The 51,388-nt window shown below is 64.6% G+C and carries 48 protein-coding genes and 1 pseudogene (1 of these 49 cut by a window edge); 27 read left to right on the top strand and 22 right to left on the bottom strand.

All coding sequences use genetic code 11. From position 1 onward, the window contains the following. Nucleotides 1–231: 231 nt before the first annotated feature. From JQ592_RS29325 to JQ592_RS29310, 4 genes are all read right to left on the bottom strand, one after another. On the bottom strand, nt 232–1,245 hold the full coding sequence (locus tag JQ592_RS29325) for a TorF family putative porin (RefSeq protein WP_211406252.1): 1,014 nt from the start codon (nt 1,243–1,245) through the stop codon (nt 232–234). Between the two features lie 406 nt (nt 1,246–1,651). After that, nucleotides 1,652–2,020: a histone gene (locus JQ592_RS29320; RefSeq protein WP_246820745.1), complete on the bottom strand. Its 369-nt coding sequence runs from the start codon at nt 2,018–2,020 to the stop codon at nt 1,652–1,654. 84 nt (nt 2,021–2,104) lie between these two features. After that, a complete protein-coding gene (gene glcF / locus JQ592_RS29315) occupies nt 2,105–3,427 on the bottom strand; it encodes a glycolate oxidase subunit GlcF (RefSeq protein ID WP_211406250.1) in 1,323 nt (440 codons plus the stop codon). After that, the gene (locus tag JQ592_RS29310; RefSeq protein WP_211406249.1) at nt 3,428–4,663 is read right to left on the bottom strand and encodes an FAD-binding protein; all 1,236 of its coding nucleotides are present in this window, start codon (nt 4,661–4,663) and stop codon (nt 3,428–3,430) included. A 225-nt stretch (nt 4,664–4,888) separates the two neighbouring features. On the opposite strand from JQ592_RS29310, the gene JQ592_RS29305 reads away from it, so the two are divergent. Further along, nucleotides 4,889–5,224 (top strand): putative quinol monooxygenase, encoded by a 336-nt coding sequence (locus JQ592_RS29305; protein WP_211406248.1) that lies wholly within the window; start codon nt 4,889–4,891, stop codon nt 5,222–5,224. Nucleotides 5,225–5,272: 48 nt separating this feature from the next. On the opposite strand, the gene JQ592_RS29300 is transcribed toward JQ592_RS29305, so the two are convergent. Then, complete coding sequence (locus JQ592_RS29300) at nt 5,273–6,766, bottom strand: FAD-linked oxidase C-terminal domain-containing protein (RefSeq protein ID WP_211406247.1); 1,494 nt, start codon at nt 6,764–6,766, stop codon at nt 5,273–5,275. A 230-nt stretch (nt 6,767–6,996) separates the two neighbouring features. Between JQ592_RS29300 and cycA the strand changes: the two genes are divergently transcribed. Continuing rightward, nucleotides 6,997–7,395: a cytochrome c-550 CycA gene (gene cycA / locus JQ592_RS29295; protein ID WP_211406246.1), complete on the top strand. Its 399-nt coding sequence runs from the start codon at nt 6,997–6,999 to the stop codon at nt 7,393–7,395. Nucleotides 7,396–7,428: 33 nt separating this feature from the next. Here the strand turns inward: cycA and JQ592_RS29290 are convergent, their stop codons facing one another. Continuing rightward, complete coding sequence (locus JQ592_RS29290; protein WP_211406245.1) at nt 7,429–8,385, bottom strand: alpha/beta fold hydrolase; 957 nt, start codon at nt 8,383–8,385, stop codon at nt 7,429–7,431. Nucleotides 8,386–8,715: 330 nt separating this feature from the next. Between JQ592_RS29290 and JQ592_RS29285 the strand changes: the two genes are divergently transcribed. After that, entirely contained in the window at nt 8,716–8,898 is a 183-nt protein-coding gene (locus JQ592_RS29285) for a hypothetical protein (RefSeq protein ID WP_018648440.1), read from the top strand. Here JQ592_RS29285 and JQ592_RS29280 read toward each other — a convergent pair. The 3 genes from JQ592_RS29280 to ykgO form a co-directional block, all read right to left on the bottom strand. Next, nucleotides 8,895–9,161, bottom strand: coding sequence for a hypothetical protein (locus JQ592_RS29280; protein ID WP_211406244.1), 267 nt, complete (start codon nt 9,159–9,161; stop codon nt 8,895–8,897). The two genes, JQ592_RS29285 and JQ592_RS29280, sit on opposite strands and share 4 nt — an antisense overlap. Before the next feature lie 124 nt (nt 9,162–9,285). Continuing rightward, nucleotides 9,286–9,942: a tetratricopeptide repeat protein gene (locus JQ592_RS29275; protein ID WP_211406243.1), complete on the bottom strand. Its 657-nt coding sequence runs from the start codon at nt 9,940–9,942 to the stop codon at nt 9,286–9,288. 108 nt (nt 9,943–10,050) lie between these two features. Next, nucleotides 10,051–10,176 (bottom strand): type B 50S ribosomal protein L36, encoded by a 126-nt coding sequence (ykgO, locus tag JQ592_RS29270; RefSeq protein ID WP_006611362.1) that lies wholly within the window; start codon nt 10,174–10,176, stop codon nt 10,051–10,053. Nucleotides 10,177–10,517: 341 nt separating this feature from the next. On the opposite strand from ykgO, the gene JQ592_RS29265 reads away from it, so the two are divergent. Together JQ592_RS29265 and JQ592_RS29260 are read left to right on the top strand one after the other, a co-directional pair. Next, the gene (locus JQ592_RS29265) at nt 10,518–11,402 is read left to right on the top strand and encodes an amidohydrolase family protein (RefSeq protein WP_211406242.1); all 885 of its coding nucleotides are present in this window, start codon (nt 10,518–10,520) and stop codon (nt 11,400–11,402) included. Nucleotides 11,403–11,527: 125 nt separating this feature from the next. Beyond that, nucleotides 11,528–11,800, top strand: a pseudogene (locus JQ592_RS29260) (winged helix-turn-helix transcriptional regulator); the annotation flags it as partial. A 94-nt stretch (nt 11,801–11,894) separates the two neighbouring features. On the opposite strand, the gene JQ592_RS29255 reads toward JQ592_RS29260, so the two are convergent. After that, nucleotides 11,895–13,469 (bottom strand): winged helix-turn-helix domain-containing tetratricopeptide repeat protein, encoded by a 1,575-nt coding sequence (locus JQ592_RS29255; RefSeq protein WP_211406240.1) that lies wholly within the window; start codon nt 13,467–13,469, stop codon nt 11,895–11,897. A gap of 173 nt (nt 13,470–13,642) precedes the next feature. Here JQ592_RS29255 and JQ592_RS29250 point away from each other — a divergent pair, with 173 nt between their 5' ends. Beyond that, the gene (locus JQ592_RS29250; RefSeq protein ID WP_211406239.1) at nt 13,643–13,939 is read left to right on the top strand and encodes a DUF1127 domain-containing protein; all 297 of its coding nucleotides are present in this window, start codon (nt 13,643–13,645) and stop codon (nt 13,937–13,939) included. Nucleotides 13,940–14,237: 298 nt separating this feature from the next. Here the strand turns inward: JQ592_RS29250 and JQ592_RS29245 are convergent, their stop codons facing one another. Beyond that, the gene (locus JQ592_RS29245; RefSeq protein ID WP_211406238.1) at nt 14,238–14,885 is read right to left on the bottom strand and encodes a hydrolase; all 648 of its coding nucleotides are present in this window, start codon (nt 14,883–14,885) and stop codon (nt 14,238–14,240) included. Nucleotides 14,886–15,036: 151 nt separating this feature from the next. Here JQ592_RS29245 and JQ592_RS29240 point away from each other — a divergent pair, with 151 nt between their 5' ends. The 4 genes from JQ592_RS29240 to JQ592_RS29225 all read left to right on the top strand — a co-directional run bounded on the left by JQ592_RS29240 (nt 15,037) and on the right by JQ592_RS29225 (nt 18,210). Beyond that, nucleotides 15,037–15,918, top strand: a complete 882-nt coding sequence (locus JQ592_RS29240; protein ID WP_211406237.1) for a LysR family transcriptional regulator — start codon at nt 15,037–15,039, stop codon at nt 15,916–15,918. Between the two features lie 163 nt (nt 15,919–16,081). Then, on the top strand, nt 16,082–16,831 hold the full coding sequence (locus tag JQ592_RS29235; protein WP_211406236.1) for a haloacid dehalogenase type II: 750 nt from the start codon (nt 16,082–16,084) through the stop codon (nt 16,829–16,831). Further along, entirely contained in the window at nt 16,828–17,295 is a 468-nt protein-coding gene (locus JQ592_RS29230) for a YbaK/EbsC family protein (protein WP_211406235.1), read from the top strand. Before JQ592_RS29235 ends, JQ592_RS29230 begins: the two co-directional genes overlap by 4 nt. Before the next feature lie 81 nt (nt 17,296–17,376). After that, a complete protein-coding gene (locus JQ592_RS29225; RefSeq protein WP_211406234.1) occupies nt 17,377–18,210 on the top strand; it encodes an adenylate/guanylate cyclase domain-containing protein in 834 nt (277 codons plus the stop codon). A gap of 56 nt (nt 18,211–18,266) precedes the next feature. Here JQ592_RS29225 and JQ592_RS29220 read toward each other — a convergent pair whose 3' ends face one another. Together JQ592_RS29220 and JQ592_RS29215 are read right to left on the bottom strand one after the other, a co-directional pair. Then, a complete protein-coding gene (locus JQ592_RS29220) occupies nt 18,267–18,602 on the bottom strand; it encodes a hypothetical protein (RefSeq protein WP_211406233.1) in 336 nt (111 codons plus the stop codon). A gap of 95 nt (nt 18,603–18,697) precedes the next feature. Further along, nucleotides 18,698–19,684 (bottom strand): Bug family tripartite tricarboxylate transporter substrate binding protein, encoded by a 987-nt coding sequence (locus JQ592_RS29215; RefSeq protein ID WP_211406232.1) that lies wholly within the window; start codon nt 19,682–19,684, stop codon nt 18,698–18,700. A gap of 150 nt (nt 19,685–19,834) precedes the next feature. Here JQ592_RS29215 and JQ592_RS29210 point away from each other — a divergent pair, with 150 nt between their 5' ends. Continuing rightward, nucleotides 19,835–20,092, top strand: a complete 258-nt coding sequence (locus JQ592_RS29210; RefSeq protein WP_211406231.1) for a hypothetical protein — start codon at nt 19,835–19,837, stop codon at nt 20,090–20,092. Nucleotides 20,093–20,213: 121 nt separating this feature from the next. On the opposite strand, the gene JQ592_RS29205 is transcribed toward JQ592_RS29210, so the two are convergent. Further along, nucleotides 20,214–21,149, bottom strand: coding sequence for a LysR family transcriptional regulator (locus JQ592_RS29205; protein WP_211406230.1), 936 nt, complete (start codon nt 21,147–21,149; stop codon nt 20,214–20,216). Between the two features lie 118 nt (nt 21,150–21,267). Here JQ592_RS29205 and JQ592_RS29200 point away from each other — a divergent pair, with 118 nt between their 5' ends. The 4 genes from JQ592_RS29200 (at nt 21,268) to JQ592_RS38635 (ending at nt 23,736) form a co-directional block, all read left to right on the top strand. Then, nucleotides 21,268–22,020 (top strand): SDR family NAD(P)-dependent oxidoreductase, encoded by a 753-nt coding sequence (locus tag JQ592_RS29200; RefSeq protein WP_211406229.1) that lies wholly within the window; start codon nt 21,268–21,270, stop codon nt 22,018–22,020. Between the two features lie 37 nt (nt 22,021–22,057). Further along, nucleotides 22,058–22,756, top strand: a complete 699-nt coding sequence (locus tag JQ592_RS29195; RefSeq protein WP_211406228.1) for a pirin family protein — start codon at nt 22,058–22,060, stop codon at nt 22,754–22,756. 154 nt (nt 22,757–22,910) lie between these two features. Further along, nucleotides 22,911–23,510, top strand: coding sequence for an NAD(P)H:quinone oxidoreductase (gene wrbA, locus JQ592_RS29190; protein WP_211406227.1), 600 nt, complete (start codon nt 22,911–22,913; stop codon nt 23,508–23,510). Nucleotides 23,511–23,601: 91 nt separating this feature from the next. Next, a complete protein-coding gene (locus tag JQ592_RS38635; RefSeq protein WP_283816195.1) occupies nt 23,602–23,736 on the top strand; it encodes a hypothetical protein in 135 nt (44 codons plus the stop codon). 13 nt (nt 23,737–23,749) lie between these two features. Here the strand turns inward: JQ592_RS38635 and JQ592_RS29185 are convergent, their stop codons facing one another. Further along, entirely contained in the window at nt 23,750–24,634 is an 885-nt protein-coding gene (locus tag JQ592_RS29185) for a protein-L-isoaspartate O-methyltransferase family protein (RefSeq protein ID WP_211406226.1), read from the bottom strand. Nucleotides 24,635–24,741: 107 nt separating this feature from the next. After that, a complete protein-coding gene (locus tag JQ592_RS29180) occupies nt 24,742–25,218 on the bottom strand; it encodes an Lrp/AsnC family transcriptional regulator (protein WP_211406225.1) in 477 nt (158 codons plus the stop codon). 122 nt (nt 25,219–25,340) lie between these two features. Between JQ592_RS29180 and JQ592_RS29175 the strand changes: the two genes are divergently transcribed. Next, nucleotides 25,341–25,880 carry an RBBP9/YdeN family alpha/beta hydrolase gene (locus JQ592_RS29175; protein WP_211406224.1) on the top strand — a complete coding sequence of 180 codons (540 nt, stop codon included), beginning with the start codon at nt 25,341–25,343 and terminating at the stop codon, nt 25,878–25,880. A gap of 21 nt (nt 25,881–25,901) precedes the next feature. Here the strand turns inward: JQ592_RS29175 and JQ592_RS29170 are convergent, their stop codons facing one another. Further along, nucleotides 25,902–27,047, bottom strand: coding sequence for a GNAT family N-acetyltransferase (locus JQ592_RS29170; RefSeq protein WP_211406223.1), 1,146 nt, complete (start codon nt 27,045–27,047; stop codon nt 25,902–25,904). Nucleotides 27,048–27,165: 118 nt separating this feature from the next. After that, entirely contained in the window at nt 27,166–28,518 is a 1,353-nt protein-coding gene (locus tag JQ592_RS29165; RefSeq protein WP_211406222.1) for an O-antigen ligase family protein, read from the bottom strand. Between the two features lie 282 nt (nt 28,519–28,800). Between JQ592_RS29165 and JQ592_RS29160 the strand changes: the two genes are divergently transcribed. Next, complete coding sequence (locus JQ592_RS29160) at nt 28,801–29,787, top strand: glycosyltransferase (RefSeq protein ID WP_211406221.1); 987 nt, start codon at nt 28,801–28,803, stop codon at nt 29,785–29,787. 15 nt (nt 29,788–29,802) lie between these two features. Here JQ592_RS29160 and JQ592_RS29155 read toward each other — a convergent pair whose 3' ends face one another. Further along, nucleotides 29,803–30,831, bottom strand: a complete 1,029-nt coding sequence (locus JQ592_RS29155; protein WP_211406220.1) for a glycosyltransferase family 2 protein — start codon at nt 30,829–30,831, stop codon at nt 29,803–29,805. A 396-nt stretch (nt 30,832–31,227) separates the two neighbouring features. Here JQ592_RS29155 and JQ592_RS29150 point away from each other — a divergent pair, with 396 nt between their 5' ends. From JQ592_RS29150 to JQ592_RS29130, 5 genes are all read left to right on the top strand, one after another. Then, nucleotides 31,228–32,025, top strand: a complete 798-nt coding sequence (locus tag JQ592_RS29150) for a class I SAM-dependent methyltransferase (RefSeq protein WP_211406219.1) — start codon at nt 31,228–31,230, stop codon at nt 32,023–32,025. A gap of 277 nt (nt 32,026–32,302) precedes the next feature. Next, nucleotides 32,303–34,675, top strand: coding sequence for an exopolysaccharide transport family protein (locus tag JQ592_RS29145; RefSeq protein ID WP_211406218.1), 2,373 nt, complete (start codon nt 32,303–32,305; stop codon nt 34,673–34,675). Next, a complete protein-coding gene (locus JQ592_RS29140; RefSeq protein WP_211406217.1) occupies nt 34,668–35,474 on the top strand; it encodes a WecB/TagA/CpsF family glycosyltransferase in 807 nt (268 codons plus the stop codon). Before JQ592_RS29145 ends, JQ592_RS29140 begins: the two co-directional genes overlap by 8 nt. 19 nt (nt 35,475–35,493) lie before the next feature. Beyond that, nucleotides 35,494–36,486: a UDP-glucose 4-epimerase GalE gene (gene galE, locus JQ592_RS29135; protein ID WP_211406216.1), complete on the top strand. Its 993-nt coding sequence runs from the start codon at nt 35,494–35,496 to the stop codon at nt 36,484–36,486. Between the two features lie 231 nt (nt 36,487–36,717). Further along, on the top strand, nt 36,718–37,059 hold the full coding sequence (locus JQ592_RS29130; protein ID WP_211406215.1) for a hypothetical protein: 342 nt from the start codon (nt 36,718–36,720) through the stop codon (nt 37,057–37,059). Here JQ592_RS29130 and JQ592_RS29125 read toward each other — a convergent pair. After that, on the bottom strand, nt 37,033–41,148 hold the full coding sequence (locus tag JQ592_RS29125) for a bifunctional diguanylate cyclase/phosphodiesterase (protein WP_211406214.1): 4,116 nt from the start codon (nt 41,146–41,148) through the stop codon (nt 37,033–37,035). The two genes, JQ592_RS29130 and JQ592_RS29125, sit on opposite strands and share 27 nt — an antisense overlap. A 296-nt stretch (nt 41,149–41,444) precedes the next feature. Between JQ592_RS29125 and JQ592_RS29120 the strand changes: the two genes are divergently transcribed. The 3 genes from JQ592_RS29120 to JQ592_RS29110 are packed head-to-tail and all read left to right on the top strand — an operon-like array spanning nt 41,445 to nt 44,687. Next, the gene (locus tag JQ592_RS29120) at nt 41,445–42,497 is read left to right on the top strand and encodes an Ldh family oxidoreductase (RefSeq protein WP_211406213.1); all 1,053 of its coding nucleotides are present in this window, start codon (nt 41,445–41,447) and stop codon (nt 42,495–42,497) included. A 21-nt stretch (nt 42,498–42,518) separates the two neighbouring features. Next, nucleotides 42,519–43,886, top strand: a complete 1,368-nt coding sequence (locus JQ592_RS29115; RefSeq protein WP_211406212.1) for an LLM class flavin-dependent oxidoreductase — start codon at nt 42,519–42,521, stop codon at nt 43,884–43,886. A gap of 15 nt (nt 43,887–43,901) precedes the next feature. Further along, nucleotides 43,902–44,687: a fumarylacetoacetate hydrolase family protein gene (locus tag JQ592_RS29110; protein ID WP_211406211.1), complete on the top strand. Its 786-nt coding sequence runs from the start codon at nt 43,902–43,904 to the stop codon at nt 44,685–44,687. A gap of 259 nt (nt 44,688–44,946) precedes the next feature. On the opposite strand, the gene JQ592_RS29105 is transcribed toward JQ592_RS29110, so the two are convergent. Beyond that, complete coding sequence (locus JQ592_RS29105; protein WP_211406210.1) at nt 44,947–45,402, bottom strand: Lrp/AsnC family transcriptional regulator; 456 nt, start codon at nt 45,400–45,402, stop codon at nt 44,947–44,949. Nucleotides 45,403–45,556: 154 nt separating this feature from the next. Between JQ592_RS29105 and JQ592_RS29100 the strand changes: the two genes are divergently transcribed. Together JQ592_RS29100 and iaaH are read left to right on the top strand one after the other, a co-directional pair. Next, entirely contained in the window at nt 45,557–49,006 is a 3,450-nt protein-coding gene (locus tag JQ592_RS29100; RefSeq protein ID WP_211406209.1) for an indolepyruvate ferredoxin oxidoreductase family protein, read from the top strand. A 77-nt stretch (nt 49,007–49,083) separates the two neighbouring features. Next, nucleotides 49,084–50,502 carry an indoleacetamide hydrolase gene (iaaH, locus tag JQ592_RS29095; protein WP_211406208.1) on the top strand — a complete coding sequence of 473 codons (1,419 nt, stop codon included), beginning with the start codon at nt 49,084–49,086 and terminating at the stop codon, nt 50,500–50,502. 121 nt (nt 50,503–50,623) lie between these two features. Here the strand turns inward: iaaH and JQ592_RS29090 are convergent, their stop codons facing one another. Continuing rightward, nucleotides 50,624–51,388, bottom strand: partial view of a LysR family transcriptional regulator gene (locus JQ592_RS29090; RefSeq protein ID WP_211406207.1) — the 3' portion only. Its footprint extends 147 nt past the window's final position; only the last 765 of its 912 coding nucleotides appear in the window; its start codon lies beyond the right edge, outside the window; its stop codon occupies nt 50,624–50,626.

Raw genomic sequence — 51,388 nt, 5'->3', positions numbered from 1 at the left:
TCTCTTCTCCGAGCAGGAGTGCACCAACTACTTCAAAAACTCAGGCTATGTTTCCGTGTAAAAACATCATGCTCTAGCGGCCAGGTATCAGACCCTTATGGTGAGGCGCGCCGCCTTCCGGCGCGTCTCGAACCATGCGGGCCGATCGCTCTCACAGACGATACGACACACCCCAAAGCAAAAGGGCGGCAGATCGCTCTGCCGCCCTCGTGAGTAGTCCTGGAAGGAAACTTACTTCAGGTTGGTCATCGCCGTCAGGTCGAACGACAGCTTGGCGATGCCGGCCGCGCCGCACCAGTTGGAGCCGACACCGGTCGGATTGATCGGCGTCACGGAGGTGCCGCTGAACGGGGTGATGTTGCCGCGTGCCGAGAAATCGCTGGTGAAGGCGTTACAATCGCCCTTCGACAGGTCCGTATCGGAGTAGCGCAGATCCAGCGTCATGACCTTGTAGGTGAAGCCGATGCCGATGTTCCAGGTGTTGTAATCGGCATATTTGATGCCGTTCGGGAAAGCCGGCACGCCGTAGAAGCTGTCGGAGGTGCCGAGCCACTGACGGCCGAACTCACCCGACACATACATGCCGACGCCGCTCGAACCGAACACCGTGCTGGGCGCGGTATACTTGCCGACGATCGAGGTGTAGTTGCCCCAGGCGCCCGAGTTCAGATAGCTCGGGGTGTAGTATTCGTTCAGGCCGAACGAAAAGTTGTCGTTCACGGTGTAGGTGAACTTGCCGTAGACTTCGAAGAAGCTCAGGTCCTTCTTGATCACGTTGGTGTTGAGCAGGGCCTTCTCGGCGCAGTCGGCGCCCTGGAAGACGCCGGCGTTGTCGATGCCGGTGCCACCGAAGTAGCAGGTGCCGCCCGGATACAGGTAGCCCCACACGCCGATGTCGAAGGCGAACGCACCGAAGGTCGGGCGGATACCGCCGTAGACGTCGATCTCGGCCGCAGCGCGGTTCGGGAAGGAAATGCTCTCACCGGCCACGCCGACATAGAGCTGGAGGTCCTTGGTGACGTTGTAGCGCGGCTCGAAATAGGCCGCGACCGACGGCTTGTGGTTCGATTGGGTGATACCGCGGAAGATGTAGTCGCTCATGATCGCGCCGCCGAAGGCGATATCCCAGGGATCGAAAGCAACCACCGGCGGGGCCTTCTTGGCCTTCACCGCCATGTCCGCCGCGAAAGCCGAACCCGTCGTCACCATTGCCAGCGCCGTTGCCAACAAAGCCACTTTTTTCATTTCGATCCCCATCTACCCGTTCTTACTTACCAGTCGGATCCCGGAAGCCCCCCGGGGTCGTGCGACGTGTCTGCAAAATTGCGTTACTGCGACAATCTGGAGCGAGGGATGCGAACGGTGAAGCAAAAAGCGCGGGCATCTGCCGACTTTTTAGGCGTTTTAGCGTTTCCAGGAAAGGTTGTCGGCCTGTGTGGCTTCTCGATCACATTATTTGCACTCCAGAGTGCACAAGCGGGCCGTGCAAGTACGGGCGCCTTCGGCTCCGTGGTTCCGGCGCCACGAATCAACCGGACCCAAAGAAGCGGCAGCACCCGCCTCTGAGGCGGCGATGCAAAAAGGCCGCAACGTCGCCGCTGCGGCCTTCCCGGTGTCGATCATGGCCGGGAGATTGGACCCGGCCTTCAGCCTAGCTCTGCCCCTCGGCCGGCGTCGGTTCCGCAGAAGACGAAGGCATCGCCCAGCTCGTTTCGGCGACAGGCTCGGGAGCCGGAGCTGCCGGCGGCGCTGACGGCTTCGGCGCGGGAGCTGCCTTCGCCTTCTTCGGTGCCGCTTTCTTCGCGGCTTTCTTCGGTGCAGCCTTCTTGGCCGCCGCCTTCTTTGCCGTCTTCTTGGCAGCCTTCTTCGGGGCGGCCTTCTTCGCAGATTTCTTGGCAGATTTCTTCGCGGTCTTCTTGGCTGCCTTCTTCTTCGTCGCCTTCTTCGCGGACTTCTTCGCCGCTACAGCCTTCTTGGCCTTTTTGGCCTTCTTGCTTTTCTTCTTCTTCGCTTTCGCCATCGTGGTCCTCCTGTTGCCGCCGAACAATGGTCGATCGGGCGTCTTCAGTCGTCACCTCGGGAGGAAAGTTCAGGCTCTGAAAGCTCAAACTTGCGCGTTCAGTGCCGGCCGCGACCCGCCCGTAGCCCAATCGAGAAGCTCAATCGTGTGTACGACCGGAACTGACGTGCCACTGGCAATCTGCACCATGCAGCCGATATTGCCCGCGGCAATCATGTCCGGCTTGACGCTCGCGATGTTGGCGACCTTGCGATCGCGCAACCGGCCCGCAAGCTCGGGCTGGAGAATGTTGTAGGTCCCCGCCGAACCGCAACACAAATGGCTCTCGGGTACATCTTTCACCACGAATCCATTCTTGGAAAGCAATTCTTTCGGAAGCCCCGTGATTTTCTGTCCGTGCTGCAACGAACATGCGGAGTGATAGGCGACGACGATGTTGTCGCCTCGCTCAGTCGTCGCGAGGCTGAGGCCGGCGACGTATTCGGTGATGTCCTTGGCGAGCGCGGACACCTTCGCCGCATCGGCGGCAAACGCAGCGTCCTCGCGCAGCAGATAGCCATAGTCCTTGATGACCGTGCCGCAGCCGGAGGTCGTCACCAGGATGGCGTCGAGCCCCTCGCCGGCCGCCTCCGCGCTCCACGCCGCGACGTTGGCACGCGCCCGCGCCAATGCATCGTCGTCGTTGCCGAGATGATGGGTCAGCGCCCCGCAGCACTGCTCGTCCCTGACCAGGACGACCTCGATGCCGTGGCGGGTGAGCAGGCTGATGGCGGCCTGGTTGATGCGCGGTGCCAGCACCTGCTGGGCACAGCCCTGCAGCAACGCGACCCGGCCGCGCTTCTTGCCGAGGGCTGCGAACACGCTGCCCGGGAGCGGCCCCGGTGGCGGCAGCCGGTGAGGGGCCAGCGCCAGCATCGCCTTGATGCGCTGGATCAGGCCGGGCGTGGCCGAGGGCCGCGGCGTCGGCAGGAACACGGCGAGCGGACGGGCCAGCCGCGCCAGCACCATGCTGATGCGGAAGCGCTGCGGGTCCGGCAGGACGAAGGCCAGAACCTGGCGCAGCAGCCGTTCGGCCAGCGGACGCTGATAGCGCTGCTCGATCCTGACCCGGGCCTGATCGACGAGGTGCATGTAGTTCACGCCCGAGGGGCAGGTCGTCATGCAGGCCAGGCACGACAGGCAGCGGTCGATATGCTTCACCACCTCGGCCGTCGGGGTCTGGTCCTTCTCCAGCATCTCCTTGATCAGATAGATGCGGCCGCGGGGGCTATCGAGCTCGTCGCCGAGCAGCACATAGGTCGGACAGGTTGCAGTGCAGAAGCCACAATGGACGCAGGCGCGAAGGATCTTGTCGGCTTCCGCGAGATCGGGATCGGCGAGCTGCGCGAGTGAGAATTCGGTCTTCATTCAGCAAGCGCTCCGGCTCAGGCGCCCCCGGTTGAGAATGGTCTTCGGATCGAAACTGGCGCGCACCCGCTCGCTCAGGGCGGCGATGCCGGGCGCCTGCGGATGGAACACGTCGACATCGCGCCTGACATCCTCGGCCGCCCGGATCAGCGTGGCATGCCCCCCAACCGCATTCGCGCATGCACGCACGACCGGGGCATGCGCGTCACCCTTCGGCGGCAATGCGGCCCAGATCAATCCGCCGCCCCAATCATAGATCACGTCGCCGCCGGTCTCGCGCGCCAATTGCGTCCCGAGCGCCGCACCCGATGCGGGCGGGCAGACGACCCGCCAGACCGGCCAGTCCCCCAGCGCGCCGCCGGCCGCGAACGGCAGCACGTCGCGCAGCGTCGCCCACAGCGCCGACGACGCCGCGTCCTCGACCAGGGTTGCGGCTCCGAACGGCGCCAGCAATTCACGCAGCGAGCCGGCGCGGTGGGCGGCGGAGGCGGTGATGCCCTCGAGCCGCACTGCGGTCAGCGCCTCGCCCTGGCCTGCAATGTCGCCAAGCCCGTCGGCCCTGGCCCGAAACGCCGATTTCGGCAGGTGCGCGGCACCCGAGACGTCAAAGGGCGAGCCGAGCGCCGCGGTCATCGCCTTGTTGGCGGCGGCATCATCTAACCCACGCAGCAGCAGCGTCCGCTCTGCTTCCGGCTTGGGCATCACCTTGAGCGTCACTTCGGTCATCACCGACAGCGTGCCCCAGGACCCCGCGAGCAGCTTGCAGAGGTCGTAGCCGGTGACGTTCTTCACCACCTTGCCGCCGGTCTTGAAGCTGTCGCCGAAACCGGAAACGGCATGCGCGCCGAGCAGGTGATCGCGCGCCCCGCCCGCCCGGATGCGCCGCGGCCCGGCGAGCCCGGCCGCGATCATGCCGCCGATGGTGCCTGATACCGGCGTGCCGAGCAGCGGCGCGGTGTTCATCGGCTCGAACGCGAATTGCTGGTTCTTGGCATCGATCAGCGACAGCACGTCGGCGAGCGGCGCCCCGGCCTGGAGCGTCACGATCAGCTCGTTGGGCTCGTAGGAGGTGACGGCATTGAGCGCGGAGATGTCGAGCACGGCGTTGGTCGCCATGGCGTGGCCAATGCTGCGCTTGCTGCCATGGCCGATGATCTCGAGCGGCTGCTCATTGGCAATCGCCGCGCGCACCACCTCTTCGACGTCTTTGGCGTCTCTGACCCTGAGCGTATCCACGGGAAAAGGCGGTAGCGAAATTCGCCGCCAAAATCAAATGCGACGTGACGCCAACGACCATCGCCGGCGCGATCGGAATCCCGCGCAACGCCCACATCGACACCTCGATCACGATCGAAGCGTTCACGACATCGACACTTCGATCATCGGCGAACCAAAGCCGGCGGGCGGTCGCTACAAGTCTGCGCCGATCGCAGTCGCGACCAACCGATGGAGGCACTCGTCATGAAGCATTATGCCACGCAGAAATCTCTCAGCGACGCCGTCGACGGCGGCGGCCTGCTCGTCGTCGCGCAATGGGAGGCAAAGCCTGATGAGGCCGACAAGGTCGCAGGGATCCTCGACCGCTTCCTGCCGGAGGCGCAGCGCGAGGACGGCGTCAAGCTGTTCCTGATCTCGCGCGGCAGGGACAATCCGGCCCAGTTCCTGTTCTACGAGCTGTTCCGCGACGAAGCCGCCTTCAAGGCGCACCAGGAGAGCGCGCATTTCAAGACCTGGATCGCCGGCCAAGCGTTGCCGCTGCTGGCGAAGCGCGAGCGGGCGCAGTACGGGCTGCTGTGAGGTTCGCGGGAGAAGGGCCAGCATCGCGGGCCCTTCTCCCGCGAGCGCCTAAAACCGCGGGATGTCCGGGAATGCCAGCTTGCCCGCATGGACATGCATGCGGCCGAGTTCGGCGCAGCGGTGCAGGGTCGGAAACACTTTTCCGGGATTGAGCAGGCCCTGCGCGTCGAAGGCGCATTTCAGGCGCTGCTGCTGGTTGAGGTCGATCTCGGTGAACATGTCGCCCATGAGATCGCGCTTCTCGATGCCGACGCCGTGCTCGCCGGTGAGCACGCCGCCGAACTCGACGCAGGCGCGCAGGATGTCGGCACCGAACGCTTCGGCACGCTCGATCTCGCCGGGCTTGTTGGCATCGTAGAGGATCAGCGGATGCAGATTGCCGTCGCCGGCGTGGAACACGTTGGCGCAGCCGAGCTGGTATTTTTCCGAGAGCTCGCGGATGCGCGCCAGCGCCTTCGGCAGCGCGCCGCGCGGGATCGTGCCGTCCATGCAGAGATAATCGGGCGAGATGCGGCCCACGGCGGGAAACGCGGCTTTGCGGCCCGCCCAGAACAAATTGCGCTCGGCTTCCGAATTGGAGATCTGCAGCGTCACCGAGCCGCAGCCTCTTGCGATGGTCTCGACGCGCGTGATTAGCTCGTCGACCTCGATCTTGGGGCCGTCGAGCTCGATGATCAGCAGCGCTTCGACGTCGAGCGGATAGCCGGCATGGACGAAGGCTTCGGCGGCGTGGATCGCGGGCTTGTCCATCATCTCCATGCCGCCGGGAATGATGCCGGCGCCGATGATGCGCGCGACGCATTCGCCTGCCGCCTCGACTTCGGCGAAGCCGACCATCAGCGCGCGCGCCGTCTCCGGCTTTTGCAGGATGCGCACCGTGATCTCGGTGATGACGCCGAGCAGTCCCTCCGAGCCGGTGATGACGCCCATCAGATCGTAGCCGGCGTTCTCGCACCCCTTGCCGCCGATGCGCAGGATCTCACCGCTCATCAGGACAATTTCGCAACCGAGCACGTTGTTGGTGGTCATGCCGTATTTCAGGCAGTGCACCCCGCCGGAATTCTCCGCGACATTGCCGCCGATCGAGCAGGCGATCTGCGAGGACGGATCGGGCGCGTAGTAGAAGCCGGCATGCGCGACCGCCTGGCTGATCGCGAGGTTGGTGACGCCGGGCTCGGTGACGACGACGCGGTTGTCGAAATCGATCTCGCGGATGCGCTTGAACTTGCCGAGCCCCAATAGCACGCCGTCTTCCAGCGGCAGCGCGCCGCCGGACAGCGAGGTGCCGGAGCCGCGCGGTACCACCTTGATACCCTGCGCGGCACAATATTTCAGGACGAGCGAGACCTGCTCGGTCGTATCGGGCAGCACCACGACCATCGGCGGCTGCCGATAGGCGGTCAGTCCGTCGGATTCATAGGCCCGCATCTCGGCGGCACTGTCGATCACGCCTTCGCCAGGCACGATTGCGCGCAAGGCGGCGACGATCTCTGCGCGGCGCGCCAGCACTTTCTGGTCGCTCGCGGGCATCATGATGGCCATATTACGAAGCCTTGGTCCGACGGACGGAATTGTCCCGGCAAATCAATCATGTCTTGCCGTCTTTGGGTAGGGTCCTCCGAAGGTCGCATTGCTTTGTTGCAGCGCAAGTTCTCTCTGGGGCAAGTCTGCTATCAGGAAACCTGTCAAAGTTTCGCGGCTTGTCCACCTGCATCGGACCTGCCAAAACCACGACCCTCCATCTGACCCGGGAAGAGACGAAGAGCACCCTTATGACAAAACTGACTTTCGGCGCGCTGGTTGCCCTCGCCATGACTGCCGCAGCGTCGTCCAGTGCCATCGCGCAGGACGTCGCCGCTGGCAAGACGTCGTTCAACAAGTGCCTGGCGTGCCACGCGATCGGCGAAGGCGCCAAGAACAAGGTCGGCCCCGAGCTGAACGGCCTCAACGGCCGCAAGTCGGGAACTGCGCCGGACTACAGCTATTCGGACGCGAACAAGAATTCCGGCATCACCTGGGACGAAGCGACCTTCAAGGAGTACATCAAGGATCCCAAGGCGAAGATCCCCGGCACCAAGATGGCGTTCGCCGGCATCAAGAACGAGACCGAGATCAACAATCTCTGGACCTTCATCTCGCAATTCGACAAGGACGGGAAGATCAAGCAGTAAGCGCGCGAACGGCGGCCGCCGCTTGAAAGCGCTTTAATCGGCGGCCGCCTGCGCCGGGACGATGTTTCCGATCATCGTCTCGATCTCCGTCTTCACCAGATCCGGCACGGCGTTCTGCACCATGTGGCCGAGATCGGGCAGCACGATCAGCTTCGCATTCGGCACCAATGCCGCAAACGGGCGCGCGTGGGTGCTGGTTTTCACTGTCTTGTCGGGCTCGCCGGCGATGATCGTGACCGGCGCCTTGATCTCGCCGTAGCGCGCGACCTGCGCGGTCACCGCCTCCTTTAACGTCACCAGATCATAGGCATTGGCGATGAACTCGCGCGGGCGCAGCAATAGCGGCGTCGCGGAGTCCTGCACGAAACCATCCGGCATAACTTGCGGCAAGAACACGTTGCGTGCGCCGGACTCAGTGACGAAATAGCCGAGCGGCAGCGTGATGGTGTAGGCGAGCAGCGGGCCAACGATGGGCGTTGCGATGATCTCGTTGTAGCGGCCGACGCCGCCGCGCCAGGGATGGGTGACGGGCGCCAGCATCACGAGGCCAGCGACGCGGGCCGGATGATCGAGCGCGATCCGCGCGCCGAGGGCGCCGCTCCAGGAATGTACGACGAAGACGGCGCGCTCGATCCCGAGCTTTTGAAGCGCCTCGTCGATCATCCGGGCCTGGACCTGCGGCGTCGAATCCCGCCGCTGCGCGCGCGTGCTCCAGCCGTGGCCGGGACGGTCGACCAGGATGACGCGATGGTCCTGGGCGAGGAGATCGCCGAGCGGACGCCGCATCGCTTCGAGGTTGGAGCTCGCGCCATGCAGCATCACGATCGGCGGGCCGGCCTCGCGCGGGCCGATGTCGACGACGTGAAGCACAGCGCCGTCGACCTCGATCATGCGGCCCTGCGGCGGAAAGGCGCGCTGCACGGCGAGAACACCGGCTTGCGTGACCAGCGCCAGCAGGACCAGCGCCGTCACGACTGACATCACGATCATGGAGAGAATCCGGGCGATCCAGGGCACTTCACAATTACGAATTTGGCACGTGGCAGTTTCGCCCCGGGTACATCGGCACTTCCACAGAAATTAAGGGGGCTGTGGATATGTCCATAATTGCCAAACAGAAAAAACAAATGGAATCAATGATATTGCCCTGCGACACGCAAGCTTTGGACCAGCTTCATGCGACCGTCATCGCGGCTTCCATATAATCGCCACGGTCGGTTCCGCCATTTAGGCGCGGGTGGGCGCCGATCCTCCTCGCAGCCCCAGGGGATGCGGGAAAGACCGGCAGGATTTGTCCTGGTTTGAACCGGAGGATTTTCGATGAGCTTCAGATCGAACGACACTGCGATCGACGAGATCGTCGCGAGCTGCAACGGCGACCTGCGCGGTGCCGTGCGGGCGCTGCTTCTGATCAACGAGCATCTCGAGGCGGAGCTTGCCAAGGCCTACGCCGCGGCTGCCGATCGCGGCCTCGCCGAACGCGGCGGCAGCGTGCTGCATTAGTCCTGGTTCGTACCGTCCTCGGCCTTTTCGTCGTCGGGGGCGAGCGCGGGACAGGCGCGGATCGTCGAGCGGGCAAGCTTGGCATCGGCCCTGGACTTGTAGGGACCGTCGCCGAACCAGATATCGCCGATGATGACCGGATTGCTGGTCACGATGTCGCATTTGCCGGTGGCGCGATTGCCGACCACCCAGAACAATCCGTCGGCAAAACTCATCGTTCCCGACGCGAGCAGCAAGCTACCCGCAAAGATCAGACGCTTCATGGCTGTGCTCCTGCGATGCAGGTAAGCCTGTGGCGGTGCCGGCAATAGGCCTCGAAACGCCGCGCTTCCGATCGTGGTTAATCCGCAGGCGCCGCATTCACTCAAGAACAGATCGAGTTCTCAGCTAGATGTCGCGGCCTTCGACCTTTTCGGTCAGCGCCTTGACCTGATCGGGGATCTTCTCGAGGTGCGGATTGACGGCGAGCGCCTTGCGGTAGGCCTCGAGCGCACGCTTCTCGTCGCCGACCTCCTGCATGATCATACCGAGACCGGCGAGCGCGCCGAAATGGCGGGGCTCCCGGATCAGCACTTCGCGGATGTCGGCGAGCGAGCGGCCGTAATCGTTCTGCATGTAATAGAGCGTCGCGCGCCGGTTCCAGGCCTCGATGTAATCGGGCCTGAGCTTGATCACCGAATCCAGCAGCTTGATCGCGATCTCGATCTTCTGCGCGTCGACCGCGGTCTTGGCCCGCGACATCAAGAGCGCCGCGGTGTCGCTCGGGGTCTGCAGCCAGATCGCCCAGATCCGCGCCTCGACATGCTTGGCGCTGGCCTCGTCGGGCGCCGCCTTCAGCGCGCCGAACAGGAAATCGAGATTCTTGCTGCGGTCGACCTTGGGCAGCTTGGACGGCGCCTCCGGCAGCTTCTTCTGCTTGCCGGGCGGGGGCGGCGGTTCAATCTGCTGTGCCAGGGCTGGAACAACAAAGGCCGGAGCAAGGCCAGTGGTGCCCAGAACGAGAGCCAGGCACAGCGTGCGCGCGAAAGGGAATCTCACTGCCATGGTGAAAGTCTAAACGCGCAAAGCCGCCCTTGCAAAGCAAAGGCGGCGTCAAACTCGTGTGAGACCGTGGTCTTGCGGGGCGCGCGACAGGCGTCCGCGAGGGCAAGCTTAGCCCTGGCGAGCCTTGAAGCGGCGCTGCACCTTGTTGATCACATAGACCCGGCCCTTGCGGCGGACCAGGCGGTTGGCGCGATGGCGACCGCGCAGCGATTTCAGCGAGTTACGGACCTTCATGGCAGAATCCTGAACGTTCGAAAGGCCGTGTTCGGCACTACCGTTTCGGCACGCGCGAATGTGGCAAAATGAGATCTTTCCCGCTGGCGGACCGACCGCCCGGGACGGGGCGGTTCTTAAGGCATGGCGGGAGGTGATGTCAATGTTAACTGCCCGGTTCCGAACCAGCAATTTCGCGAAAACAACCCCATGCACAGTAGAAGCGGCCGGATCGGCCCGATCTCTTCCTCAGAGGCCAGGCACAGCAACGACTTTTGCGGGCTGCGGTTTTGCCTTTAGCGACGCCTTGCCAAATTCGTTATATCATATAATCAATTTGGCAACCCGTCGGGAGGAAACCAATGCCGAAGCTGAAGCTGCCCAATATCGACGATGTCGTCGCCATCGACATCCACACCCATGCCGAGGAGCCCTGCGGCTGCCACGCCGACGACGGCTATGACGACTTCCAGGCGCAGATGGCGGAATATTTCAAGTCGCCGAACAAGCATCCGCCGACCGTGCCGGAGACTGCGGCCTACTACCGCTCCAAGAACATCGCCGCGGTGATCTTCCCTGTCGATGCCGAGCGCGAGACCGGCTTCCGCCGCTACAACAATTACGAGATGCTGGAGGTCGCCTCCGAGCATCTCGACGTCCTCATCCCGTTCGTCTCGATCGATCCGCACAAGGGCAAGCTCGGCGCACGCGAGGCGCGCAAGCTGATCGAGGAATACGGCGTGCGCGGCTTCAAATTCCACCCGACCATGCAGGGCTTCTACGCCAACGACCGCATGGCCTATCCGCTCTACGAAGAGATCAACAATGGCGGCGCGATCGCGCTGTTTCACACCGGCCAGACCGGCGTCGGCTCGGGCATGCCGGGCGGCATGGGCATGCGGCTGAAATATTCCAACCCGATGTACATGGACGACGTCGCGGCCGATTTCCCCGACCTCAAGATCATCCTCGCCCATCCCTCCTTCCCCTGGCAGGAAGAGGCGCTGTCGGTCGCGACCCACAAGCCGAACGTCTACATCGACCTCTCGGGCTGGTCGCCAAAATATTTCCCGCCGATCCTGGTGCGCTACATCAACTCGATTCTGCAGGACAAGATGCTGTTCGGCTCGGACTGGCCGGTGATCACACCGGACCGCTGGCTGTCGGACTTCGCCAAGATCGACATCCGCGACGAGATCCGGCCGAAAGTGCTCAAGGCGAACGCGCGCAAACTGCTGGGGATCTAGGCGGGTCCACATCATCGCTGCGCATTGAGGGCTTCGGTCGATGACCGAAGCCCTCACGCTCAGACGCTGAAGGCCTCAGACCTGCGCCAGGCCTCCATCGACAAAGATCTCGCCGCGGGCCGACCCGCTACGGCGAGCTTCGACGATCGGTGCGCGATGTCAGCGACAAGATGCTGATACAGCAGCTCAAGGAGTTGGAGGCCGATGGCCTGGTGAAGCGGACCGACTACAAGGAAGTGCCTCCGCGGGTGGACCATAGCCTCACTCCTTTGGGCCACAGCCTCGCCCAAGCTCTCGTGCCGCTCTGCGCGCGGGGCACGGAGCACATGGCGGAGGTCAGCCGGGTCTTCGCTGAGCGGGAGACCTGGACCCGGCGAGGACGTCAGCCGACTGTCTAGCTTGCGCTGCTCGTCGTCCGAGGTCTGCTCCGCCCCTGATTGCAGCGCGTTGGCGCAACTCGCCTTGAGGCCGGCTTGGGCCAGAAGCGGACCATCAGCCCTCGCGCACCCCGGCCAGCCGCAGGCCCTCATAGACGCGCTCGCATCCCGCGAGATACAGCGGATGGTTGCTTGGGGTGTTCGTGCGGTACCGGCGGATAGTGAAACTCGGATTGAGCGCAAGGCCCACCTGCGCTGTGGCCCGTGCTTCTTCCAACTCACCGACGAGCGCCAACGCAGCCGCGAGATTGAAATGCGCAGCGGGATAATTTCGGTTGGCCTCAAGGCTCCGGCGTAGCCAAACAAGAGCTTCGGCGTCGGCACCCTGCCAAAATTTGGCGAGGCCAACAAACATACTCCAGACATAGACAAGTGTGTCGCGAGGAGAGAGACGGAGCGCTTGCTCCATATGGGCTTCGGTTTCCCCGCCCCGACCGAGAAAAAACTTCGCGACCCCAATGCCCGCGTGCGAGCGGGCCAAATTCCGATCAAGCGTCAACGCCCGCTGGCATTCTGCAATGCCTTGAGCCGCGCGGTTCGTAAAGATTTTCACAAGGCCCATGGTGTTGTGAGCCAGGGGATGGTTCGGTGCCAAGGATAGCGCCTTGGCGAGGGTTGTCTCGGCTGCGGCGAGACGCTCTACCCGATCGTCGGACACCAAGTTGGCACCAATTACGAAATTAGCCCATGCTCTGCCGACCAGCGCCTCAACATTTGTCGGTTCGAGTGCCAAGGCCCGTTCATAGAAGCCGCAGGCTCGTGTCATATTTTCAGGTGTTCGACCCATGTTGAGCCAAACGGCGCCTTGGAAACACAAATCAGTCGCGTCGGGATTGGGTGAGCGCTCCGCGCGGCGCGCTTCCAGAGCAAGGAGTTCGGCATCGAGAGCGTTGGCGAGCCTCGATACGATTTCGTCCTGCATATCAAAGAGATCGCCGATGGGCTTCTCAAAGCGCTCGGCCCACAGCTGATTGCCCGTTTCAGTGTCGACTAGCTGCACATTCACCCGGAGACGGTTGCTGCCACGCTGTACCGAGCCTTCAAGCACATAGCGGACGTTCAGCTCGCGTCCCAGCTTCAATACGTCTACGGCCTTGCCCTTAAACGTGAATGCGGTGTTGCGCGCAATTATGAACGCGCCACTGATGCGCGACAGGTCCGTGGTCAGGCTCTCGGTCACACCATCGACGAAGTAGTCTTGCTCGGGATCACCGCTGAGGTTGACGAAAGGCAATACGACGATGGAAAGACGAGGCGGTGAAAACGTCCTTTGCGCCGTGCCGTCATTCCGCGTCAGCGAGCCAAGCTGCGCAATGGGCCTCTGCTCTTGCACCACGCCAACGAAGCGAAAGCCTTTGCGCGCCAGTGTTTTGATTAGACGCTGCTTTTCGCCCGTATCACCGATTGCGTTGCGGGCGGCGTTGAGTCGGGTCGTCAGCGCGGCATCCGACACGCTGCGCCCATTCCAGATGGCGGTGATGAGTTCGTCTTTGCTGACGACGCGCTCCCGGTTGCGGATCAGGTAGTCGAGCAGGTCAAAGACCTGTGGCGTCACGGAGACGACAAGCGCCCCGCGATGTATCTCGCGCCGGTCGGTGTCGAATGCGTACTCCTCGAAGAGATAGCGCAAGATGCGAATCCCGCTGGATGAGGGCCCCCGGCAACCGGGTAGCGCTTTGGCCTCGCTGGACATCGCAAGAATAAGCTGCCGGTGAGGAAAATGTAAGCGGCCGGTCAAGCGTGCCTGCCGATATTGCGGCACCCTCGTGCCGGTGGAAAGACACCATCCCTGGAGACACCGCAATGAGCACGACGCACGGCACAGGATGGCTGGAACGGACATCCGTATCGACCCGGCATGTCTCGAGCTTCATCTGGAAATGTTGGGATGCCTTTCTGGAGCGCCGCGAACGCCAAAAATTGCGCGCCGCCTGGTCCAACTTAAGTGACAGGGATCTGATGGATATCGGCACCACGCGCGGCGAGATCGACTACGTCGCCTCGCACCGAGATATTGACCCGCGAGGCATCCGATCCGGGGAATGGCTGCGATACCTGCCAACGGTGGACGGCCATGTTGGGCCCACCGACTTCCGATAAGGGTCAGAAGTGGTCCTCTAAGAGCGATCTGAAAAACGTCGTGATCTACCGGCTGCCGCATCCCCGGCTCGTTGATGGCGATTACCTGCATCCAAGATATGGCCGAACTCACCATAGATGGGGATGACGAGGCCCGATGGACGGTCCGCTTTCGCGACGCATCGTTCGGGTTTCTCGTCATCCCCGGTTCGATCGCTCTAAAGCATGATCCGGAAAAGTGCGAAGCGGTTTTCCGAAGAGATCATGCGCAGACAACAACCTGAAGCGCGATGACGATTCATCCAAATCTCATCGCGCTTTAGGTGGTCGGCACGGGCGTGTTGAGCAGCTGCTGCTCCCACAGGAACGCGATGCCACTACCGCCGGCGTGCTGCGTAATCACTTCCGTCAGCTTGACGGCCTGTTCGGTCCGGGCCCAGTCGCGCTGCCATTCGGCCGCCAACGCCATCCAGGTCATCATGTTGGCGCCGGCCGCGATCATGCGCTGGATGGCGACCTGGTGGGCCTCGACCGAAACGGCTCCGCACGCGTCGGTGATGACGGTGACATCCCAGCCCTCACCGCGAGCCTGGATCGTCGGCATCGCGACGCACACCTCGGTCCACAGTCCAGCGATGATCAGCTGCTTGCGGCCCGTCGCCTTGACCGCGGCCACCACCTTCTGGTCCTCCCAGGTGTTGATCAACGTCCGGTCGATGACCTCCTGGCCGGGGAACACATCGGTGATCTGGGGAAAGAGCAGACCGCCCCGCTCTGCGATGACGGTCGTCAGGATGGTCGGAACGCCGAATGCCTTGGCGGCCTTTGCCAAACCCGCGGTGTTGTTGATCACCATCTGCGGTTCGTGGCTGTTCACGTTCGCGAGTTGGTAAGGCTGGTGGTCGATTAAAACAAGTACCGAGTCTTGGGGACGAAGAAGCGAAGCAAGCCCATTACGAAAGCTCATCAACAGATCCTTTGCTGTAGTTGTGAGAGGTTTGCGGGAGGCATGCGCCGAACTGCCGCGCTACCCTGAGAACACGAACACTGTCATTCCCGTTTGCGATACGATAGCGCCCTATTGTGCCAAGCTGTGTCGCAGAATGGGGAACGCCGAATTGGACGTCGAAGACCTGATTGCATTCGTCGAAGTTGCTGATGCTGGCGGCATTTCGGCTGGCGCTCGTCGACTCGGCGTCTCGAAGTCGATCGTCAGCCGTCGGCTGTTCCGGCTTGAAGCGGAACTGGGCGTTCAGCTTCTTGCACGAACAACCCGTGGCGCTGCTCTCACGGAAGCTGGGATCACGTTTCGAGATCATGCAGCCAAAGTGCGCGCCGAGATCGACGCAGCCAAGGAAACAATCCTGCCCGCCGGCGAACTTCGAGGCCGTTTGCGAATTGCCGTGCCGCTTTCTTTCGGGCCGCCCCACTTCGCTCCCGTACTCGCGGAAATGGCGCGACGCTACCCGCAACTTCACGTCCATGCCGCCTATAGTGATCGCTTCGTCGATCTCATCGCTGAGGGATTTGATTGCGCCATCCGGGTAGGCTATCTCCCGGACTCCAATCTGATCGCCAGGCGCGTTGGGCCGATCTCCGGCAAGCTTGTGGCGAGCCCCGGATATATCAAAGCGCACGGCGCCCCGGAGACATTGGACGAACTCATCGCCCACGAAGCCCTGATGCAGGGAACAGAATCCTGGCAACTGATGGACGGCGACAAGATCGTCACGGTCCACCCGCAAGGGCGTTTTAAGGCGGACAACGGCACGGCTCTCGCCGTGGCTGCGGCAGCAGGACTCGGCATCGCCTGGCTCCCCGATTGTGTCATCAACGACTACGTGGCCTCCGGCGCCCTTGTTCCAATCATGACACACCATCCACCGCCGTCGGCGGGCGCATACGTCGTCCGTCCGCCGGGCCAGCATCCCTCACGGAAAGTGCGGGTCCTGACCGAATTGCTGATCGAATGTCTCGGAGACAATCCGTACCTCGCGTGAGTTCCGTGCTGCCGCACTTCTCGCGCCCATGAACCCGCCTTGGGTCACAAGCCGCCGGTCACGCTTGCAGTGGCAGACTTCCGCAGTGCTTTGGTAAGCTGACGATAATGCGCACTCCCCAATCGGAATTCTTGCGAACCACAACGGCCCGGAAGGACAACCAATGAGCATCAAAGCCGTCGTCTTCGACGCCTACGGAACGCTCTACGACATCCAGTCGGTCGCCGACGTCACCGAGGATGCGTTTCCGGGCTATGGCGAGATCATCACGCAGGTCTGGCGCATCAAGCAGCTCGAATACACCTGGCTGCGCTCGCTGATGCAGCGCTACCGGGATTTTGACGCGGTCACGCGCGACTCGCTCGCCTATACACTTCGTATGCTCGGGCTCGCTTATGACAGCGAGGCATTCGACCGTGTGATCGAAAAGTATCTGCACCTCGATCTCTATCCGGATGCAACAAGCGCGCTTGCGGCCTTGAGGCCGCGAAAGCTCGCGATCCTCTCCAACGGCAGTCCGGACATGCTGGACGGGCTGGTGCACAACACCGGGCTCGACCGCCTGCTCGATGCCACCATCAGCGTCGATGCGAAGAAGATCTTCAAGCCGAGCCCGCAAGCCTATCAGCTGATAGGCGAGGTGCTCGGCACCACGCCGGATGAGGTGCTATTCGTCTCCTCCAATCCCTGGGACGTGGCGGGCGCAAAATCGTTCGGCCTGAACGTCGCCTGGATCGAACGGGTGACGCCAGAAGCCATGGCGCTGGCTTGCGTCGAGAACGAACTCGTGGCACCGCTGACGATGTTTAGGGCGATCCGCACCCAGATGGACGAACTCGGCTTTGCGCCGGATCATCGCGTCCGTTCGCTCTCGGAGCTGCCCACCATTCGCCCGCCCGTGAGACTGGAATGAGCCTTCAATCTGTTCGTGCCTTCTTCGCCGAGAACGCCCCCGATATCTCCGTCATCGAATCCCCGATCAGCTCGGCGACCGTGACGCTCGCCGCCGAAGCCTATGGCGTCGAGCCGGGACGGATCGCCAAGACGCTGTCGTTGCGGATCGGCGAGCGCGTCATCCTGATCGTCGCCGCGGGCACCTCGCGCATGGACAACAAGAAGGTGAAGGCGCAGTTCGGCGGCAAGCCGAAGATGCTGGGGCTGGAGGAGGTCGCCGAGATCACCGGCCACGAGGTCGGCGGCGTCTGTCCGTTCGGACTGAAAGCGCCGCTGCCGGTCTATTGCGATGTCTCGCTGAAGGCGTTTGACGTGGTGGTGCCGGCCGCGGGCTCGACCCATAGCGCCGTGCGCATCACACCCGAGCGGATGGCCGAGCTGACCGCGGCCGAATGGGTCGACGTCTGCGAGCACAGGCCGTAGGGCGACTACGGCGCGTTGACGCCTGCTATGGCCCCGACTGCCTGATGCATTTGCCGGTCAGGGAGGCTACCATAGGGGGCCATGACTGACGACAAGGTGAAACGACGACTGACCACCGTCCTGTGCGCTGATGTGCACGGCTATTCTCGCCTCATGGAAGCAGACGAGACCGGAACGCTGGAGACACTCCGCCGCTACCGCACTGCCATTGCGGGATTGGTGGAACGTCATGACGGCCGCATCGTGAATACCTGGGGCGATGCCGTCATCGCCGAGTTCGCCAGCGTCGTCGAGGCCGTGCAATGTGCGGTCGAGATTCAGCAGGAAATTTCCAACCAGGATTCGGACCCACCTCACGCACCCCCGATGCGGTTTCGCATCGGCATCAACCTCGGAGACGTGATGGTGGACGGTTCCGACATCTATGGCGACGGGGTCAATATCGCGTCACGACTGCAAGAACTCGCCGACCCCGGCGGCGTCGTGATCTCGAGCTCCGTCTACGATCAGGTGCACAACAAATTATCCGTTGGCTTCGACTGTCTCGGCCAGCGACCAATGAAGAACGTTGCGCCCATGACCAGTTATCGGGTGACCATGAGCGGCCGGACCGATCAGGGACGGAGCTCCGCGGTCGACGAAAGCCCAACTCGCCGGGAGCAAGCCGGTCACCTGCGGCTTGGCGACAGGCACGAGCCATCCTCGTGGATGCGTGTCGTCTCGGATGGGCTGGCAAGGCTGCCCCGCTCGGTTGCAGCGGCTCTCACAGTGTCGGCCTTTCTGATTCTGATCAATGTTTTCACCGGCATGCACAAGATCTGGTTCCATTGGCCAGTCGCGGCACTGCTCTTCGGAGTTGTCTTGCGGACAGCGCTCCGACATCGACCTCAGTCGGACAGCAAGGGGGAGCGCTGAACGAAGCGGTGACCACATCGTCGCGCCTGCTGCTGCGCGCTTTTCCGGATCATGCTTCAGTCGTCGTCGTAAGGTCGCGGCGGAGGCGGCGGAGCATTGTAGCGCGGCGGCGGCACAACGCGATTGCGCGGGCTCGGCTGCTGCGGCTGTGCCTGGTTGTTGGACTGAAACACCGCCCGACACCCGCTCGAGAGCTGCGGCGTGTTCTGCTGCAGGCAGGCCACGATGCGGTTCACGTCCGGAATCTGGTCGCTGCACAGGCGCCACACATCCGGTGTGCAGGCCATCTGCTGTTCCATGGTTCCGCGATATTCCTGGGCGAATGCTGCGCTCTGCGCGACGGTGCCGCCGATCGCGAGCGCCACACCCAGCGCAATCCGCTCTGCTCGCATGTCCAGATCCTTCTCGATTCTTTCGAATTCTCATCAATCAATGAGGCGGGGGCGGGTTCTGAACCAACAACAAAATGTGAAGGCGGAGCTGGAACCTACTCCACCTTGCCGATCTTCTTCACCGCCGCGATCAGCCGCGCGCTGTCGGCCGCCACGAATTCGGAGAAGGCCGGCGCGTCCTGATAGGCGACGAGACTGCCCGATGTTTCGAAGGTCTTGAGCACGTCGGGGCTCGTCATCACCTGCGCCATGGCCTCGCGCAGGCGGCTCGCGATCGGCGCCGGAAGAGAACTCTGCGCAAAGAGCCCGGCCCAGATGTACATCTCGACGTCCTTGTAACCGAGCTCCTGGAAGGTCGGCACGTCCGGGAAGCTCGCGATGCGCTTTGCGCCGCAATTGCCGAGCACACGCAGCTTGCCGTCGTCGACCTGCGGCTTCAGCGTCCCTGGAGCTGCGGCGATCGCCTGCACGGTGCCGCTGAGCAACGCGGTGAGCGCGGGACCCGCGCCGCGGAACGGCACATGGAGCAGCTTGATGCCCGCGCTGTTTGCAAACATCTCCATCGCCACATGCAGCGTGCCGTAAGGGCCGGACGAGCCATAGGTGATCTGGCCCGGTCGCTTCTTCGCATCCTCGATGAAATCCTGCGCCGTCTTCCACGGCGCCGACGCCGGCACCGCGAGCAGCGTGGGATCGGCCAGCACGCGCGCGATCGGCATGAACTGCGAGACCTCGTAGGCAACGGGACGGTCGAACAGCCGGTCGGCCTCCGGGAGCACCGCGAGCGAGGACAGCGTCATCAGCAGCGTGTAGCCGTCGGGCTCGGCGCGCGCCGCGGCCGCATTGCCGACCGACCCACCGCCGCCGCCGGCACGGTTGTCGACGATGACAGGCTTGCCGAGGACCCGCTCCAGCGCCATCGCCACCGGGCGCGCCGCGAGATCGGCCTGGCCGCCGGCCGGAAACGGCACGATCATGGTGATGTTGCGCGCCGGATAGGCTTGCGCGAAGGCCTTGTCCGGTACGGCGGCCCGCAAAAACGGCAATGCCGCAGCGGCGCGCAAGAGATCGCGTCGATCCATGGTGGTGCCTCCCCCTGATTTTCTTTGTTTCGCCCACCAGCCTAGCGTGGCGACCGGCAAGAACAAGTCGTTTACCAGGCCTTAACCATGTCCGGCCCGGGTGCGGAACGCATCGGCGGACCCGCGGGTTGCCCTTCCCGGGAGGGAGTGATGCGCAATCTTGCGACTATCGACGTCGCTCTGGACGAGATGCTGGTCAATCTCGCCGCGATCGTCTTGCGGCTTTCGGAGCCGGACGTGACGCGAACGCCGGAAGCGCGGCGGGCCCTGGCGCAATCCGTCCATCAATACGCGGTTTGCGCGGCCCACTCGACCGATCCGCGTGTCCACGAGTTGAAGACGCGATTGGAGGGGACGCTGAAGCCGAGCCTGCGCATCGTTGCGATCAATGGCGTAAAGGTGTCGTAGCCCGGCCGCAAAGCGAGATGCCGTCATTGCGAGCGCAGCGAAGCAATCCAGAGTGTCTCCGCGGTGGGATTCTGGATTGCTTCGCTGCGCTCGCAATGACGAATCGTTGAGGCGGCTCGCTTTACGCCCCCTTCACCTTCCCGCGCGGCCGCCGCTTGCATGTGCCGGGCAGCTTCGCCGCGAGGAAATCGCCGAGCGCTTCGACGCGCGCGGGGCGCGGGCCGCCGGGCGGCGTCACCAGATGTACGGCGCCTTCGGCCTGCTTCCAGTCCTTCAGGATCACTTCGACCTCGCCGGAGGAGATGGCGTCACCGACGATGAATTCGGGCAGTTCGGCGATGCCGAGGCCTGCGATCAATGACGGCATCACGGCCTCGCCATTGTTGACGCGGAGCGGTCCGCCCGGACGCACGCTGGCCTGCTCGCCGGCAGAATTGGTGTAGTGCCAGATGTTGGGCGTCGACATGTAGGCGTAGCTGAAGCATCTGTGCTCGGCCAGGTGCATCGGATGCGTCGGTCGGCCGTGACGCTTGAGATAGGAGGGCGCGGCCACCGTGAAACGCGGCATGGTGAACAGCCGGCGCGCGATCAGCGAGGAGTCCGGCAGGCGCGCAATCCGCACCGCCATGTCAAAGCCCTCGCCGATCAGGTCCACGGTCGCATCGCTCAGATGCAGATCGACCGAGACTTCCGGATAGGCCTCGAAGAACTCCGGCAGCAGCGGCGCCACGGCCTTGATGCCGAACGTCATGGGCACGGCGAGCCGCACCAGGCCGCGCGGCGCCACCGATTGCGCCAGCGCCTCATTCTCCGCCGCCTCGCCGTCTGCAAGCAGACGCGTCGCACGGTCGGCGAGCTTGTGGCCGGCATCGGTCAGCGCGAGCCGGCGCGAGGTGCGGTTGAACAGGCGCGCGCCGAGCCGCTCCTCCAGCCGGGTCACGGCCTTGGAGACCGTCGCCTTGGACATCGCAAGCTCGCTCGCGGCCCCCGCAAACGACCGTAATTCCACGACTTTTGCGAAGATCGCGAGCGCCTCGAAATCGGGGAGTTTCGCCATCGGCTTGGTCCAATCGGAATGCTTTAGGAAACAATGCGTTTCAACAGTTTCTATTTCTATACCACAGGCGGAGGCTTATCCAAGGGTCAATCGCAAACCCACGGAATGGAGAAATCCAATGACCAAGAAGCTCTCAGGCAAGGTTGCCCTCGTCACTGGCGGCTCGCGCGGCATCGGCGCGGCCTCTGCCCGCGCGCTCGCCGATGAAGGCGCTGATGTCGCCATCAGCTACGTCGCCTCGCCCGATAAGGCCGAAGCCGTCGTCACTGAATTGAAGGCGAAGGGCGTCAAGGCGCGTGCGTTCAGGGCTGACCAGGCCTCGGCGAAGGACGTGACGCAGCTCGTCAACGATGTCGCCAAGGAATTCGGCCATCTCGACATCCTCGTCAACAATGCCGGCGTTGCCGCGGGCGGCGCCACCGACGACGCCAATGCCGACACCGACGCCCTCGCCCGTCAGGACCAGGTCAACGTGCATGGCGTGATCGCGGCGATCCGCGCCGCCTCGCAGCTGATGGGTGAAGGCGGCCGCATCGTCACCGTCGGCTCGATGCTCGCCGACCGCGCCTCGTTCCCGGGCCTTGCCGACTACGTCGCCACCAAGGCGGCGGTCGTCGGCTACACCAAGGGCGCGGCGCGCGACTTGGGTCCGCGCGGCATCACCGTCAACGTGGTGCAGCCCGGCTCGATCAACACCGACATGAACCCGGACGACGACCGCGATTTCGCGGAAGCCCAGCGCAAGCAGCACGCGTTGCAGCGCTTCGGCCGCCCCGAGGAAGTCGCCGCAGGCGTGGTCTTCCTCGCAAGCCCGGAGGCCTCCTTCGTCACCGGCACCGTGCTCAATGTCGACGGCGGGTTTGGCGCCTGAACAAGGCGCCACTCGTCCAACCCAGGGAATTACGAAGATGATCGAACTCAGACCTTTCGCAAAACTCGGCGGCGCCGACCACGGCTGGCTCAAGGCCAAGCATCATTTCTCCTTCGCAAGCCATTATGACCCGAACAACATGGGACACGGCGCCTTGCGGGTGTGGAACGACGACGAGATCGCGCCGAACACCGGCTTTCCCGCCCATCCCCACGCCAACATGGAAATCATCACCTATGTGCGCGAGGGCGCGATCACCCACCAGGACAGCCTCGGCAACGAGGGGCGGACTGAAGCGGGCGACGTGCAGGTGATGAGCGCCGGCAGCGGCATCCGCCACTCCGAGTACAATCTCGAGCCGACCAAGACGCGGATCTTCCAGATCTGGATCGAGCCGACGTCGCGCGGGGGACAGCCGACCTGGGGCTCAAAACCTTTCCCGAGGGCCGACCGCTCCGGCAGGCTCGTCACCATCGCCAGCGGCTTCGAGGATGACACGGACGCACTGCCGATCCGCGCCGATGCGCGGGTGCTCGCCACCACGCTGAAGGCCGGCGAGAGCGCCGAGTACGCGCCGCAGAAGTCGCGGCATCTCTACCTCGTACCCGCGGCCGGATCCGTCGAGGTCAACGGCGTGCGCGTCAACGCCCGCGACGGCGCTGCGATCCGCGACGAGGCCAAGCTGAAAATCACGGCGCTCGAAGACTCCGAGCTCGTGCTCGTCGACGCGGCTTAACGAAGATTGCCGTCATTCCGGGATGGCGCGAAGCGCCAGACCCGGAATCTCGAGGTTCTCAGGTGCGCAACTGCGCACCAGAGTTCGATGCTTTGCATCGCCCCGGAACGACGGAGGGATCACAAACACCAACTACCCCCAGCGGAGACCACACATGACCAAAGTTCTCGTCCTCTATTATTCTGCCTATGGCCACATCGAGGCGATGGCCAATGCCGTCGCCGAGGGCGCGCGTGAGGCCGGCGTCACCGTCGACATCAAGCGCGTGCCCGAGCTGGTGCCGGCCGAAATCGCGAAGGCCTCCTACTACAAGGTCGATCAGGCAGCCCCGATCGCCAAGGTCGAGGATCTCGCCAATTACGATGCAATCATCGTCGGCACCGGCACCCGCTTCGGCCGGATGGCCTCGCAGATGGCGAACTTTTTGGACCAGGCCGGCGGGCTCTGGGCCAAGGGCGCGCTGCACGGCAAGGTCGGCGGCGCCTTCACCTCCAGTGCGACCCAGCACGGCGGGCAGGAGACGACGCTGTTCTCGATCATCACCAACCTCCTGCATTTCGGCATGGTCGTGGTCGGCATGAACTACGGCTTTGCCGGCCAGATGAAGCTCGACGAGGTCACGGGCGGTGCGCCCTACGGCGCCACCACGATCACCGGCGGCGACGGCAGCCGCCAGCCCAGCGCCAACGAACTCGCCGGCGCACGCTATCAGGGCCGCCAGATCGCGGAGACCGCCAAGAAACTGCATGGCTGAGCTGCACGGCTGATGTGACACGGGCGGCATTCTCCTAGGGGAATGCCGCCCCATATGCGCGACTAGGATATATTGACCGAAAGCGATACGAATGGCTTTCGAACTCTTGTTGATCGCGCAGATGGTCCGCAAGCCCGCGCAGGCGCTGGCGCGGCGATGGTACTGTCGCAGCCTGTTCCGCGCCTCGCGCGGCCGATTTCACTGCGCCGGCTGCACGGGATCGTGAGACGCGATCCCCGCTAGGCCTGCGTGATGTCGGCGTGAGGCTGAACTAAATCCGTCGGCATGAGCGCCGGCGCCGTTGAAAGCCACCACCCTTCGCCGGCAAACCAGCATGTCTCGTCCGGAGCGCCTCCTCTCCGCAGCGACTGCACACTTTCCCATCCTTTCGCGAACGCCTCGGCCAATCGCCGGGCGGCATCTTCATCCTGCAATCCCGCGCAGCCGATGAACTGGGCGCGGCTGAGGAATTTCGCAGGCCAGATCGCGCCGCCGTCCGGGCGCGTGATCATCAACATACCCCCGAGCATGGCCTCCGGTGCCAACGGAAACACCAGCCGGCCGCCTGGCCGCAGCGCCTCGAGCCATTGCGTGGCCGGCTGCGCCGCGCCGGCGCAGACATAGATCACGTCCGCAGCCGGCAGATCGGACGCGATGCCCGAACGGCTGCACACATCCGCATGAGCGATGTCCTTCAGATTGTCGCGCGCAAGTCCCGCCAGGCGCTCGTCGATCTCGTAGGCATGAACGCGGCCGCTGGGTCCCACGAGATGCGCGAGGATCGCGGTGTAGTAGCCGCTGCCCGCGCCGATCTGGAGCACGGTCTCGCCCTCTCTGACAGCGCAGCCGGTGAGCCAATAAGCGTGTGCACTGGGCATGCCGATATTGAGGCCGCGCGCCGGATCCAGCGCGAGCAGCGCGTTCTGATAGAGGAAGGCGGGATCATCGTCAGGCGTGACCACATAGGGATGACCGCCGAGACAGATCGACCACGGCCCGGGCCCGACGAAAGGTTCGCGCCTGACGGTCCGGAAGGCCTCCTCAAGTCGGGGATCCCCAGACTTCGCCGCGGTGCAGATCAACTGCGCAAAGAATGCGCGATATTTTGCCGAACGATCTTCCATGTCGCCTCCGGGAAACAAGGGCGACGATAACACAACGCGCGCGATTATCGGAAGGCTTGCGCAATCGCGTGCTTTGTGACGGCGCGGTGACGAGCCGGTCGCACGACTCAACTGCGTTCGGTTTTCTTCCTGACGAGGTCTTTGCCGATCGGCCGCGCGGGCTCGCTCCGCAGCACCAGCGAGGTCGTGACCGCACCGAAACCGGCGATGCGATCCACGATGGTCTCGAGGTCCTCCGGGGCAGGAACGAGCACCTTGAGCACGAAGCAATCGTCGCCCGTCACGCGATGGACTTCGATGATGTGAGGAATCTCGCTGAACCGCTTGAGGCATGTCTTGATGTGCTCATGCGAGGTGCGCAGGCGCACCAGCGCCATCAGGCCGAGCCCGAGGGCGCGCGGGTTGATGCGGGCGCCGTAGCCTTCGATGATGCCGGCTTCCTCGAGCCGCTTGACGCGTTCGGAGATCGCCGGCTGGGACAGGCCGACGGAGCGGCCGAGCTCGGACAGCGGCACCCGCGCATTGGCTTGCAGCGCCTCGAGGATCTTCAAATCCTTGGCGTCGATGCTCCCGAAACGATCCAACAAAATTCTCCATTCCACCTTGAGATCATCGGCAGATGGTCGATTCCGCCGATGACTTGCCATGTGATGCAGGACCGCGGTCGGTCACACTGCGACGTCACCTCAGATATCACGGGACGTTCATGCACGACATCATCATATTGCCCGGCCTCGGCGGCTCCGGAGACACCCATTGGCAGACGCTGTGGGAGCGCACTGATGCGCGCTTCACGCGATTCCAGCCGGCGAGCTGGGACGAGCCGGACCTCGACGACTGGGAGCAAGCCCTGGAGCGCGCGGTCGCGCGCTGCGCGAAGCCCGCTGTCCTGGTCGCCCACAGCCTCGCCTGCCTGCTGGTGGCGCATTGGGCCGCGCGCTTCCCGTCCGCGATTGCGGGCGCCTTTCTGGTCGCCGTGCCCGATCCGGATGGCGGCAATTTTCCCGCGGAGGCCATCGCGTTCAAGCCGGTCCCCGACCGCGCGCTGCGCTTTCCCGCGCTGATCATCGCGAGCACGAATGATCCATATGGAGCGCTCGAGGTGACACGGCGGCGGGCGCAGGCCTGGCAGTCCGGCCTGATCGTGGCGGGCGCGCTGGGCCACATCAATGCCGCGAGCGGGCTCAGTGACTGGCCGCAAGGACGCGCATTGCTCGACGCCTTTCGTGCGGGCTTTCCGCGATGACGGCGAAACGAACGGCGCCCGTCAGCGCGCGCCCTTGCCCATCGCCCGCGCGGCAAAGGCGGCGAGCCTGGGGTGACGGCGCAGGCCCTGCGCGGCGTGGTCGCGCCAGGCAAAAGGCAGTCCGCGCCAGGACAGTGCGACGCTGACATCGGTCAGCGGCACCTGCTCGGCGCCTAGCCGGCGCTTGTAATCCTGATTGCCGACGCTGAGATCGAAGCGGCGCACGCCCTCTGCATGCAGCGCCGCCATGGTGCGCTCGGTCACGAGCAGTCCGGGAGAAAAGTTCGCCCAGGTCTTGCCGGTATGACTGATGCGCAGCAGGAAGTAGGTCGCGCCGGAGCGGACGCCGAGCGCGGTCGCTGCGATGCCCTGGTCACAGACCAGGGCCGAGATGACGGCATAACCCTCGGCAACACCCTGGCGCGCCACCTCGCGATAGAAACGGGCGTGAACATCGTCGTTCAGGACGAACGGTGAGCCAAGCTGTCTCATCCGCTCTTCCTGCTGCATGTCCATCACATCGAGGAATTCACGCGCACGCTCGGCATCCGTGGCGATCTCGAACCGAGCATTGCCAAGTCGGCTGAAGACGCGCCGGCACCGCGGCAGCTGCAGGCGCCTGATTGACGCCCGATAATCCTCATAGTCGTCGCCGATGAGCACGAGGTTGCCGTTGACCGAGCAGGATCCGGCGCGGCCGAGCGACACCAGCGGGTTCGGCTTGCCGCCGACCTGCGCCGGCATCTTCTTCAGGCGCAGCAGGTCGAAGCGATCGGGCAAGGCGCGCAATGCGTCGACCAGCGCCTTGCCGATCGCATCCATCGCCGCCGCATCCACCGCGGCATCGAGCGCCAGGATCGGCGCGTTGTTGTCGGAGACGCCGAGATCGGCGAATTCGACGATGCGGATGCCGCGCCTGACATGGCTGATCATCGGCACGACCGCGAGGTCCTTGCCGGTCGCGACATCGGAGATCACGGCGATCAGCGGCGCAACGTCGCCAAACGCCTCGTACCAGGCGCCGAGCCAGTAACCATGCTGGAACGCGGTGCGATGGCCGACACTCAGGCGCGATGCGGCCTGCAGCCAGTCGCGCGTGAAATCGACCGCGATTCCCGGCGTGCTGGACACAAGACCATCTGGTTGCTCGACGCTGAGAAACGTCATCCGCAGAACATATGATTGCTGAATGTTTCCATAGATTATGTTTTGCCGCAGACCACAAGTGACGTCGCTGCTTATCGTTAAGCCAGTGCAACCACGGCGCAGCGACTGCGACAAGCTGTCAGCGCTGGGGTTCCGTCTGGTCAGTGCACTGGAACCTTGCGAGGAAGTGCAGGCCGGCGACCGCGAGGGCGAACATGAACCAGATCGGATTCTGCCGTTCGAGCAGGAAGGTCTCGGTGGCGCCGTAGTACAGGCCGAACAGCCAGACGGTCAGGAACAGCTTGGCCAGTGCGCGGCTCCCGTTGTGAGCCTGGGCCGACTGGAAATTGCCGAGCGGCGCGAGCACGAAGACGAGGATCACCAGCAGCAGCCCCGGAAGGCCGATGGTGACCGCGAGATCGAGATAGGAGTTGTGGCTGTGCGCAGCCGACGTCGCCCATTCGGAGCCCTGGGCGGTCTGCCGCGCGGTCACGTCGTCCCAGAAGGCCGCATAGCCGTGACCGATGACCGGCTTTTCGGCGACCGCCGCGAGTGCGAACTCCCAGATGGCGGAACGGCCGGTGAAGGTGGGATCGAGCGGAAGCAGGCGCGTCATCGCCCCGAGCGCCGGGCTCAGCACGCTGCCGACAGTCAGCAGGTTCATCACGATCAGCGGCACGAAGCAGATGAGCCGCTTCAGCCACAGGCTGCGCGTGACATAGACCAGCGCCGCCAGCGCATAGATCGCGAGGCACAGCACCGAGGAGGTCTTGCCGCCGGTAAAAATCAGGAAGATGCCGGCGAGCGCGGCGATCGCCGGCCCCATCACGAACGATCCGGCGGCGGACAGGTAGATGCCGACATAGACCAGGATGGTCATCACCGGCGAGGCAACGTTCTTGTGGCCGAAGCTGCCGCGCCAGTCGCCGGCGAGCTGCGGCTCGCTGACGTCGAGCGCGGTGTGGATCGAATATTGCGGGGCGAGGACAACGCCGAGATAGCACAGGGCGAGCAGCGCGAGTGCGGCGGCGCCGAGGCATAAATTGAAGCTGCGCTGCGTCGGCGGCAACAGCGGCAACAGAACGGCGAGCGACGTGACGCTGGCCGCGAGCACGAAACGCTGGATCGAGACGCCGCGGCTCTCGGAGAAGACGATGTTGATCAACAGCCAGCCGACGAGACACAAATGCAGCGGTGTCATCAGGGTCTTCAGTGCGGGTGCATCCGTGACCGCGACGAGCAGCACCGCAACCGCAGCCAGCAGGCCCCAGGAGACGTAGGTGAGCGCCATTCGCCCGCCGACCACGGTGGCCGCGTCCTCGCTGCGCAAATCGGGAAACGGATCGAGCGTCACCAGGATGAGAAGCAGGGCCGCAATCGCGATGAGACAGCGCGCCACCCGCACGGCATTCAATCCGGCAAGGCCGTCGCGCAGGACATGGCCGAGCGATGGGGCCTCGACGTCAGAGGTGTCAGCGGCGCTGCGATCCATGGCTCAAGGCAGGTGGTGAAGCCGGCGGAAGCTTCAGGTCCTACCGCATCCCCGTTAACCGTCCGTCAACCAGTGCGGCCGAGCGGCGCTGGCGCACTCCTCCATATTTCCGCAAGCTCAATGCCGTCGACTTAACGTTACTTGACGAAACCGGCGGCGCGCAGATCTCGCCCGCAATGATTTGCCGGCAATGCGAGTATCATCCGCCGCGAGTTTTCAATCACGGGTCCTGCCAGCGCGCAGATCGCCCCGGTTAACGGATCATTAAGAACGAGCCGCAGCTTGATCACCGCCGAAGACGTTCTCGAATTGCCGGCCAGCTCACGCGTGGCGGCGGCACCGCGTCTGCCGCTGCAGGTCGGCTCGACCATTTCCGTGTCCGTCATCATTCCCGCCAAGAACGTTGCGGCCTATGTCGGCGAAACCCTCGCCAGCGCGCTGGCGCAGGCGGAGGTGAGCGAGGTGATCGTCGTGGACGACGGCTCGACCGACGAGACCGCCGCGATCGTTCGCGCCATCCGTGACCCGCGGCTGCGACTGATGAGCAACGACTCCGCCGGCGTGTCGGCCGCGCGCAATCTCGGCGCGCGGCATGCGGGCGGCGAGTGGCTGCTCTTCCTCGATGCCGATGATCGCCTGCGCCCCGGCGCGGTGGCGGCGCTGCTCGCAACGGCGCGCGACGCTCCACGCGCGGTTCTCGTCTACGGCGACTACAACACGATCGACAGCGAAGGACGGCAGATCGGACGGCGCGACCTGTTGAAGGGACGCCGCAAGCCCTCCGGCGACGTACTGGCGCGACTTGCCGCCGGCAATTTCATCGTCAATGGCGGCATCGCGCTCGCCCGTGCCGAGGCCTTCCGCGCCATCGGCGGCTTCGATACCGCGCTCAGATATTGCGAGGACTGGCATTGCTGGTGCCGCCTTGCCGCAATCGGTGAGTTCGAGTTCGCACCGAAGCTTCTGCTCGACTACCGCCTGCACACGGCCAACACCATGAACGCGGCGGTGCGCACGCCGCAGGATTTCTTCCCGGCGATCGCGCGTGTCTTCGACGACGGCCTGATCCTGGCGAGATTGCCCGAAGGCACGGCACCCGGGCTGCGCCTCGCCGCGGAGATTCATCTCGTCACCTATTCGGCGATGCAGGCGGTCCGCTTCGGCAGATATCGCGACGCTGTTGGCTATCTCGCAATGGTTGGCCGGCGCTCGCTCAAGGCGCTGCCGCGCGCCGCGGCCAGGACAGTTCTCGCCCGCTTCGGCATCTAACCCTTCCCTGCAGCGTCAGGATACGATCTTCGACGCTTCATAGGGCTTCGGCTCGAAGCCGAAGGCCGCGAGCGCAGAACCGAACGCCACCATCACGGGGTGCATCGCGACGATCGCCTTCGACGTCGCCAGCAGACGCGCCGTACGCAGCAGCGACAGCGGCAGCCGACCGAGCATCTGCGCGAACACCCGCGCCCGCGCCGCCACGCTCTGCGCGGCCTTGTGCTGCACACGATAATTGATCGCGCCGATGCGCAAGCCCCGCTTGGCGATCCAACTGAAGCTGGTGCGGCTCTGCGGCACGGTCTCCGTGATGACCGCCTCCGCCGTCCAATGAAATAGCATGCCGGCGTCGCGGCACCGCACGAAGAAATCGCAATCGCCGCCGCCGAGGAAGTTGAAGCGCAGATCGAACGCGGGCTTGTCGAACCGCTCGAACGCCGCGCGGGTGATCAGGCAATTGCCGCAGCCATAGATCAGCGGCACTGCGCCGCTGTAATCATAGGCCGGGCAAAACGCGGGATGACGCGCAAGCCACGGCTTGCTATCGTCGTCGAAGACCGGCAGTACCGGGCCGCCGACGACGTCGGCGCCGGTCGCCTCCGCGGTGCGGACCATCAGTTCGAGCCAGTCGCTTGATGCGATCTCGTCGTCGTCGATCATCAGGAAGCGGGTCGCGGCGGGAAACAGTGCCTGCGCCGTCTCGAACGCGGCGTTGATCGCCTGGCAATTGCCCTGCCGCTGCTCGACGAGGCAGATGCCCTGGAGCCTGCCGTCGGCGAGATATTCCGCGGCGACCGGCGCGCTCTCGCGCTTTACGGCGTCGTTCTCGACCATGACGACGGCGAAGGAACGCGGGGTGCGCTGGCTCGCGAGCGAGTCCAGCGTCAGCCGCAGATGCTGCGGCCGGCGGAAGCAGGGAATGCAGACGACGATGCCGACCGACAGGTCGATGACGCGGGAGCTCGCCGCGATCTCCCGATTGGGATCGCGCACGGCATCCGAGATCCGGCTGGCGGAAAGGTCTGTCGGGATCAGCGTCATGACGTTCTAGATGTCCGAGATTTATTGAAAAAACCCTGCATCAACCGCGCGGATCAGCATTGTTCTGTGACGGCACATCACCGCGGGACAGATGCGTCCCAAAATGAACGACCGGCCTGGAAGCGTAGGACGACAACAAGTCGCCGATCAGCTCGCATACATGCACTTAACCGCTTTCACGCGTTTTCTCCTGCAAATCGTCGCGATCATGATAGTGCAAGTCGCAGTCCACTACGCTGCGAGCGGGCCAACACGGACAATGCCGTAGTTAACGCCCATGCGCATTAACCCGTCCGTAAGCACCACGACCGGTGAAGCGGCGCGGCATCAGATTTGCTCTTCGGGCATGCGAGTTTTTTCCTGTAAATTTGAATAGAACAAGCGCGGTCAGAAAATATGAACAAGCCAGCCACGATCGATTTCGCGACAGCCACGGCGATCGACGCCCCCGCGACCACACATGTCCAGGCGCTGCATGATCTGGTCCCCGGCGAAGCCCGCGACAGCCTTCTTGCTGTTCATGATTTGCTACGCCGCGAACTGCCGCAGGGACGGCTCGCCATCTATGAGGCCGGCGGCGGCTCGTGCAGCGTTCTGCCGCCGGAATTGCTGAGCCGCAGCAGGGTCACCGTCGTCGACATCGACGAGGACCAGGTCCGCAACAACACCTACGCGGACGAGGCCATCCTCGGCGACGTGCAGACCTACAGCTTTGGGAGCGAAACCTTCGATCTCGTGATCTGCTACAACGTGATCGAACATCTGCCCCATGTCGACGCAGCGCTGCTGAACTTCCGCGATGCGCTCAAGCGCGGCGGCATGATCCTGATCGGCGCGCCCAATCCGCGCTCGCTGTCCGGCGTCGTCACCAAATATTCGCCGCACTGGTTCCACGTCTGGTTCTACCGGCACATCCGCGGCATCAAGGACGCCGGCCTGCCCGGCGAGCCGCCGTTCCCGACCTTCTTCCATCCACTGGTGACGCTGCCGCGGCTCGAAGCCTTCGCGGCCGCCAACGGCCTCGAGATGACCTACCGCCGTGAGGTCGAGAGTCCGCGCTATCCCGAGATGCGCCGGCGCAAGCCGTTGTTCGCGGCGCTCGTCGATGCCGGCGCCGCCGTGCTGAACGCCGTGCTCCCGCGCGGCACCGACGTGCGCCGCGGCGATTATCACGTCATCCTGCGGAAAAGCTGACCGATGCGCGCGCAGCCACTTGCGAGCCGAGCGGAGCCTCGCGCCCTCGCTGCGCGCGGTAACGAACCGTTAATCTCTGAAGGACCTCGGCGTCACTCCGACGCGTCGAACAGTGGCATGCGCTTAAACGCTTTGTTTGCCATTTCGGTGAATAGTCCCTCAATGAGTATGGTTAATTTTCCCTGTTGCGTTGATTGGGCACCTATATCGCGGGTGCGTGGCGTAAAGCGAAGAGTAACCCCTCAGCCCGCGGCCGTTGGAATGAAAGCTGGGGACCATGCTGGACTATAACCAGCCGATCGATCGGGCGAGACCAGAGGCCCCGCCGCAGAGGCCCCAGGCCGGCTTCAACGTGTTGGAGCTGGTCAACCTGCTTTGGCGGCGCAAGGTCGCAATTGCGGCCGCCGCCCTGCTCGGCGCGACGCTCGCGGTCACGGTCGGCAAGAGCCTGACGCCCCGCTACACCGCAACCGCCCAGCTCTATGTCGACCCGCGCGAGCTCCAGCTCGTCGATCGCGAGCTCACGCCCCGCGCGCAGGACGTCTCCGGCATGTCCATGGTGGTGGAGAGCCAGGCGCGCCTGATCACCTCCAACAGCGTGCTGCTCCAGGTGATCCAGCAGGCGGGTCTCGACAAGGATGCCGAATTCGGCGGCGGCGACGGCAAGAGCCTGATGTCGTCGCTGCTCGGGCTGATCGGCCTCCAGCCTCGCGCGCCCTCCGCCGCCGAGACGAAGGAAGTGCAGCTCGCGGCGCTCGACGCGCTGAACCGGCACATCACCATCCGCAAGACCGAGAAGAGCTTCATCGTCGACATCGAGGTGTGGTCGACCGATCCGGCGAAGGCGGCGATGCTCGCCAACACGCTGACCAACGTCTACCTCACGGAGTCCCGCAACTCGCAGGCCTCGGCGGCACGCCGCGCCACCAGCGATCTCTCCGGCCGGCTGAAGGAGCTGCGCGAGCGACTGCGCAATGCCGAGACCGCGCTTGCGACCTACAAGGCGCAGAATAATTTCGTCGGCACCCAGGACGCGCTGATCAGCGACCAGCAGCTCTCCGCCAGCAACCAGCGGCTTTCCGCCGCGCGCGCCGCGACGATGGATGCGCAGGCCCGGCTCGACCAGATCGAGGCGAGCCGGCGCACGGCGGCCGATGCCGGCGCAATTCCCGAAGCGCTGCAATCGCCGACCATTGCCAATTTGCGCGCGCAATATGCCGAGGCCCGCAAGAAATATGCGGAGCAGGCCGGCGAGCTCGGCCCGCGCCATCCGGCGCTGCGCCAGACCGAGAAGCAGGTCGAGGATCTCAAGCGCACCATCAGCGAGGAGATCGACCGCTTCGCCCAGTCGGCCAAGAATGATCTGACCCGCGCCCGCGATTATGAGGCGTCGCTGAACCGGGCGCTGGAAGCGCAGAAGCGGCAGAGCGTGCAGCTCAGCCAGGCCGCCGTGCGCCTGCGCGAGCTCGAGCGCGAGGCCGATGCCAGCCGCGACGTCTATCAATCCTTCCTCAAGCGCTCGCGCGAGACCGAGGAGCAGGAGAGCCTGAACACGTCGGCCGCCCGCGTCATCGGCGAGGCCACCGTGCCGCAGCGGCGTTCGTTCCCGCCGGCCATGAGCCTGTTCGCGATGATCGGCTTCATCTTCGGTGCGATCGCTGCATCGACCTGGTTCGTCGCGGCCGAGCTGCTGTTCGCCGGCGCGACCGCACCGGCGCCGACGCCGGCCCGTCCGCAGCGCACGCCGGCCCCGGATGCTGCGCGAGCGCCGCAGGCCGCGCGAACTCCGGAAACCGTGCAGCCGCAGCCGGTCTCGCGAGCTCCGGAAGTTGCGCAGGCCCTGCCGGAACTTGCCGCACCGCCGCTGCAACCTTCGATGGGCGACAAGCCCCTGATCGAAAAACCTCTGATCGCGCGCCTCCAGGAAGCCGACGTCATCCACACGCTCGGCGCCATTCTCGCCACCGGCGGCGGCGTCGACCTGACACGGCTGGGCTGGCCGACGCTGCGCCCCGGCTTCCCCCTGACGAGCCTGCTCAATGCCTGGCGCGACATGCGCGCGGCAGTGGCCCGGCGCGCCGGCGGCAAGGCGCTGCCGGTGGTCGCATTGCTCGGTCCCGGCGAGACCACCGGACGCAGCGTGACCGCGCTGAATTTCGCGCTCGCAGCCGCGCGCGACGGCGCCCGCGTGCTGATGATCGACGCCGATCATCTGGCGCATTCGCTCTCGAACAAGGTCAACCGTAACGGCAAGAGCGAGCCGAGCAGGCTCGGCTGGCTCTCGAACGGCAGCAAGGCCGCGCGCGAGATCAAGACGGTCAACGGCATCTCGGTGCTGCCGGCCGCCGAAGGCGATGCCGGCAAGGCAGCTGAGGCCATCCGCAAGGCGATCGCGCAGGCGCGCTCCGCCGGCGGCTATGACCTCGTGATCCTCGACGGGCCCGCAATGCCGCTCGCGGCCGGCTGCCGCAAGCTGCTCGATGAGGTCGATGCGCTGGTGGCAGTGCTGCCGACCAGCATGGACATCAATGACAGCCTGGAAGAGATCCTGAGCACGCTCGGCCGCGCCGAGCGCAAGCTCGTCGGCGTCGTGCTCGACGAGCTCACCCCCGCAACCCAAGCGCGCCAGCGAGGCAGACAATATGCTTGAGCGCCGCATCAACCTGGACGGTCGGGCCGCAACCGCCGACGTGCCACGGACCACCGTCGGCGGCCTCCGCATGGCCGCGCTCGATCTGGAAGCAACCGCCGATTTCATGATCGAGGCCACCGATCCGCAACATCGCATCGGCCGTCCGCTGTACCTGACCTCGGCCAATGGCGAGGTGCTGGCGCGCTGCTCGACCGAGCCGCAGACCGAGCGCCTGTTCCGCATCGCCGATTTGATCAATGCCGACGGCCAGCCGCTGGTGGCGGCCTCGAAACTGCAATCCTGGTTTCCGCTGCCCGAGCGCGTCGCGACCACGGACCTGTTCCACGTCGTCGCGCGCAAGGCCGAAGCGGTGGGCCGCACCTTCTACATGTTCGGCGCCAGCGAGGCCGAGAACGCCGCGGCGGTCGCCAACGTCCGCAATCTGTATCCGAACCTGAAGATCGTCGGGCACAGCCACGGCTATCTGCACGGCGACGCCCTGCGCGCGAAAGTCGAGGAGATCAACGCGCTCGCGCCCGATTATCTCTGGGTCGCGCTCGGCGTGCCCAACGAGCAGGCATTCGTCGAGGAATTCACACCGCTGCTCACCAATGTCGGCGTTATCAAGACATCCGGCGGCTTGTTCAACTTCTTGTCGGGCAGCCGGTCCCGCGCGCCGCAATGGATGCAGAAATTCGGACTCGAATGGGCCTGGCGCACATGGCTCGAGCCCCGCCGCCTGTTCTGGCGCTATTTGACCACCAACCCCCGCGCGCTCTATCTTCTGTTCAGCCGCAAGCGGCCCTTCAACCGCTGAGAGACGCCGAGTCAAGGACATGACCGACCGACCGATAGTCCTCGTCACGGGAGGCGCGGGTTACATCGGTTCGCACGCGTGCCGCGCGCTGACCGCTGCCGGTTATCTGCCGGTGGTTTTCGACAATCTCTCGACAGGTCACCGCAGCTTCGTCGCCGCGGAGCTGGTGACGGCGGACCTCCTCGACGGCGCGGCGCTGGCACGCGTCTTCGCCCGGCACAAGGTCACCGCCGTGATGCATTTCGCGGCCGCGAGCCTCGTCGGCGAGTCCATGACCGACCCGCAGAAATACTACATCAACAACGTGCAGGGCACGCTGTCGCTGCTGCAGGCGATGCGCAACGCCGGCTGCCATCGCATCGTGTTCTCGTCGACCGGTGCCGTCTACGGCAATGCCGATTCCAAGGAGCTGCCGGAAGACTTCCCCTGCGCACCGATCAATCCCTACGGCGCATCGAAATGGATGATCGAGCGCATGCTCGCCGACTATCGCTCGGCCTACGGCTTCGGTGCCTTCTGCCTACGCTATTTCAACGCCAGCGGTGCCGATCCCGCCGGCGGCATCGGCGAGTTGCGCGACAACGAGACCCATCTCATTCCGCGCGCGATGATGGCGCTGCAGGGCCATGTCGACTTCGCCGTGTTCGGCGACGATTACGACACGCCCGACGGCACCGCGATCCGCGACTACGTCCACGTCACCGATCTCGCCGCCGCGCATGTCGCGGCACTGAAGCTTCTGGAACAGGGACATGCCGGCGGCAGCTTCAACCTCGGCACCGGCTCGGGCTTCTCGGTGCGCGAGATCCTCGACGCCATCAGGCAGGAGACCGGGCGCGAGGTGCCGCACACGGTCAAGCCGCGCCGCGCCGGCGACCCCGCTTACCTCGTCGCCGACGCCTCTGCCGCGCGAAAAGTTCTTAACTTCGTGCCGCGTCACTCCGACCTGCCGACGGTGATCCGCACCGCCTGGGCCTGGCACCAGAAGGCCCATCCGCTTAGGGCACGTTAAGCAACCGTAACATCCGTACCTTGCCTGCCGTGCCTCCAAACGGCTACAATGGACATTCGCTGCCGCCGTTGGTGCATCGCCGACGGCCGCATTTTGGGGCATCACCGACGATGAGGTCGGGATGCAGGGCTCCGCCTGTTGCGCGAGCCGATTTTTCCTGATGTCAGGACCACAATCGAATCTGCGTGACGGCCTGTCATCAGGCGCGGATTCGAAGGAGTAATCGATCCAATGCATCAGGCTGCACGCCTGGAGTTCGAGCGCGTGATGGATGAGTTCGTTCGCTGGCATGTCGTGCCCGAGGACGAGCGCTCGCCTGCGCCTGCCTGGTGGTGGGGGCCCGCGATGGCGGTGGTCGACGATCAGGAGCCGATGAGCAGCACATGGTGCGCCGAGCTCGGCTTGAACGAGGGCACGAGCTTCGCCGACGGCGCGCGCACGATTCTGGCGCTGTTCGTCGAGCAGACGTCGCTGACGGGGCCCCAGGATTTTCCGAGCATGGCCGAGGGCACGGACCACGACGTCCGCGAGCTGCACCCGCAGCCGTCAGACGACAGCGCGTTTCAGCCGTAGCGCCGCAGCCGCAGTGGCAACCGGATCCGGCTCGGGCTGGAGCGGCGGTGCCACAGGCAGGACCATCGGCCGCAGCAGTTCGGCCATCTGCTTCGCCGGCAGCGGCTTCGAGATCAGGAAGCCCTGCATCTCGTCGCAGCCGTGGCTGCGCAGGAACGCCTCCTGCTCGGCGTTCTCGACGCCTTCGGCGACGACCGTCATGCCGAGCGCCTTGCCCATGCTGATGATCGCCTGCGCGATTGCCTGGTCCTCCGAATCCTGCGGCAGGTCGCGCACGAAGGAGCGGTCGATCTTGATGGTGTCGATCGGGAAGTGCTTCATCAGCGACATCGACGAATAGCCGGTGCCGAAATCGTCGATGGCAAGGCGGATGCCTCGGCTCTGGATGGCGTCGAGCACCTTGAGCGCACGTCCGACATTGCGCATCATCATGCTCTCGGTGACCTCCAGCTGGAGCAGCACCGGCGACATGCCGGAAGCCGCGAGCGCCTCGTCGACATCCTGCAACAGATGCTCGTCGGCGAACTGTCGCGGCGACAGGTTGACCGCCATCGACAGCGGCAGCAGGCCGCGGCGCTGCCAGGCCATAGCCTGCGCGCAGGCCTCGTTCAGCACCCAGCGGCCGATCGGCACGATCAGCCCGGTTTCCTCTGCAAGCGGAATGAACTGGGCGGGCGAGACGTTGCCGAGATCGGGATGGGTCCAGCGCAGCAACGCTTCCACGCCGGTGATCTGGCCGGTCTCCATGTCCACCTTGGGCTGGTAGTTCAGCGAGAACTGCTCGCGCTCCAGCGCCCGGCGCAGCGCGCTTTCCAGCGACAGCCGCTCGATCGACTGGGTCTTCACCTCCTTGGAGAAGAAGCGATAGCCGTTCTTGCCGTCTTCCTTGGCGAGGTACATCGCCATGTCGGCATTCTTGGTCAGCGTCTGCGCGTCGGAGCCGTTGGCCGGATACATCGCGATGCCGATCGAGGCCGTGGTGTGACACTCGTGACCGGCGAGCTCCATGGGCTCGGCGAGCGCCGTGAGCAGCCCGGTCGCGATGCGCTGGACGTCGTCGATCTCGCCGCACTGGTCGAGGATGACCACGAACTCGTCGCCGCCGAGCCGCGCCACCACGTCGCTGGCGCGCAGCGCGCCGCGCAGCCGGTTCGCCACTTCGAGCAGCAGCAGGTCGCCGGCCTCGTGGCCCAGCGAATCGTTGATGACCTTGAAACGGTCGAGATCGATGAACAGCACCGCAAAACGGTGATCGTGGCGCTGCGCGGTGTCGATCGCCGCGCGCAGCAGCCCGTTGAAGGTCTCGCGGTTCGGCAGGTCGGTCAGGCTGTCGTGCGAGGCGAGATACTCGATCCGCTCGTCCGCCTTGTTCTTCTCGTCGGCCCGATCGAAATTCTCCATCGCGAAGGAGACGTTGTCGGCCAGACGCTGCAGCAGTTCGACGAACTCTTCCGTGAAGGTTGCGGGCTCGGTCGACATGTAGATCATGACGCCGACGGCACGGTCGTGCGCGATGAGCGGAAACGCCGCGCCCGACCGCGCGCCGTCGCCGCGAACGATGGCGTGGAAGGCGCTCACGCGTTGATCATTGAGATAGTCGTTGCTGATGCATGGCTGCCGGGTCCGGAATGCTGTGCCAGCCATCCCGCGACCTTCGGGGCGCTCGGCGTCGACCGAGAGACGGATGTTACGAGTGGTGTCGGACGACGGTCCAGCGCTGGCGACGATCTTGAGCTGGTCGCTGTCGGCGCTGGCCAGCGCGATCGTCGTCGAGGTGAACTTGGCACCGTTCGACGCCGCAAGGCAGACGAGGTCGAACAGCTCGGCGCGCGACTTGGCCCGCATGATCGCCTCGTTGGTCGCGCTCAGCGCCGCGAACATGCGCGCCAGGCGTTCCTTCTGCGCCTCGGTGCGGGCCTTCTCCTCGGCGCGATCGAAATTGTCGAGCGCGAACGAGACGTTCTCGGCGAGCCGCCCCAGCAGTTGAATGAGATCCTGCGTGAACGCGCCCTCGTCCGGCGAGAGGAACAGCAACACGCCGACAGCCTCGCCGCCGTTGCTAAGCAACGGGAAGCAGGCCCCCGATTTCGTGCCTTGCGTGCGCGCGATCTGGTGCCAGTGCGCGGTGCGGATGTCGGTGAGAAGCTCGTTGGCAATGCAAGGCGCGCGCGTACGGAAGGAGGTGCCGGTGAGCCCGCGTCCCTCCGGGTCATCGGCCGAGGTCGAGAAGCGCCATTCCTTGATCAGGCCGCAGCTCTCGCCCTTGGTCATGGCAATGTCGAGATAGTGCCGCGTCGCATCCACCATGGCGATGGTTGCGGAGGAGAAGGTGCCGCCGAGCACCGCCGCCTCGCAGACCACCTCGAACAATTCGGCGCGGGTCTTCACCCGCATGATCGCCTCGTTGGTCGCGCTCAGCGCCTCGAGCATGCCCCTGAGACGGTTGCGCTGCATTTCGGCCTTGGCCTTCGCCTCGGCGCGGTCGAAATTCTCCAGCGCAAAAGAGACGTTGGCCTGGAGCTTGCGCAGCAGCTCGACGAGTTCGGGCGTGAAGGTGCCGCACTCCGGGGAGTTGAACAGGAATACGCCCTCGACCCGGTCGCCGTTGAACAGCGGCAGCGCCGCGGAGGACGCGATCCCGTTGCGACGGGCGCTGACGTGCCAGGGCGCAATGCGGTCGTCGGCGAGCACGTCGTTGCTGACGGCGGGCTGGCGCGTGCGGAATGCGGTGCCGGTGAGCCCGCGTCCTTCCGCCACCTGCTCGGAGATCGAAAACTTGAAGTGGCGAACCTGGTCGGCATTCGGTCCGTAGCTGGCGACCACGCGCAGCAGCTCGGCGCGGTGGTCGACCAGCGCGATGCTGGCCGAGGTGAACTTGGCGCCTTTGGCCGTCGCCTCGCAGACGAGCTCGAACAGCTCGGACCGTGACCGCGCGCGCAGGATCGCTTCGTTGGTGGCGCTGAGCGCCGCATACATGCGCGCGAGGCGCTCTTCTTCCGCCGCGATCCTGGCCTTCTCGGCCTCGCGGCCGAAATTCTCGATCGCGAACGAGACGTTCTCGGCCATGCGCAGCAGCAGCGCGACAATCTCCTCGTCCTTGGCCCAGGAGCGGCTGATGAAGAACAGGAGCACGCCGACGCTTTCGCCATGCTTGATCAGCGGCGCGACCACGCAGGCGGCGACGCCGGTGTTGACGTTGGCCTGCTCCCAGGGCGAGCCCTTGGTACGGCTGGCGAGATCGTCCTCGACGATGGCTTTCTGCGTCCGGAACACCTCGCCGGAGATGCCCTTGCCGTAGGGATTTTCCGGGTCGACCGAATAGCGCGCCTGGGTGACGAGCTCGAGGTTCTGCCCGGTGGCCGCGACAGGCTTCATCCAGTGCGAATCCGGCTCGCGGAGCAGCACGATGGTCGCCAGCGACTTGCCGCTGTGCACGGAGGCGTCGCAGACGAGCTGGTACAGCTCCAGCTCGGTCTTGGCCCGCAGGATCGCTTCGTTGGTGGCGCTGATGGCGCCGAACATGCGGTTGAGCCGCCGTGTCGCCCGTTCGCTGATCTGCTGCGCGGTCTCGCGCGCAAAATTGTCCAGCGCGTAGGAAATGTTCGCCGACATGCGCTCGAACAGCGACACCATCTGCTCGTTCAGCGAGTTGGCCTCGCTCCGCGTCACGTACAGCACGCCGACGCTCTTGCCGTTGCAGAGCAGCGGCAACGCCGCGGCCGCACCGATATGCGCCTTGGCGGCCCCCTCACGCCACGCCAGCGAGCGCGGATCGTTGAGATAGTCGTTGCTGATGCAAAGCTTCTGATCGCGAAATGCCTCGCCGCCGACGCCCGATCCTTCCGGGGTGCCGGCATCCGTCGTGATCACGATCGAGCGCAGCCGCGGGATATCGTCGCCGCAACCAGCCGCAAAGCACAGCCGCCGGCCATCGGGGCCCACCAGGAACACGGCCACGGCCAAAAAGTCCCCGCTCGAAAAGCCGGCGTCGCAGACCTTCTGGTACAGCTCGTCCGGCGATCTCGCGTAGAGGATCGCTTCATTGATGGCGCTCAGCGCCGCAAATGTGCGCGCGAGTGTCGTCGGCACGATCTCAGCTCCCGGGCATTTCTGCCTATTTCTCCCGGGTAGCTTTATGAACGGCGATCGCCTAAGTGGTCGTTATTCCGCCGGGCAAACCGTCGATCAAAGTGAACGAGCTGCGAACGAGCGGCGCTAAACTCTCGAAAATACCGCCGTGCGGGGCGAATCTTCGACCAAGGGCGTGTTCCGTTTACGAATTTGCAGCCCTGTATTGGTTTACGGGAGATTGATATCGCTCCCGCGCTTTGAGACGATGGCCCCCAACAAGCAGCCCCTTAAGGGCACCATGCCGGGGAAACGCCATGCCGCTCGTCAAGGCCGACCGCCTCACGCGCATCAGCGCTGCGCTGCTCCAGGCGGCTGGAGCTTCGGAGGAGGAAGCGGACGCCGTCGCGAGCGGCTGCGTCAACGCCAATCTCGCCGGCCACGATTCCCACGGCGTCATCGCCGTTCCCACCTATATCGACCGCATCAAGGCCGGCCACATCGTGCCCGGCGCCAAATGGAGCATCGTCCAGGAATCGCCGACCACGACGGTGATCGACGGCCATTGGGGTTTTGGTTTCCACGTCAACGCCAAGGCGATGGCGCTGACGATCGAGAAGGCGAAGACCGCCAACGTCGCTGCCTGCACCGTGTTCCGGCAAAGCCATGTCGGCCGCCTCGCCGCCTACCCCCTGATGGCGATGCGCGAAGGCATGATCGGGATCGCGACAGCGGATTCCGGCCGCTCGCCGAAACACGTGGCACCGTTCGGCGGCAAGGAAGCGCGGCTCGGCACCAATCCGATCTCGATCGCAGTGCCATCCGATCTCGATACGCCGTTCTATCTGGACATGGCGACCTCTGCGGTCGCGGCCGGCAAGATCCAGCTCGCAGTCGCCCGTGGCGAAGAGATTCCCACCGGTTGGATCATCGATGCCGAGGGACGACACACCACCGACCCGACCCAATATCGCAAGGGCGGCGCACTGCTGCCGCTCGGCGGTACCGAGGGCTACAAGGGCAGCGGCCTTGCCGCTATGGTCGAGGTTCTCTGCGGTCTGCTCACCGGCCTCGGCTTCGGCGTCGAGCCTACGGGGCGGCACAATGACGGCTGCTTCATGGCCGTGTTCAACGTCGCCGCATTCCGCCCGCTCAAGGAGTTCAAGCGCGAGGTCGCCGAGTTCGCACGCTATCTGAAATCGACCCCGCCGTCCGAGGGCAGCACAGGCGTCTACTATCCCGGCGAGATCGAGGGCCTGCGCGAGCAGCAGCGCCTGCGCGACGGCATCGAGATCGAGGATGCGACCTGGAACAAGCTGCGCACGCTGGCGCGTGACTACCGGCTCGACACGGTCCTCAATCTGGCCTGACGCAATTCGGAGAACAGCAGCATGACGCGGCAGATGGTACTGGTCGGCTTCCTCCAGGCGCAGAACTGCACCAACTTGCCGAGCTCGTGGCGGCATCCGGACTCGCGCGACGATTCGATGTCCGCGGACTACTATCAGGAGATCGCCAGGATCCTCGAAGCCGGCAAATTCCACATGGCGTTCTTCGATGATCGCCTGGCGATGCCCGACCGCTACGGCAACGACCACGCCCACACCGTCGAATACGGCATCCGCTGCGTGAAGATGGACCCGCTGATCGTGCTGACCACGATGGGCATGGTCACCGACAAGCTCGGCCTGGGCGCGACCTGCTCGACCACCTACTACGAGCCCTTCGACGTCGCCCGCCGCTTCGCGACGCTCGATTTGATGTCGGGCGGCCGCGCGGGGTGGAACGTCGTCACCTCGCTCAATGACGGCGAAGCCCTCAACATGGGGCGCGATTCCCATCCAGAACATGATTCCCGCTACGACCGCGCCGACGAGTTCATGGAGGTCGTGCTCGGCCATTGGGACACCTGGGAGGACGGCGCGCTCATCATGGACAAGACAAGCGGCCGCTTTGCCGATCCCACCAAGGTGAAGCGGCTCGATCACAAGGGGCCGGCCTTCAAGTCGCGCGGGCCGTTCACCGTGCCGCGCTCGCAGCAGGGCCATCCCGTGATCATCCAGGCCGGCGCATCCGGCCGCGGCCAGCGCTTTGCCGGCCGCTGGGGCGAGGTGATCTTCACTGCCGCGCGCAACCTCGCCGCCGCGAGGGAAGGCTATGCGGCCGTGCGCAACGAAGCCGCGAAAGCCGGCCGTGATCCCGATCAGATGTTCCTCTGCAATTTGACGACGCCGGTCTGCGCCGCGACCAAGACTGAAGCCGAGGACAAGATGGCGCTGATCAACAAGCTGCCGCTGCAGATCGACGCGCTGTCGCTGCTCGCTGAAGCGCTCAATTACGATTTCGCCTCCAAGGATCTCGACGAGCCGCTGACGACGGAAGAACTGAAGAGCATGCAGGGTATCCTCGGCATCCGCGACGGCGTGCTGAAGAATTCAGGCAAGAGCAACCCCAGCGCGCGCGACTTCGTCACCTTCTCCGGCCGCGGACAGGTGCAGGACGCCATGGTCGGCGGCCCCAGGGAGATCGCCGACAAGCTGGAGGAAATGTTCGTCGAGCGCGGCTGCGACGGCTTTGTCATCGCCGCGACCTATGTACCCGGCTCTTACGCCGATTTCGTCCAGCATGTCGTACCGGAGCTGCAACGCCGTGGCCTGTTCCAGAAGGACTATCGTGGCAAGACGTTGCGCGAAAATCTCGGGCTGAAGCGGCCGGCTGCCGGCGCCTGGAAGATACAGCCGCGCGATGCCGCGGAATAACGACGAGGACACGCTATGCGCTGGCTGAAATTCACCGCCGCGGACAGGACATCCTGGGGCCTCGTCGAGAACGATCAAGTCATCGCGGTCGACGGCGATCCGCTCAGTGAATGGCAGCGCACTTCGCGCACGCATCCGCTTGGCGAGGTCAAGATCGAGCTGCCGCTGATCCCGCGTACCTTCTATTGCGTCGGCCTGAACTATCTGAAGCACCTGAAGGAAGCCGCCGACAAGCGCGGCGAGGTGCCGGCCGTGCCCGACCGCCCCGAGATCGGCTATCGCGCACAGAACGCGCTGATCGCGCATGACGAGGAGGTCGTGATCCCGTCCTTGGCGACGGACAATATCCACTATGAAGGCGAGCTGGTCGTCGTCATCGGCAAGAAGGTGAAGCACCTCACCAAAGACAACGCGATGGATTGCGTGTTCGGCTACACCATCGGCAACGATGTCAGCGAACGCAGCTGGCAGAAGGCCGATCGCAGCCTGTGGCGCTCGAAGAACGCCGACACGTTCAAGCCGATGGGCCCGTGGATCGAGACCGAGGCGAATCTCGCCAGGATGGAGACCATCGTCCGCGTCAACGGCAAGGAGACCAACCGCTTCTACACCAACGACATGATCTTCGGCGTGGTGCCGTTCCTGGTCGAGCTGACCAAGTATTTTACGCTGTGGCCGGGCGACGTGATCTGGATGGGTACCGACGGCGCCTCGCCCGACATCAAGCACGGCGATGTCGTGGAGATCGAGATCACCGGGGTCGGGATGTTGCGCAACAGGTTCGTCAGGGAGCAGCGATAGCGCAAGTTGCACCAACAGTGTCGTCCCGGCGAAAGCCGGGACCCATACGCGCAGCCGATGTTTTGATCGGGACTCGTCGTTACGGCTTCGCAAGGCAATTCGCATTCGTGGTTATGGGTCCCGGCCTTCGCCGGGACGACGACGGAGCGGTGCCGTAGGGTGGGCAAAGCAGAGCGTGCCCACCAACCTTCGCAAATCGAGCGAGATAGTGGGCACGGCGCAAGAGCGCCTTTGTCCACCCTACGGCACTTCCCGCAACTCAAAACGGCAGCGCCACACTCGTCTTGATCTCCTTCAGCACCACGTTGCTGCGGACGTAGCGGATGCCGGGAATGCGGAACATGAACTCGTCGAGGAAGCGGTTGTAGGCGGCCATGTCCTGCACGACGACGCGGAGGTGATAATCGGCATCGCCCGTGGTCGCGAAGCACTCCAGCACCTCGCGGCGCCTGGTCACCCGCGCCACGAACTCGTCGACGAACTTCGCATCATGCCGCTCCAGCGAGACGTGGAGGATGGCCGACATCGCAAATCCCGCCTGCTCGCGCGCGACCAGCGCCGCATAGCCCTGGATGACGCCGCTCTCCTCCAGCGCCCGCACCCGGCGCCAGCAGGCCGAGGTGGACATGCCGACCTCGTCGGCGAGTTGCTGGTTGGTGGCGCGGCCGTCCCTCTGGAGGTGGGCGAGTATTCGCGTGTCCTGTTCTTCGATCATGGAAGCCTCTCAAGCCGAGAACCTCTACCAAATTTGATGGCCTTGCGCAAAATTCTACCGAATTTGTGAACTACACGGGATAAATAGGTAAGACCTACCAGCCTCCCGGGCATAACCTTCCATCACTAGGGCAGGATGCCGCGCGAGGTCCGCCATGGACGCCATTCCGTCACTCGACACTTACGATCTCTCCGACCGCTACGACCGCGAGGAGGGCCGCGTCTTCCTCACGGGCACGCAGGCCATCGTTCGCATCGCGCTCGATCAGGCGAGGCGCGACCGGGCGAGCGGCCTCAACACCGCGGGCTTCATCTCCGGCTATCGCGGCTCGCCGCTCGGCGGCGTCGATCTCGAGCTGTGGCGCATCCAGGAACGCCTCAAGCGAGACCGTATCGAATTCCTCCCCGCGGTGAACGAGGACCTCGCGGCAACCGCGGTGCTGGGCTCGCAGCAGGTCGAGACGCAAGCCGACCGCGAGGTCGATGGCGTGTTCGGCCTCTGGTACGGCAAGGGCCCCGGCGTCGACCGCTCCGGCGATGCGCTCAAGCACGGCAATGCCTACGGCTCCTCGCCACATGGCGGCGTGCTGGTGGTCGCCGGCGACGACCATGGCTGCGTCTCCTCCTCGATGCCGCACCAGTCCGACGTCGCCTTCATGAGCTGGTTCATGCCGACGCTGCATCCAGCCGATGTCGGCGAATATCTGGCGTTCGGCGAATATGGCTACGCGCTGAGCCGCTTCTCCGGCATGTGGGTCGGCTTCAAGGCGATCTCGGAGATCGTGGAATCAGGCGCGTCCGTCGCGCTGCGCCCGCCGCGCCTCTTCCGCACGCCCGACTTCACGCCGCCGCCGGGCGGCCTGCATTATCGCTGGCCCGATTTGCCCGGCCCACAGATCGAAGAGCGGCTGGAGGCGAAGAAGCACGCGGTCTATGCCTTCGCAAAAGCCAACCCGATCGATCGCCACATCTACGACATCCCTGGCGCCACCTACGGTATCGTCACGACCGGCAAGGCCCATCTCGATCTGATGGAAGCGCTGCGGCTGATGGGCCTTGATGAAGCGGCCTGCCGCAGCATCGGCCTCGACGTCTACAAGGTCGGCATGGTCTGGCCGCTGGCGCTGCATGACGCCATGGACTTCGTGAAGGGCAAGCGCGAGATCCTGGTGGTCGAGGAGAAGCGCGGCATCATCGAGAGCCAGTTCAAGGAATATTTTTACGATTATCCCGGCAGCAAGCCGGAGCGCATGGTCGGCAAGCACGATGAAACCGGGGCACGGCTGATCTCCTGGATCGGCGAGTTGTCGCCGCGCGCGCTGGCTGGCGTGCTCGCGCGCAGGCTCGATCCGATGTTTCCGGGCCTCAATCTCGCCGCCCGCGCCGCCGCCTTGATGCCGGAGGCCGCGCGCACGATCAACGTCAGCGGCGCAACGCGCACGCCCTATTTCTGCTCGGGATGCCCGCACAACACGTCGACGAAAGTGCCGGAGGGATCGAAGGCGCTGGCCGGCATCGGCTGTCATTTCATGGCGAGCTGGATGGACCGCGAGACCTCGTCGCTGATCCAGATGGGCGGCGAAGGCGTGAACTGGGCTGCTTCATCGCGATTTACCGGCCACAAGCACGTGTTCCAGAATCTCGGCGAAGGCACCTATTATCATTCGGGCTCGATGGCGATCCGGCAGGCGATCGCCGCCAAGGCCAACATCACCTACAAGATCCTGTTCAACGACGCCGTGGCGATGACCGGCGGCCAGCCGGTCGACGGTCCCATCAGCGTGCACGCCATCGCACACAGCGTTCGCGCCGAAGGCGTTGAGCGCATCGCGCTGGTGTCGGACGATCCGGCGCAGTTCAGCCCGGCGGACCTGCCCAGCGGCGTGACCATTCATCCCCGCGAGGAGATGGACGCTGTGCAGCGCGAGCTGCGCGACATCTCCGGCGTGTCCGTCCTGATCTACCAGCAGACCTGCGCCACCGAAAAACGGCGGCGGCGCAAGCGCGGGCAGATGGCCGATCCGAAACGCTTCGCCTACATCAACGACCTCGTGTGCGAGGGCTGCGGCGACTGCTCGGTCGAATCCAACTGCCTCAGCGTCGAGCCGAAGGAGACGCCGTTCGGCCGCAAGCGCCAGATCAACCTGTCGGCCTGCAACAAGGACTTTTCCTGCCTCAACGGCTTCTGCCCCAGCTTTGTCACGGTCGAAGGCGCCACGCGCCGGAAGAAGAGCGCCAGCCAGATCGATGCGGCCGGCCGGGCCGCCACGCTTCCTTTGCCCGCGCCCGCCACATTTGACCGGCCCTACGACCTGCTGGTGACCGGCGTCGGCGGCACCGGCGTGATCACGGTCGGCGCGCTGATCGGCATGTCCGCGCATCTGGAACGTCGCGGCGTCTCGGTGCTCGACTTCACCGGCTTCGCGCAGAAATTCGGCCCGGTGCTGAGCTATATCCGCCTGGCTGCAAGTCCCGAAGCGCTGCATCAGGTCCGCATCGACCAGGGCGCGGCCGATGCGCTGATCGGCTGCGACCTCATCGTCAGCTCCTCGCCGAAGGCGTCTGGCACCTATCGCCGCGGCACGCGCGCCGCGGTCAACACCGCGGAGATGCCGACCGGCGACGTCGTCCGCTTCCGCGACGCCGATCTCGCCTCGCCTGCCCGCCTGCGCGCGATCCGTCAGGTGATCGGCAACGACAATCTCGGCACCATCAACGCCAATGTGCTGGCCGAACGCCTGCTCGGCGATGCCGTCTATGCCAACATCATCATGCTGGGCTTTGCCTGGCAGCGCGGTCTGATCCCTGTCTCGCTGCAGGCGCTGCTGCGCGCGATCGAGCTCAACGGCGTCGCAGTCGAACGCAACAAGCAGGCCTTTGCCTGGGGCCGGATCGCAGCTGCCGATCCGGACTTTCTGCCGAAGGCGGACGATGCGCCCGAAGCCGAGACGCTCGACCAGCTCATTGCCCGGCGCGCCGAATTCCTCACGGCCTATCAGAACGAAGCCTATGCGGCGCGCTACCGGACGATCGTCGCAAATGTCCGCAAAGCCGAAGCCGGCCTGAACAGCGAGGCGCTGACCGAGGCGGTCGCCCGCGCGCTGTTCAAGCTGATGGCCTACAAGGACGAGTACGAGGTGGCGCGTCTGCACATGAGAAGCGGCTTCCTCGACGAGTTGAAGCGCGAATTCGAGGACGGCTTCAGCGTCCAGTATCACCTCGCCCCGCCGTTCCTGAGCTCGAGACGTGATGCCCGCGGCCGTCCACGCAAGCGCGCCTTCGGCCAGTGGATCCAGATGCCCCTGGCCTTGCTAGCGCGCTTGAAGGGGTTGCGCGGGACGCCGTTCGATCCGTTCGGTTACACCGCGGAGCGACGCGCCGAGCGGGAGCTGATCGCCTGGTATGAAGACCTGATCGAACACATGCTCGGCAAGCTCGACGCGGCGCATCTGTCAAATCTCGTGGCGATTGCCAAAGGTCCGATGGAGATCCGCGGGTATGGCCCGGTCAAAGATGCCGCGATCGTGAAGGTGAAGGACGAGATCGACCGGCAGCTCGACGGGCTCGACGCACCATCGCCGACGAAGATGCGCGCCTACGGTTGACGCGGCGCCGGCGAAGCTTCAGCCTCTGAACCGAACGGGCGCCCTGATGGCGTCCTTGCAACCGCGGGTCACGCATCATGGATTTCGACCAGTTGACACTGACCGAGGCCGCGGCCGGCCTCAGCGCCGGGACAATCACAAGCACCGCGCTCACCCGGGAAGCCCTGGCCCGCGCCAAGGCCAATGCCGAGCTCAATGCCTTCGTCACGCTGGACGAAGCCGGTGCCTTGAAGGCCGCGGCAGCGTTCGACGCGACGGGTGATAAGACAAAATCGCTCGGCGGCGTGCCCATCGTGATCAAGGACAATATCGAGGTGGCCGGACTGCCTTGCAGCGCGGGTACCCCCGCGCTGAAGAATTACATTCCAAAGGCCGATGCGCCTGTCGTGGCGAAGCTGCGCGACGCGGGCGCGGTCATCATCGGCAAGACCAGCATGCACGAGCTCGCCTTCGGCATCTCCGGCTACAACACCGCATTCAAAACCGGCAGCGAGTTCGGCGTTCGCAACGCCTATGATCGCGCCCTGATCGCCGGCGGCTCCTCGTCGGGCACGGGCGCTGCGATCGGCGCGCGGATCGTCGCCGGCGGGCTCGGCACCGACACCGGCGGATCGGTGCGGGTCCCCGCCGCCCTGAACGGATGCGCCTCGCTGCGCCCCACCGTCGGCCGCTATCCGCAGGGCGGCATCGCGCCGATCTCGCACACCCGCGATACCGCAGGTCCGATGGCCGCAACCATGGCCGACGTCGCGCTGCTCGATCGCGTGATCGCGGGCGGCGATTCGATTGCGGCGGCGGATCTGACACAGGTCCGCGTCGGCATCGTGAAGGCGATGCTGGCCAATCTCGATGCCGACACCGAGGCCGCCTTCCATGCGGCAGTCGCGCAGATGAAAGCCCGGGGCATCGTCGTGGTCGAGATCGAGATGCCGCAACTGGCCGAGCTCGACGGCCAGGTCAGCTTTCCCATCGCGCTGTACGAGGCCTATGACGATCTGGTCGCCTATCTCAAGCTCACCGGCACCGGCCTCAGCATCGAGGCAGTGGCGAAGGAGATTGCCAGCGCCGACGTCAAGGGCACTTACGATGGCCTGGTGATCCCGCGCAAACTACCTGCCCCCGATGGCACGCTGGTCGACGCCAAGCCGATCTACGACGCCGCGATCAAAACTGCGCGTCCTGCGCTACAGGCGCTTTACAGCAAGACTTTTGCCGACAACCGGCTCGACGCGATCGCTTTCCCAACCACGCCGCGCGTTGCTATTCCCTCCAACCCCGAGTCCAGCAGCTTCGAGAATTTCGGCCTGTTCATCCAGAACACCGATCCCGGCAGCAATGCCGGCATTCCCGGCATCCAGATTCCGATTGCGCTCGGCGCCAGCAGCCAATTGCCGATCGGACTCGAGCTGGATGGCCCCGCGGGAAGCGATCGCCGCCTGCTCGCGATCGGCATGGCGCTCGACAGCGTGTTTGGGAGACTGCCGCCGCCGCGTTGACGGAATCGCAGGGTGGGCAAAGCGAAGCGTGCCCACCTCTTCTTCCGATTTCATGGAGAGATGGTGGGCACGGCGCAAGAGCGCCTTTGCCCACCCTACGGTCGTGCCGGCGCCGCGCCACTCACGAATACGGATTGATCAGCTTCTGCTGCTCGGCGCTGTGATGCACGATCATGTCGATGAAGGTCCTGACCTTCGCCGACAGATGATGGCGGTGCGGATAGACCGCGTTCATGGACAGCTCGACCGTCCGATATTCCGGCAACAGGCGCACGAGGCGGCCGGCTTCGAGGTCGTCCTGAATGAGAAACCCTGCCATCAGGCACACGGCAGCACCTTCCAGCGCGACCTTCCGCAGCGCCTCCCCGCTGTTGGTGACGAAGCTGCCGGAGATGCGCACCGAAGCCGGCGCGCCCTTGCGATCGAAAAAGCGCCATTCATCGCCAAACGGATAGTTGAGGTGACGACCGCAATTATGCGTGGTGAGCTCGTCGAGCTTCTGTACCCGGCCGTGCTTCTCGATGTAATCGTGGGAACAGCACAGCACATGACGCCAGGTGGCGAGGCTGCGCACGATCAGGCTCGAATCCGGCGGCGGGGTCATGCGCAGGGCAACGTCGTAGCCTTCCTCGATGAGATCGACATCGGCCTCGCCCATGCGCAGATCGATCTTGAGCTCCGGATAGGCCGACAGGAGCTTTGCGACCACCGGCGTCACGAACGGCACCATGTGGGTGGCGACGTGAATGCGCAGCGTGCCGCGGGGCACCGACTGCAATTCGCTCGCGATGTCGTCGGCCTGTTCGAGGTCGGCGAGGATCTGGACGCAGCGGTCGTAATAGGCCTTGCCGATCTCGGTCAGGTTGACCTTGCGCGTGGTGCGGTG

The organism is Bradyrhizobium iriomotense, from assembly GCF_018129405.1.
GTDB classification, from domain to species: Bacteria; Pseudomonadota; Alphaproteobacteria; order Rhizobiales; family Xanthobacteraceae; genus Bradyrhizobium; species Bradyrhizobium iriomotense_B.
Note: the sequence above shows the minus strand (reverse complement) of the source record. Positions and strands in the feature narration are given on the sequence as shown.

Bases quoted from the DNA above. Each gene is read 5' to 3' on its own strand.
- JQ592_RS29320 (WP_246820745.1), bottom strand. From the start codon at position 2,020: ATGGCGAAAGCGAAGAAGAAGAAAAGCAAGAAGGCCAAAAAGGCCAAG.
- JQ592_RS29150 (WP_211406219.1), top strand. From the start codon at position 31,228: ATGAACAAGCCAGCCACGATCGATTTCGCGACAGCCACGGCGATCGAC.
- glcF (WP_211406250.1), bottom strand. From the start codon at position 3,427: ATGAAGACCGAATTCTCACTCGCGCAGCTCGCCGATCCCGATCTCGCG.
- JQ592_RS29290 (WP_211406245.1), bottom strand. From the start codon at position 8,385: ATGATCGTGATGTCAGTCGTGACGGCGCTGGTCCTGCTGGCGCTGGTC.
- JQ592_RS29195 (WP_211406228.1), top strand. From the start codon at position 22,058: ATGATCGAACTCAGACCTTTCGCAAAACTCGGCGGCGCCGACCACGGC.
- JQ592_RS29120 (WP_211406213.1), top strand. From the start codon at position 41,445: ATGCCGCTCGTCAAGGCCGACCGCCTCACGCGCATCAGCGCTGCGCTG.
- JQ592_RS29140 (WP_211406217.1), top strand. From the start codon at position 34,668: ATGCTTGAGCGCCGCATCAACCTGGACGGTCGGGCCGCAACCGCCGAC.
- JQ592_RS29305 (WP_211406248.1), top strand. From the start codon at position 4,889: ATGAAGCATTATGCCACGCAGAAATCTCTCAGCGACGCCGTCGACGGC.
- JQ592_RS29230 (WP_211406235.1), top strand. From the start codon at position 16,828: ATGAGCCTTCAATCTGTTCGTGCCTTCTTCGCCGAGAACGCCCCCGAT.
- cycA (WP_211406246.1), top strand. From the start codon at position 6,997: ATGACAAAACTGACTTTCGGCGCGCTGGTTGCCCTCGCCATGACTGCC.
- JQ592_RS29215 (WP_211406232.1), bottom strand. From the start codon at position 19,684: ATGGATCGACGCGATCTCTTGCGCGCCGCTGCGGCATTGCCGTTTTTG.
- JQ592_RS29285 (WP_018648440.1), top strand. From the start codon at position 8,716: ATGAGCTTCAGATCGAACGACACTGCGATCGACGAGATCGTCGCGAGC.
- JQ592_RS29100 (WP_211406209.1), top strand. From the start codon at position 45,557: ATGGACGCCATTCCGTCACTCGACACTTACGATCTCTCCGACCGCTAC.
- JQ592_RS29130 (WP_211406215.1), top strand. From the start codon at position 36,718: ATGCATCAGGCTGCACGCCTGGAGTTCGAGCGCGTGATGGATGAGTTC.
- JQ592_RS29220 (WP_211406233.1), bottom strand. From the start codon at position 18,602: ATGCGAGCAGAGCGGATTGCGCTGGGTGTGGCGCTCGCGATCGGCGGC.
- JQ592_RS29265 (WP_211406242.1), top strand. From the start codon at position 10,518: ATGCCGAAGCTGAAGCTGCCCAATATCGACGATGTCGTCGCCATCGAC.
- JQ592_RS29210 (WP_211406231.1), top strand. From the start codon at position 19,835: ATGCGCAATCTTGCGACTATCGACGTCGCTCTGGACGAGATGCTGGTC.
- JQ592_RS29185 (WP_211406226.1), bottom strand. From the start codon at position 24,634: ATGGAAGATCGTTCGGCAAAATATCGCGCATTCTTTGCGCAGTTGATC.
- JQ592_RS29250 (WP_211406239.1), top strand. From the start codon at position 13,643: ATGAGCACGACGCACGGCACAGGATGGCTGGAACGGACATCCGTATCG.
- JQ592_RS29325 (WP_211406252.1), bottom strand. From the start codon at position 1,245: ATGAAAAAAGTGGCTTTGTTGGCAACGGCGCTGGCAATGGTGACGACG.
- JQ592_RS29110 (WP_211406211.1), top strand. From the start codon at position 43,902: ATGCGCTGGCTGAAATTCACCGCCGCGGACAGGACATCCTGGGGCCTC.
- JQ592_RS38635 (WP_283816195.1), top strand. From the start codon at position 23,602: ATGGCTTTCGAACTCTTGTTGATCGCGCAGATGGTCCGCAAGCCCGCG.
- JQ592_RS29115 (WP_211406212.1), top strand. From the start codon at position 42,519: ATGACGCGGCAGATGGTACTGGTCGGCTTCCTCCAGGCGCAGAACTGC.
- JQ592_RS29300 (WP_211406247.1), bottom strand. From the start codon at position 6,766: ATGGCCATCATGATGCCCGCGAGCGACCAGAAAGTGCTGGCGCGCCGC.
- wrbA (WP_211406227.1), top strand. From the start codon at position 22,911: ATGACCAAAGTTCTCGTCCTCTATTATTCTGCCTATGGCCACATCGAG.
- JQ592_RS29235 (WP_211406236.1), top strand. From the start codon at position 16,082: ATGAGCATCAAAGCCGTCGTCTTCGACGCCTACGGAACGCTCTACGAC.
- JQ592_RS29200 (WP_211406229.1), top strand. From the start codon at position 21,268: ATGACCAAGAAGCTCTCAGGCAAGGTTGCCCTCGTCACTGGCGGCTCG.
- ykgO (WP_006611362.1), bottom strand. From the start codon at position 10,176: ATGAAGGTCCGTAACTCGCTGAAATCGCTGCGCGGTCGCCATCGCGCC.
- JQ592_RS29280 (WP_211406244.1), bottom strand. From the start codon at position 9,161: ATGAAGCGTCTGATCTTTGCGGGTAGCTTGCTGCTCGCGTCGGGAACG.
- JQ592_RS29245 (WP_211406238.1), bottom strand. From the start codon at position 14,885: ATGAGCTTTCGTAATGGGCTTGCTTCGCTTCTTCGTCCCCAAGACTCG.
- JQ592_RS29155 (WP_211406220.1), bottom strand. From the start codon at position 30,831: ATGACGCTGATCCCGACAGACCTTTCCGCCAGCCGGATCTCGGATGCC.
- JQ592_RS29165 (WP_211406222.1), bottom strand. From the start codon at position 28,518: ATGGATCGCAGCGCCGCTGACACCTCTGACGTCGAGGCCCCATCGCTC.
- JQ592_RS29175 (WP_211406224.1), top strand. From the start codon at position 25,341: ATGCACGACATCATCATATTGCCCGGCCTCGGCGGCTCCGGAGACACC.
- galE (WP_211406216.1), top strand. From the start codon at position 35,494: ATGACCGACCGACCGATAGTCCTCGTCACGGGAGGCGCGGGTTACATC.
- JQ592_RS29170 (WP_211406223.1), bottom strand. From the start codon at position 27,047: ATGACGTTTCTCAGCGTCGAGCAACCAGATGGTCTTGTGTCCAGCACG.
- JQ592_RS29205 (WP_211406230.1), bottom strand. From the start codon at position 21,149: ATGGCGAAACTCCCCGATTTCGAGGCGCTCGCGATCTTCGCAAAAGTC.
- iaaH (WP_211406208.1), top strand. From the start codon at position 49,084: ATGGATTTCGACCAGTTGACACTGACCGAGGCCGCGGCCGGCCTCAGC.
- JQ592_RS29275 (WP_211406243.1), bottom strand. From the start codon at position 9,942: ATGGCAGTGAGATTCCCTTTCGCGCGCACGCTGTGCCTGGCTCTCGTT.
- JQ592_RS29145 (WP_211406218.1), top strand. From the start codon at position 32,303: ATGCTGGACTATAACCAGCCGATCGATCGGGCGAGACCAGAGGCCCCG.
- JQ592_RS29225 (WP_211406234.1), top strand. From the start codon at position 17,377: ATGACTGACGACAAGGTGAAACGACGACTGACCACCGTCCTGTGCGCT.
- JQ592_RS29105 (WP_211406210.1), bottom strand. From the start codon at position 45,402: ATGATCGAAGAACAGGACACGCGAATACTCGCCCACCTCCAGAGGGAC.